General features: G+C 55.2%; 51 protein-coding genes and 1 rRNA gene (1 of these 52 running past the window's edge). 27 read left to right on the forward strand and 25 right to left on the reverse strand.

The genetic code is table 11. The annotated features are described in order from the left end of the window. Positions 1-65 precede the first annotated feature (65 nt). Both GHN86_RS05475 and tyrS read right to left on the reverse strand, forming a co-directional pair. Positions 66-1,602 (reverse strand): 16S ribosomal RNA (locus GHN86_RS05475). 506 nt (positions 1,603-2,108) lie between these two features. Next, complete coding sequence (gene tyrS, locus GHN86_RS05485) at positions 2,109-3,308, reverse strand: tyrosine--tRNA ligase (protein ID WP_153378032.1); 1,200 nt, start codon at positions 3,306-3,308, stop codon at positions 2,109-2,111. A gap of 211 nt (positions 3,309-3,519) precedes the next feature. On the opposite strand from tyrS, the gene GHN86_RS05490 reads away from it, so the two are divergent. Further along, entirely contained in the window at positions 3,520-4,911 is a 1,392-nt protein-coding gene (locus GHN86_RS05490) for a peptidoglycan DD-metalloendopeptidase family protein (RefSeq protein WP_153378045.1), read from the forward strand. 3 nt (positions 4,912-4,914) lie between these two features. After that, a complete protein-coding gene (locus GHN86_RS05495; protein WP_153378031.1) occupies positions 4,915-6,006 on the forward strand; it encodes an anhydro-N-acetylmuramic acid kinase in 1,092 nt (363 codons plus the stop codon). Positions 6,007-6,084: 78 nt separating this feature from the next. Here GHN86_RS05495 and erpA read toward each other — a convergent pair whose 3' ends face one another. Both erpA and argC read right to left on the reverse strand, forming a co-directional pair. Next, on the reverse strand, positions 6,085-6,435 hold the full coding sequence (gene erpA, locus GHN86_RS05500; RefSeq protein ID WP_003444456.1) for an iron-sulfur cluster insertion protein ErpA: 351 nt from the start codon (positions 6,433-6,435) through the stop codon (positions 6,085-6,087). Between the two features lie 247 nt (positions 6,436-6,682). Beyond that, on the reverse strand, positions 6,683-7,717 hold the full coding sequence (argC, locus tag GHN86_RS05505; protein ID WP_153378030.1) for an N-acetyl-gamma-glutamyl-phosphate reductase: 1,035 nt from the start codon (positions 7,715-7,717) through the stop codon (positions 6,683-6,685). 133 nt (positions 7,718-7,850) lie between these two features. Between argC and hemJ the strand changes: the two genes are divergently transcribed. From hemJ to coq7, 6 genes are all read left to right on the forward strand, one after another. Continuing rightward, positions 7,851-8,276: a protoporphyrinogen oxidase HemJ gene (gene hemJ / locus GHN86_RS05510; RefSeq protein ID WP_153378029.1), complete on the forward strand. Its 426-nt coding sequence runs from the start codon at positions 7,851-7,853 to the stop codon at positions 8,274-8,276. Between the two features lie 29 nt (positions 8,277-8,305). Continuing rightward, positions 8,306-9,265 carry an NAD(P)H-dependent flavin oxidoreductase gene (locus tag GHN86_RS05515; RefSeq protein ID WP_153378028.1) on the forward strand — a complete coding sequence of 320 codons (960 nt, stop codon included), beginning with the start codon at positions 8,306-8,308 and terminating at the stop codon, positions 9,263-9,265. 84 nt (positions 9,266-9,349) lie between these two features. Then, a complete protein-coding gene (locus GHN86_RS05520) occupies positions 9,350-9,865 on the forward strand; it encodes a DUF805 domain-containing protein (protein WP_153378027.1) in 516 nt (171 codons plus the stop codon). A 76-nt stretch (positions 9,866-9,941) separates the two neighbouring features. After that, a complete protein-coding gene (locus GHN86_RS05525) occupies positions 9,942-10,730 on the forward strand; it encodes an SDR family NAD(P)-dependent oxidoreductase (protein ID WP_153378026.1) in 789 nt (262 codons plus the stop codon). Between the two features lie 66 nt (positions 10,731-10,796). Further along, positions 10,797-11,135, forward strand: a complete 339-nt coding sequence (locus GHN86_RS05530; protein ID WP_153378025.1) for a histidine triad nucleotide-binding protein — start codon at positions 10,797-10,799, stop codon at positions 11,133-11,135. Between the two features lie 119 nt (positions 11,136-11,254). Beyond that, complete coding sequence (coq7, locus tag GHN86_RS05535) at positions 11,255-11,902, forward strand: 2-polyprenyl-3-methyl-6-methoxy-1,4-benzoquinone monooxygenase (RefSeq protein ID WP_153378024.1); 648 nt, start codon at positions 11,255-11,257, stop codon at positions 11,900-11,902. Positions 11,903-11,980: 78 nt separating this feature from the next. On the opposite strand, the gene speD is transcribed toward coq7, so the two are convergent. Both speD and GHN86_RS05545 read right to left on the reverse strand, forming a co-directional pair. Next, positions 11,981-12,772 carry an adenosylmethionine decarboxylase gene (gene speD / locus GHN86_RS05540; protein WP_016782404.1) on the reverse strand — a complete coding sequence of 264 codons (792 nt, stop codon included), beginning with the start codon at positions 12,770-12,772 and terminating at the stop codon, positions 11,981-11,983. A gap of 239 nt (positions 12,773-13,011) precedes the next feature. Further along, on the reverse strand, positions 13,012-13,434 hold the full coding sequence (locus GHN86_RS05545) for an OsmC family protein (protein WP_003444470.1): 423 nt from the start codon (positions 13,432-13,434) through the stop codon (positions 13,012-13,014). Between the two features lie 221 nt (positions 13,435-13,655). Between GHN86_RS05545 and crp the strand changes: the two genes are divergently transcribed. Beyond that, positions 13,656-14,300, forward strand: coding sequence for a cAMP-activated global transcriptional regulator CRP (gene crp, locus GHN86_RS05550; RefSeq protein WP_153378023.1), 645 nt, complete (start codon positions 13,656-13,658; stop codon positions 14,298-14,300). On the opposite strand, the gene GHN86_RS05555 is transcribed toward crp, so the two are convergent. From GHN86_RS05555 to rpe, 7 genes are all read right to left on the reverse strand, one after another. Then, positions 14,297-14,998, reverse strand: coding sequence for a lipoate--protein ligase family protein (locus GHN86_RS05555; RefSeq protein WP_153378022.1), 702 nt, complete (start codon positions 14,996-14,998; stop codon positions 14,297-14,299). The two genes, crp and GHN86_RS05555, sit on opposite strands and share 4 nt — an antisense overlap. Positions 14,999-15,055: 57 nt before the next feature. Next, positions 15,056-15,892, reverse strand: coding sequence for an indole-3-glycerol phosphate synthase TrpC (gene trpC, locus GHN86_RS05560; RefSeq protein ID WP_153378021.1), 837 nt, complete (start codon positions 15,890-15,892; stop codon positions 15,056-15,058). Further along, the gene (trpD, locus tag GHN86_RS05565) at positions 15,889-16,938 is read right to left on the reverse strand and encodes an anthranilate phosphoribosyltransferase (RefSeq protein WP_153378020.1); all 1,050 of its coding nucleotides are present in this window, start codon (positions 16,936-16,938) and stop codon (positions 15,889-15,891) included. The genes trpC and trpD overlap by 4 nt, the downstream gene beginning before the upstream one ends. A gap of 9 nt (positions 16,939-16,947) precedes the next feature. Next, on the reverse strand, positions 16,948-17,541 hold the full coding sequence (locus GHN86_RS05570) for an aminodeoxychorismate/anthranilate synthase component II (RefSeq protein ID WP_153378019.1): 594 nt from the start codon (positions 17,539-17,541) through the stop codon (positions 16,948-16,950). An 11-nt stretch (positions 17,542-17,552) separates the two neighbouring features. Then, positions 17,553-19,040, reverse strand: coding sequence for an anthranilate synthase component I (trpE, locus tag GHN86_RS05575; protein WP_153378018.1), 1,488 nt, complete (start codon positions 19,038-19,040; stop codon positions 17,553-17,555). 70 nt (positions 19,041-19,110) lie between these two features. Beyond that, the gene (locus GHN86_RS05580; RefSeq protein ID WP_153378017.1) at positions 19,111-19,929 is read right to left on the reverse strand and encodes a phosphoglycolate phosphatase; all 819 of its coding nucleotides are present in this window, start codon (positions 19,927-19,929) and stop codon (positions 19,111-19,113) included. Further along, the gene (rpe, locus tag GHN86_RS05585) at positions 19,926-20,600 is read right to left on the reverse strand and encodes a ribulose-phosphate 3-epimerase (protein WP_153378016.1); all 675 of its coding nucleotides are present in this window, start codon (positions 20,598-20,600) and stop codon (positions 19,926-19,928) included. The genes GHN86_RS05580 and rpe overlap by 4 nt, the downstream gene beginning before the upstream one ends. Before the next feature lie 292 nt (positions 20,601-20,892). Between rpe and GHN86_RS05590 the strand changes: the two genes are divergently transcribed. Next, positions 20,893-21,351, forward strand: coding sequence for an REP-associated tyrosine transposase (locus GHN86_RS05590; protein WP_153378015.1), 459 nt, complete (start codon positions 20,893-20,895; stop codon positions 21,349-21,351). A 3-nt stretch (positions 21,352-21,354) separates the two neighbouring features. Here GHN86_RS05590 and GHN86_RS05595 read toward each other — a convergent pair whose 3' ends face one another. From GHN86_RS05595 to GHN86_RS05620, 6 genes are all read right to left on the reverse strand, one after another. Then, positions 21,355-22,179, reverse strand: coding sequence for an ABC transporter permease (locus tag GHN86_RS05595; RefSeq protein ID WP_153378014.1), 825 nt, complete (start codon positions 22,177-22,179; stop codon positions 21,355-21,357). A 10-nt stretch (positions 22,180-22,189) separates the two neighbouring features. Then, positions 22,190-23,437, reverse strand: coding sequence for an ABC transporter permease (locus GHN86_RS05600; RefSeq protein ID WP_153378013.1), 1,248 nt, complete (start codon positions 23,435-23,437; stop codon positions 22,190-22,192). A gap of 68 nt (positions 23,438-23,505) precedes the next feature. After that, the gene (locus tag GHN86_RS05605) at positions 23,506-24,546 is read right to left on the reverse strand and encodes an ABC transporter substrate-binding protein (protein WP_153378012.1); all 1,041 of its coding nucleotides are present in this window, start codon (positions 24,544-24,546) and stop codon (positions 23,506-23,508) included. A 36-nt stretch (positions 24,547-24,582) separates the two neighbouring features. Beyond that, complete coding sequence (locus GHN86_RS05610; RefSeq protein ID WP_153386203.1) at positions 24,583-25,707, reverse strand: ABC transporter ATP-binding protein; 1,125 nt, start codon at positions 25,705-25,707, stop codon at positions 24,583-24,585. 374 nt (positions 25,708-26,081) lie between these two features. Beyond that, positions 26,082-26,711: a response regulator transcription factor gene (locus tag GHN86_RS05615; RefSeq protein ID WP_323369214.1), complete on the reverse strand. Its 630-nt coding sequence runs from the start codon at positions 26,709-26,711 to the stop codon at positions 26,082-26,084. Between the two features lie 23 nt (positions 26,712-26,734). Further along, a complete protein-coding gene (locus GHN86_RS05620; protein ID WP_153378010.1) occupies positions 26,735-29,125 on the reverse strand; it encodes a PAS domain S-box protein in 2,391 nt (796 codons plus the stop codon). A 74-nt stretch (positions 29,126-29,199) separates the two neighbouring features. Between GHN86_RS05620 and GHN86_RS05625 the strand changes: the two genes are divergently transcribed. Next, entirely contained in the window at positions 29,200-30,216 is a 1,017-nt protein-coding gene (locus GHN86_RS05625; RefSeq protein WP_153386205.1) for an alpha/beta hydrolase family protein, read from the forward strand. On the opposite strand, the gene GHN86_RS05630 is transcribed toward GHN86_RS05625, so the two are convergent. Genes GHN86_RS05630 through GHN86_RS05640 form a run of 3 tightly spaced genes read right to left on the reverse strand, consistent with a single transcriptional unit; the run spans position 30,188 to position 32,650 of the window. After that, complete coding sequence (locus GHN86_RS05630) at positions 30,188-30,955, reverse strand: DnaJ domain-containing protein (protein WP_153378008.1); 768 nt, start codon at positions 30,953-30,955, stop codon at positions 30,188-30,190. The two genes, GHN86_RS05625 and GHN86_RS05630, sit on opposite strands and share 29 nt — an antisense overlap. Position 30,956: 1 nt before the next feature. Continuing rightward, positions 30,957-31,628, reverse strand: a complete 672-nt coding sequence (murU, locus tag GHN86_RS05635; RefSeq protein ID WP_153378007.1) for an N-acetylmuramate alpha-1-phosphate uridylyltransferase MurU — start codon at positions 31,626-31,628, stop codon at positions 30,957-30,959. After that, positions 31,625-32,650, reverse strand: a complete 1,026-nt coding sequence (locus GHN86_RS05640; RefSeq protein WP_153378006.1) for an aminoglycoside phosphotransferase family protein — start codon at positions 32,648-32,650, stop codon at positions 31,625-31,627. Before GHN86_RS05640 ends, murU begins: the two co-directional genes overlap by 4 nt. Before the next feature lie 131 nt (positions 32,651-32,781). Between GHN86_RS05640 and GHN86_RS05645 the strand changes: the two genes are divergently transcribed. The 11 genes from GHN86_RS05645 to GHN86_RS05695 all read left to right on the forward strand — a co-directional run bounded on the left by GHN86_RS05645 (position 32,782) and on the right by GHN86_RS05695 (position 46,827). Further along, positions 32,782-35,535 carry an LPS-assembly protein LptD gene (locus GHN86_RS05645; protein WP_153378005.1) on the forward strand — a complete coding sequence of 918 codons (2,754 nt, stop codon included), beginning with the start codon at positions 32,782-32,784 and terminating at the stop codon, positions 35,533-35,535. Then, positions 35,516-36,850 carry a peptidylprolyl isomerase SurA gene (surA, locus tag GHN86_RS05650; RefSeq protein WP_323369213.1) on the forward strand — a complete coding sequence of 445 codons (1,335 nt, stop codon included), beginning with the start codon at positions 35,516-35,518 and terminating at the stop codon, positions 36,848-36,850. The genes GHN86_RS05645 and surA overlap by 20 nt, the downstream gene beginning before the upstream one ends. After that, entirely contained in the window at positions 36,847-37,836 is a 990-nt protein-coding gene (gene pdxA / locus GHN86_RS05655; RefSeq protein ID WP_323369211.1) for a 4-hydroxythreonine-4-phosphate dehydrogenase PdxA, read from the forward strand. The genes surA and pdxA overlap by 4 nt, the downstream gene beginning before the upstream one ends. Then, the gene (rsmA, locus tag GHN86_RS05660) at positions 37,833-38,651 is read left to right on the forward strand and encodes a 16S rRNA (adenine(1518)-N(6)/adenine(1519)-N(6))-dimethyltransferase RsmA (protein WP_153378004.1); all 819 of its coding nucleotides are present in this window, start codon (positions 37,833-37,835) and stop codon (positions 38,649-38,651) included. Before pdxA ends, rsmA begins: the two co-directional genes overlap by 4 nt. A 124-nt stretch (positions 38,652-38,775) precedes the next feature. Further along, the gene (gene apaG / locus GHN86_RS05665; protein ID WP_153378003.1) at positions 38,776-39,156 is read left to right on the forward strand and encodes a Co2+/Mg2+ efflux protein ApaG; all 381 of its coding nucleotides are present in this window, start codon (positions 38,776-38,778) and stop codon (positions 39,154-39,156) included. Next, entirely contained in the window at positions 39,156-40,016 is an 861-nt protein-coding gene (locus tag GHN86_RS05670) for a symmetrical bis(5'-nucleosyl)-tetraphosphatase (RefSeq protein WP_153378002.1), read from the forward strand. Before apaG ends, GHN86_RS05670 begins: the two co-directional genes overlap by 1 nt. Positions 40,017-40,048: 32 nt before the next feature. Further along, on the forward strand, positions 40,049-40,378 hold the full coding sequence (gene glpE, locus GHN86_RS05675; protein ID WP_153378001.1) for a thiosulfate sulfurtransferase GlpE: 330 nt from the start codon (positions 40,049-40,051) through the stop codon (positions 40,376-40,378). A 300-nt stretch (positions 40,379-40,678) separates the two neighbouring features. Next, the gene (locus GHN86_RS05680; RefSeq protein ID WP_153386245.1) at positions 40,679-42,601 is read left to right on the forward strand and encodes a PrkA family serine protein kinase; all 1,923 of its coding nucleotides are present in this window, start codon (positions 40,679-40,681) and stop codon (positions 42,599-42,601) included. A 101-nt stretch (positions 42,602-42,702) separates the two neighbouring features. Further along, positions 42,703-43,977 (forward strand): YeaH/YhbH family protein, encoded by a 1,275-nt coding sequence (locus GHN86_RS05685; protein WP_153378000.1) that lies wholly within the window; start codon positions 42,703-42,705, stop codon positions 43,975-43,977. Then, positions 43,974-45,536, forward strand: coding sequence for a SpoVR family protein (locus GHN86_RS05690; RefSeq protein ID WP_153386207.1), 1,563 nt, complete (start codon positions 43,974-43,976; stop codon positions 45,534-45,536). The genes GHN86_RS05685 and GHN86_RS05690 overlap by 4 nt, the downstream gene beginning before the upstream one ends. 61 nt (positions 45,537-45,597) lie before the next feature. Then, positions 45,598-46,827 (forward strand): multifunctional CCA addition/repair protein, encoded by a 1,230-nt coding sequence (locus GHN86_RS05695; protein WP_153386209.1) that lies wholly within the window; start codon positions 45,598-45,600, stop codon positions 46,825-46,827. A 56-nt stretch (positions 46,828-46,883) separates the two neighbouring features. Here GHN86_RS05695 and folK read toward each other — a convergent pair whose 3' ends face one another. Together folK and folB are read right to left on the reverse strand one after the other, a co-directional pair. Then, positions 46,884-47,417, reverse strand: a complete 534-nt coding sequence (gene folK, locus GHN86_RS05700; protein WP_153377997.1) for a 2-amino-4-hydroxy-6-hydroxymethyldihydropteridine diphosphokinase — start codon at positions 47,415-47,417, stop codon at positions 46,884-46,886. Then, entirely contained in the window at positions 47,408-47,761 is a 354-nt protein-coding gene (folB, locus tag GHN86_RS05705) for a dihydroneopterin aldolase (RefSeq protein ID WP_153377996.1), read from the reverse strand. Before folB ends, folK begins: the two co-directional genes overlap by 10 nt. A 74-nt stretch (positions 47,762-47,835) precedes the next feature. On the opposite strand from folB, the gene plsY reads away from it, so the two are divergent. After that, positions 47,836-48,405 carry a glycerol-3-phosphate 1-O-acyltransferase PlsY gene (gene plsY, locus GHN86_RS05710; protein WP_153377995.1) on the forward strand — a complete coding sequence of 190 codons (570 nt, stop codon included), beginning with the start codon at positions 47,836-47,838 and terminating at the stop codon, positions 48,403-48,405. Between the two features lie 45 nt (positions 48,406-48,450). Here plsY and tsaD read toward each other — a convergent pair whose 3' ends face one another. Then, complete coding sequence (gene tsaD / locus GHN86_RS05715; RefSeq protein ID WP_153377994.1) at positions 48,451-49,476, reverse strand: tRNA (adenosine(37)-N6)-threonylcarbamoyltransferase complex transferase subunit TsaD; 1,026 nt, start codon at positions 49,474-49,476, stop codon at positions 48,451-48,453. A 198-nt stretch (positions 49,477-49,674) separates the two neighbouring features. Between tsaD and rpsU the strand changes: the two genes are divergently transcribed. From rpsU to GHN86_RS05735, 4 genes are all read left to right on the forward strand, one after another. Then, complete coding sequence (gene rpsU / locus GHN86_RS05720; RefSeq protein ID WP_002551877.1) at positions 49,675-49,890, forward strand: 30S ribosomal protein S21; 216 nt, start codon at positions 49,675-49,677, stop codon at positions 49,888-49,890. A gap of 473 nt (positions 49,891-50,363) precedes the next feature. After that, complete coding sequence (gene dnaG, locus GHN86_RS05725) at positions 50,364-52,313, forward strand: DNA primase (protein ID WP_153378040.1); 1,950 nt, start codon at positions 50,364-50,366, stop codon at positions 52,311-52,313. Between the two features lie 68 nt (positions 52,314-52,381). Beyond that, positions 52,382-54,229 (forward strand): RNA polymerase sigma factor RpoD, encoded by a 1,848-nt coding sequence (rpoD, locus tag GHN86_RS05730; RefSeq protein WP_153377993.1) that lies wholly within the window; start codon positions 52,382-52,384, stop codon positions 54,227-54,229. A gap of 102 nt (positions 54,230-54,331) precedes the next feature. Next, positions 54,332-57,671 carry the 5' portion of a bifunctional diguanylate cyclase/phosphodiesterase gene (locus GHN86_RS05735; RefSeq protein WP_153377992.1) on the forward strand. It continues 32 nt past the right edge of the window, so 3,340 of the gene's 3,372 nt are visible here — the first part of the coding sequence; the start codon lies at positions 54,332-54,334; its stop codon lies off the right edge, out of view.

Genomic DNA, 57,671 nt, shown 5'->3' on the forward strand with positions numbered 1-57,671 from the left:
TATCGTCTTCTACAATGAATCAAGCAATTCGTGTGGGAACTTATGGAGCAGCTGATGTCGTCGATTAAGGAGGTGATCCAGCCGCAGGTTCCCCTACGGCTACCTTGTTACGACTTCACCCCAGTCATGAATCACACCGTGGTAACCGTCCTCCCGAAGGTTAGACTAGCTACTTCTGGTGCAACCCACTCCCATGGTGTGACGGGCGGTGTGTACAAGGCCCGGGAACGTATTCACCGTGACATTCTGATTCACGATTACTAGCGATTCCGACTTCACGCAGTCGAGTTGCAGACTGCGATCCGGACTACGATCGGTTTTATGGGATTAGCTCCACCTCGCGGCTTGGCAACCCTTTGTACCGACCATTGTAGCACGTGTGTAGCCCAGGCCGTAAGGGCCATGATGACTTGACGTCATCCCCACCTTCCTCCGGTTTGTCACCGGCAGTCTCCTTAGAGTGCCCACCATTACGTGCTGGTAACTAAGGACAAGGGTTGCGCTCGTTACGGGACTTAACCCAACATCTCACGACACGAGCTGACGACAGCCATGCAGCACCTGTCTCAATGTTCCCGAAGGCACCAATCTATCTCTAGAAAGTTCATTGGATGTCAAGGCCTGGTAAGGTTCTTCGCGTTGCTTCGAATTAAACCACATGCTCCACCGCTTGTGCGGGCCCCCGTCAATTCATTTGAGTTTTAACCTTGCGGCCGTACTCCCCAGGCGGTCAACTTAATGCGTTAGCTGCGCCACTAAGAGTTCAAGACTCCCAACGGCTAGTTGACATCGTTTACGGCGTGGACTACCAGGGTATCTAATCCTGTTTGCTCCCCACGCTTTCGCACCTCAGTGTCAGTATCAGTCCAGGTAGTCGCCTTCGCCACTGGTGTTCCTTCCTATATCTACGCATTTCACCGCTACACAGGAAATTCCACTACCCTCTACCATACTCTAGCTTGCCAGTTTTGGATGCAGTTCCCAGGTTGAGCCCGGGGATTTCACATTCAACTTAACAAACCACCTACGCGCGCTTTACGCCCAGTAATTCCGATTAACGCTTGCACCCTCTGTATTACCGCGGCTGCTGGCACAGAGTTAGCCGGTGCTTATTCTGTCGGTAACGTCAAAACACTAACGTATTAGGTTAATGCCCTTCCTCCCAACTTAAAGTGCTTTACAATCCGAAGACCTTCTTCACACACGCGGCATGGCTGGATCAGGCTTTCGCCCATTGTCCAATATTCCCCACTGCTGCCTCCCGTAGGAGTCTGGACCGTGTCTCAGTTCCAGTGTGACTGATCATCCTCTCAGACCAGTTACGGATCGTAGCCTTGGTGAGCCATTACCTCACCAACTAGCTAATCCGACCTAGGCTCATCTGATAGCGCAAGGCCCGAAGGTCCCCTGCTTTCTCCCGTAGGACGTATGCGGTATTAGCGTCCGTTTCCGAACGTTATCCCCCACTATCAGGCAGATTCCTAGGTATTACTCACCCGTCCGCCGCTCTCAAGAGAAGCAAGCTTCTCTCTACCGCTCGACTTGCATGTGTTAGGCCTGCCGCCAGCGTTCAATCTGAGCCATGATCAAACTCTTCAGTTCAAACATCTTTGGGTTTTTAAGAAACCCTAAACTTGGCTCAGCAATCGTTGGTTACATCTTTGATTTCTCGCGGAGTAACTTGTGATGCTGATAATCTTGTTGACTATCAGTCTGACTCCACAAGCACCCACACGAATTGCTTGATTCAGTTGTTAAAGAGCGGTTGGTTAAGCTTTCGCTCAACCGAGGCGCGCATTCTACAGCAGCCTCTGTTGCTGTCAAGCGGTTATTTTAAGATGTTTTCAAAGTTTCCTTCGTAACATCAACCACTTGCGCTTCCGATCTCTCGTTAGCGGGAGGCGAATTCTACAGCGTTACACGCTGCTGTCAACACCTCATTTCCTGCTTCGATGACTTGAAGCTGACACCGCCGAAAACCGTACAACTCATTGAATATCAAGGAGTTTTCCGTTTCGACTGCGCCGGAAGTGGGCGAATTATAGGCCGTTGCAATTTAGAGTCAAGGGTTAATTAATCGAACCTATCAATTAACCCCAGACACAGCTTTACTCAGCTCTTAGCGTAATACGCGCAAAAGCCTTTTTGCCTGCCTGACACACATGAGTCGAACCCAGTGCATATATATAGCTGCGATCAACGATCTCACCATCTATGCGCACCCCACCCGACCCCAACAGGTCTCGTGCCACCGCAGAGTTCTTCACAAGACCCGCCTTATTAAGGACAGCTGCAATCGGCATATCCTCTGTAGCTGTCAGCTCAACCTCTGGCAGATCATCAGGCAGCTCACCATCTTTCATTCGATTGCCGGCACCGCGATGCGCATTAGCAGCAGCCTCTTCACCATGGAAGCGAGCTACAATTTCTTCAGCCAATTTGATCTTGATATCGCGAGGGTTAGCTCCGGCTTCAACCTCAGCCTTGAATACATTGATTTCGTCCATAGAGCGAAAGCTAAGCAACTCAAAGTAGCGCCACATCAAAGCATCGGGAATGGAAACCAGTTTGCTGTACATGACGCCTGGAGCTTCCTGGATACCGACATAGTTACCCAAGGATTTAGACATCTTCTTGACGCCGTCCAGCCCTTCCAGCAAAGGCATCGTCACAATGCACTGCGCTTCCTGGCCGTAGCCGCGCTGCAGCTCACGCCCCATCAGCAAGTTGAACTTCTGATCCGTGCCGCCTAGCTCCACATCAGCTTTCAAAGCCACAGAGTCATAACCCTGTACAAGCGGGTAAAGGAACTCATGAATAGCGATAGGCTGATTAGTGGTGTATCGCTTATCAAAATCGTCGCGCTCAAGCATACGAGCTACGGTGTATTGAGAGGTTAGGCGAATGAAGTCTGCAGGCTTCATTTGATCCATCCAGGTGGAATTGAATGCCACCTCGGTTTTGGCAGGATCAAGAATCTTGAATACTTGAGTCTTGTACGTCTCGGCATTGTCGAGCACTTGCTCTCGAGTCAACGGTGGGCGCGTGGCACTTTTCCCGCTTGGATCGCCAATCATCCCGGTGAAATCCCCTATAAGGAAGATCACGTGATGACCCAGCTCCTGAAACTGGCGCAGCTTATTAATCAGCACGGTGTGACCCAAGTGCAGATCCGGTGCTGTTGGGTCGAATCCAGCCTTAATACGCAACGGCTGACCGCGCTTGAGCTTCTCAACCAATTCAGACTCGACCAGCACCTCTTCGGCACCACGCTTTATTAGCGCTAGCTGCTCTTCTACCGACTTCATATCAGACCCGTAAGGCTCAAATTCAAAGGGAACCAACATACAAGATCAGAGACTAATTACAAGTTTTGACCGGCATACGGCCCACTATCCGTCGGGGAATAGCTCGCAGACTTGCTTCAAGGGTGATTTGGTTATATTTTATACAGTTATTTCATCTTCACCGTGCCAGTCATCTTTTCCAATTCATCCTTTATTCAAAGTCAAATTATCTATGACCAGTCAGCCGCCTAAAGCGCCACCGCTTTATCCGAAGACCCACCTGCTTGCAGCAAGTGGTATCGCCGCCCTTCTAAGCTTGGCTTTGCTGGTATTTCCTTCCAGCGAAGTTGAAGCCAAAAGAACGAACCTCAGCCTGGAGCTGGAAAGCCCTTCTGAGCAACTGACACAAGAACAAGACGCTTCCGATCTCGTTCAAGCCACAAATGAAGTGAGCCCGCCTCCATTCGCCGAAATTGAACAGCCGCAAAATCCCACTGTTAACGCTGAAGAAGACAAATCACCCAGCCATCGCGAAGTCCTCGTCGCTAAAGGCGATACGCTCTCTACACTCTTCGAGAAAGTAGGCCTTCCTGCGTCTGCCGTGCATGAAATTCTGGCCAGCGACAAGCAGGCCAAGCAGTTCAGCCAATTGAAACATGGGCAAAAACTCGAGTTTGAAATGACCCCTGACGGTCAGTTGAACAACCTTCATAGCCAAGTTAGCGACCTAGAAACCATCAGCCTCAGCAAAACTGCTAAAGGCTATACATTTCGTCGTGTAACGACATTGCCAACAATACGTTCTGCTTACGTGCATGGCGTCATCACCAGCTCCCTTTCAGCATCTGGCCAACGCGCAGGATTACCTCATAGCCTGACAATGGACATGGCCAAAGTATTCGGCTACGACATTGATTTCGCACAAGACATTCGCCCCGGCGATCAGTTCGAGGTGATCTATGAACAGAAAGTGGCCAACGGCAAAACGGTAGGCACCGGGAACATACTTTCCGCGCGCTTCACCAACCGAGGCAAAACCTTCACTGCGGTTCGCTATACCAACAAACAGGGCACCAGCAATTACTACACCGCTGATGGCAACAGCATGCGCAAGGCTTTCATTCGCACACCTGTAGATTTCGCCCGAATCAGCTCGCGTTTTTCAGCAGGTCGCAAACATCCAATCCTTAACAAGATTCGCGCACACAAAGGTGTCGATTACGCAGCGCCACGTGGCACGCCAATCAAAGCAACCGGTGATGGCAAGGTACTCCTGGCGGGGCGCCGTGGCGGCTACGGCAACACCATCATCATTCAGCATGGCAATACTTACCGCACGCTTTACGGCCACATGCAAGGTTTTGCCAAAGGCGTCAAAACAGGCGGCTCCGTCAAGCAAGGGCAAGTGATTGGTTACATCGGCACTACCGGCCTATCGACCGGCCCTCACTTGCATTACGAATTTCAGGTCAATGGCGTACACGTTGACCCTCTTGGCCAAAAGCTACCCATGTCTGATCCGATAGCTAAAGCAGAACGCACTCGCTTCCTCCAGCAAAGTCAGCCATTGATGGCTCGCATGAACCAGGAAAAGGCCACCCTCCTGGCCTCGAGCAAGCGTTAAGTAATGGCTCTATATATAGGCGTGATGTCCGGAACCAGTCTTGACGGTATGGACATCGCGTTAGTTGAACTCGGGGCGAGCATTACACTGCTGGCCACTCATTACATTCCTATGCCCGAAGGCCTTCGCAGCGATCTGCTGCAACTATGTGCCAGCGGGCCGGATGAAGTGGCCCGCAGCGCCATTGCAGAAAACCATTGGGCAAGGCTAGCTGCCCAAGGGGTCAACGACCTGCTCGCGCAGCAAGAACTCGCACCTGAACGTATCCGCGCCATAGGTAGCCATGGTCAGACCATACGTCACGAACCCGCCCAGGGCTGGACTGTGCAAATTGGTAACCCTGCTTTACTGGCCGAATTGACTGGCATTAGTGTGGTTAGCGATTTTCGTCGCAGAGATGTCGCTGCCGGCGGACAAGGCGCCCCTCTCGTCCCTGCTTTTCATGAGGCATTGTTTACACATAACACGGCTAATCGAGCGGTATTGAATATAGGCGGCTTCAGTAACTTAAGCCTGATAACCACAGAAAACCCCGTCGCCGGGTTCGATTGCGGCCCAGGGAATGTTCTGCTTGATGCCTGGATACAAGAGGAGCGCGGTGAGCTGTACGACCGCAGCGGTCAATGGGCAGCCAGTGGTAACGTAGAACCACTGTTGCTTGAAGCCTTGTTGCGCGACCCTTTCTTCCAGACCCAAGGGCCAAAAAGTACAGGCCGAGAAGTGTTCAACCTCAAGTGGCTGCAACATCATCTATTGGCTCTGCCAACCTTTACCGCTGAAAACGTCCAGGCAACACTCCTTGAGCTCACCGCATTGACCATCGTGCAATCACTGCAAACGGCTCAGTCATGCACAGACGAACTGCTGGTTTGCGGCGGAGGCGCTCACAATGCGGCACTCATGGCTCGCTTGAAGCAATTACTCCCCAACACTCAGGTCAATAGCACTGAGGCCCGAGGCGTAGATCCTGACTGGGTCGAAGCCATGGCTTTTGCCTGGCTTGCCCACTGCTGCCTCGAAAACATTCCCACCAACCGTCCCAGCGTTACGGGCGCACGCGGCCTGCGTGTACTGGGCGCGATCTATCCCGCCTGACAACCTGCCCAATAATGGGTCAGACAGCAAAACGCCGCGAATCTACGCGGCGTTGAGCGTGAAACCTACTCTGTGCAATCAGATCGAAAACGAAGACCCGCAACCACACGTTGTGGTGGCATTCGGGTTTTTGATAACGAAACGAGAACCTTCCAGACCTTCCTGATAATCCACCTCGGCACCTGCCAAGTATTGGAAACTCATTGGGTCAACCACCAAGCTAACGCCCTCGCGCTCAACAATGGTGTCGTCATCGGCTACTTCTTCATCGAAAGTAAAACCGTATTGAAAACCGGAACAACCGCCGCCCGTAACGAAAACTCGCAACTTCAAACGATCATTACCCTCTTCATCGACCAGGCTCTTCACCTTGTGCGCAGCACCTTCAGTGAATTGCAAAGCCATGGGGGTGAAGGATTCGACGCTCATGCTGACTATCTCCCGGCGCTGTGCCGCCATAATGCGTGATGACGCGCATTATCCGCTTCTCCCAGAAAAGCGGTCAACTATTTGAGGGGCAGCAGCACGTTTTAAACGACAAGCCGCAAACGAGACGCGGAGACCGCTTTTCCCTTGCCGCTTGTAGCTTGTAGCTTGTAGCTTGTAGCTTGTAGCTTGTAGCTTGTAGCTTGTAGCTTGTAGCTTGTAGCTTGTAGCTTGATACTCAAAGCGGCTTTTAAGGCAACATGCCCGCGTGCGACAAACCAAGACGCTCGTCCAGACCGAACAGGATATTCATGTTCTGAACAGCCTGACCCGAAGCCCCTTTAACCAGGTTATCGATAACCGACAGCACGACAACCAGATCCCCGTCTTGCGGACGATGTACTGCGATCCTGCATACGTTGGCACCTCGAACACTACGGGTTTCCGGATGGCTGCCCGCAGGCATTACATCTACAAACGGCTCATTGGCGTAGCGCTTCTCGAACAACGCTTGCAGATCGACAGTATGGTCAACCACTGTCGCGTAGAGCGTGGAGTGGATGCCACGGATCATCGGTGTCAAATGCGGCACGAAGGTCAAACCGACATCCTTACCAGCAGCACGGCGCAAGCCCTGACGAATTTCGGGCAAGTGCCGATGCCCTTTAACCGCGTATGCCTTCATGCTCTCTGAGGTTTCGGCATACAACGAACCCACACTGGCACCACGTCCTGCGCCGCTTACACCGGACTTGCAGTCAGCGATCAGAACAGATGTATCCGCCAGCCCGGCTTCCAGTAAAGGGAGAAAGCCCAGTTGCGTCGCCGTTGGGTAACAGCCCGGCACCGCGATCAAGCGTGCTTGTTTGATTTGCTCACGATTAACTTCCGGAAGGCCGTAAACAGCTTCCTTCAATAATTCTGGCGCACCGTGCGGCTGACCGTACCACTTGGCCCACTCATCGGCATCCTGCAAACGGAAGTCAGCTGAAAGGTCGATCACCTTGGTGCCGGCTGCCAGCAGTTCACCGGCTAACGCATGTGCGACGCCATGGGGCGTGGCGAAAAACACAACATCACAGGCAGCCAGCGTTTGTGTATCCGGGACACTGAAAGCCAGGCCGTCGTAATGACCGCGCAGGTTGGGATACATATCGGCAACTGGCAGGCCCGCCTCGGATCGAGAAGTGATGACAACCACTTCAGCCTGCGGATGCTGAGCCAGCAAACGCAGTAATTCGACCCCGGTGTAACCCGTGCCGCCGACAATACCGACCTTGACCATAACCTGCCCTCAACGAAACCACTGGAAAGTCTTTGATAATAGGGATAGAGCGCCCATGCGACAACTGCCAAGGTGACTCCCGGGCGCTCTAGAACTACTATTTGCCCTACCGTGAACCTGGGGATAACTAAAAATGCTTTATCTATGGCTTAAGGCCTTTCACATCATCAGTATCGTTTGCTGGTTTGCCGGGCTGTTTTACTTACCACGCCTGTTTGTTTACCACGCTCAAAGCGAAGATTCTGTCAGCAAAGAACGATTTAGCCTGATGGAGCGCAAGCTTTATCGCGGCATCATGGGCCCGGCAATGATCGCCACCCTGATATTCGGCATTTGGTTAATAACGCTAACACCGGGTTTCCTGAGCCAAGGCTGGATGCACGCTAAATTGACGCTGGTGGTGCTGCTGATCGGCTATCACCACATGTGTGGCGCACAGGTAAAACGCTTTGCCCGTGGCGAAAACACTCGTAGCCATGTGTTCTATCGTTGGTTCAATGAAGTACCGGTGCTGTTCTTGATTGCTATCGTCATTCTGGTGGTGGTCAAACCGTTCTAAATTCCAACTCCCTGCTTAGAGGTCATCGAATGTCACTGCCTGTCCAGCTTGAACAACGCTTGCGTCTGCCGGTAGTGGCAGCTCCCATGTTTCTGATTTCCAACCCACAACTTGTGCTGGCCTGTTGCGCCAATGGCGTTGTTGGCACCTTCCCTGCACTCAATCAACGCGAGAGCAGTGGTTTCAAGTCATGGCTGGAAGAAATCGAAGCAGGGCTGGCCTTATTGGAAAACCCTGCGCCTTACGCCGTCAACCTGATTGTGCATAACAGCAACCCGCGTCTACAGGCTGATCTGGCGATATGTATTGAGCACAAAGTCCCCATCGTCATCACCAGCCTGGGTGCAGTGAAAGAAGTTGTAGATGCTGTTCACAGCTATGGAGGCCTGGTGTTCCACGACGTCACTACCCGACGTCATGCCGAGAAAGCCGCCGAAGCCGGGGTAGATGGCCTGATCGCAGTGGCGGCAGGGGCTGGCGGGCATGCAGGCACATGGAGCCCTTTTGCACTGGTGGCTGAGATTCGCCAATTCTTCGACAAAACGGTGTTGCTTGCGGGTTGCTTGAACCATGGCCACGAGATCTTGGCCGCGCAAGTCATAGGAGCCGATCTTGCCTACTTAGGAACACGGTTTATAGCTACACAAGAAAGTCATGCACCTGACGAATACAAACAAATGGTTCTGACATCCCGAGCAGTCGACATCGTTCACACTGCTGCCGTTTCGGGTGTACCGGCAAGTTTCATGCGCCAAAGCCTCGAAAATGCAGGCTTTGACCTCGCCACACTGCAAGCTAAAAGCGAGAGCAGCACCGGAACCCGGCTCAAACCGCTCAACGACGAAGCAAAAGCATGGAAGACCGTTTGGTCTGCTGGCCAAGGCGTAGGTGACATCAATGATGTGCCTACTACGCAGCAGTTGATCACACGACTCGATACGGAATACCGCGAGGCTATAAAGCGGGTGAATCGAATTCCTCATTGCTAAGCCTCTTGTTGAGACTCTGAGCCCGCCAATTAGGCGGGCTTTTTTTTGTGCGATAAATCTCACGCTGCAATAAGGAAGCTTTAAATGTCAGAGCATGATCTGGAAAAAACCCCTGAGGTGCAGTACGCAAAGCTGGAGTTTCTTGGCTTTGAAGCTCGAATAGGACGTTTACGCTATATGGTTTGGCAACTGGGGCTGGCTTGCATTTTTATTGTTTCAGCCTTAGTTGGTTTGTTTGCGGTATTCGTGTCGCCAATAATCTCCGTATTGATTCTCGGGGTCGTAAACATTCTTTATCTAATATTTACCCTCAGAATTGCCGCTCAACGGCTGCACGACTTAAATTTTTCCGCCTGGATGTTGTTACTGCTACTGGTGCCTATCGCCAACGTAATATTGGGAATCATGGCACTGGTGATGCCTGGTACTCCAGGTTCGAATCGCTTTGGCGCTCCTCCTCCCCCAAACAGTAAGTCAGTTAAAATCGTGGGCACGATTTTGATCTTCATCTACTGCGTATGCATTGCTGGCATTGGTGCAATTGCAACCTCTCCACTGGCGTACGTTTTCATCAACGCAGTGAACCGCTTGAGCCTGTAGACTCTGTTTCTTTAAGAACGCGTTAACGCCAGGGACATCATTGTCACCGGACAGCACCGTTGCGATGGAGAACAGCATGACCCGTTACGCTTTAATCACTGGTGCTTCCAGCGGTATCGGCCTGGCCTTGGCTGAAGCCCTGGCGCGCCGTGGCCGCAGCCTGATTTTAGTGGCCCGCCAACGTGACGCTCTGGAAAGCATTGCGCTAGAGCTGACCCAACGTTTCGGTGTCGAGGTGTTGTTCCGGGCCTGTGATCTGGGCGAACCCTTGCGGCTCTCGGGCTTTCTGCTGGAGCTGGAAGAAGGGGATCGTCAGATCGACCTGCTGGTCAATTGTGCAGGCATTGGCACCTGCGGCCCCTTCCTTGCTCATGACTGGAGCGCTGAACAAGACCTCATCGAGCTTAATGTCCTCGCGCTTACCCGGCTGTGTCACGCAATCGGCAATATGATGGCGGTGCAGGGTGGCGGCCAAATTCTCAACGTTTCTTCCATCGCAGCCTTTCAGCCAGGCCCTTGGCTAAGCACGTACTACGCCAGTAAAGCGTACGTTCTGCACTTCTCCGAAGGTTTGCGTGAAGAGGTCAAGAAAACCGGCATTAAGGTTTCGGTGCTATGCCCTGGCATTACTCGAACTGGTTTCTTTGAAGCGTCCAGGATGAATGCAGAGACCATCAAGCAAAGCTCCGCCTGCATGAGCCCGGAAGAAGTTGCGCTTTACACGGTGCGCGCGCTGGAAAAAAACAAAGCCATCATTATTCCGGGGCGACGTAACCGCTGGCTAACACGTATCCCACGCGTACTGTCGCGATGGATGACACGGAAAATAGCGGCCTCTGTGAACAAATCCTATTGTCCCCGTTAACGCGACTGGGCGTAACGCGCTCTGCTGAGTACACTCAGACCAGACTTCACTCACGGAGACACTGCTTTGGATACCCTTTTTACCAAGATCATCAACCGTGAAATACCTGCAAAGATCATCTATGAAGATGATCAAGTACTCGCTTTTCACGATATTGCCCCACAAGCACCGATTCACTTTTTGGTTATCCCAAAAAAACCGATCCGCACCCTCAACGACCTGACCGAAGAGGATAAGCCACTGGCAGGGCATATCCTTTACACAGCACAACGGCTTGCCAAAGAGCTGGGCTGCGAAGACGGGTTTCGCGTAGTGATGAACTGCAATGAAAAGGGCGGCCAAACGGTCTACCACATCCATATGCACGTTCTGGGTCAACGCCAGATGAACTGGCCGCCGGGCTGATATAACGCTGTGGCATACCGTGGGTGCACTGCCGCACCCACGACTGCTATTGATCCCGTGCAGCCCCTTGCGCCTCGATTGAGGTAAACTGGCCCCCGTGATTTTTTCCGGAGGTAAGCATGACTACCCAACGTCACTACTCGCCGATTGACCGTCTACTGCTTCAAGCCGATACCGCGATGCGCACATTGCTGCCCTTCAGTGGCCAACCTCACCGCCCATCGCCCGCTATTGTAAAACCCGACCGCCCGCTGGACGACAAGGCAGCACGCCATGTGGCTGGGTTGATGCGTATTAACCATACCGGCGAGGTCTGCGCCCAAGCGCTGTATCAAGGCCAGGCTCTGACCGCCAAGCTGCCACAAGTACGCGAAGCAATGGAGCATGCGGCAGAAGAAGAAATCGATCACTTGGCCTGGTGTGAACAGCGCATTCGGCAATTGGGCAGCCACCCTAGCGTGCTAAATCCTCTGTTTTACGGCATGTCCTTCGGGATTGGGGCCGTGGCGGGGTTGATTAGCGACAAAGTGAGTCTGGGATTTGTAGCCGCGACAGAAGATCAAGTGTGCAAGCACCTCAACGAGCACCTTGAGCAGCTCCCTGCCGAGGACGAGAAGTCCCGCGCGATTCTTGAGCAAATGCGCATTGACGAAGCTCATCATGCTGAGTCCGCGCTGCAAGCCGGTGGCTTCCGTTTTCCCGCGCCGGTCAAGTTTGGTATGAGTTTGATGGCCAAGGTCATGACTAAAAGTACCTACCGCATTTAACAGCCAGGTATCACCTGCCTGGCCAGAAGCAAAAAAGGCGACTACCTCTCGGTAGTCGCCTTTTTAATGCTTGAAACTTTACGCCATATTCCGAGCATAAAAGATTTCGAGCATTTCATGCTTCACGCGTTCGGTCACCTGAGCGCGTTGTTCAACCGACAGATTGCTGGTGGCATCGCCGAACAAGTAGTTGTCCAGTTCAAACTCTTTAAGCAGCATCTTGGTGTGGAACAAGTTCTCTTGGTACACATTCACGTCGGTCATCTGATAACCGTCGCGGGTGTCTTCAGAAAGGTAATTCTGGATTGAATTGATCTCGTGATCGATAAAGTGCTTTTTACCTTCAACGTCACGGGTAAAACCACGTACGCGGTAATCGACAGTCACGATATCCGAATCAAACTGATGGATCAGATAGTTGAGAGCTTTAAGCGGTGAAATAACGCCGCACGTCGACACATCAATATCCACACGGAAAGTCGCAATACCATCGACCGGATGAATTTCCGGATAGGTATGCACCGTGATATGACTTTTGTCGAGGTGAGCCAGAATGGTCTCGGGCAGCGGACCTGGAGATTCTTCGATTTGGCTTTCGGTCGGAATCACCGGCTGCTCTGAAATCAGAATTGTCACGCTGGCGCCCTGGGGATCGTAATCCTGACGAGCGATGTTCAGGATGTTGGCACCAATGATATCAACCACATCTGTAAGGATCTGCGTCAGGCGTTCTGCGTCGTACTCTTGATTGATGTACTCAACGTATGCCTGCTGGTCTTGCGGGGTTTCCGCGTAGCAGATGTCATAGATGTTGAAGCTCAAGGTCTTTGTCAGGTTATTGAACCCGTGGAGCTTGAGTTTGCTTTTCACCGTTATAAAACTCTCTATGTCGATGCGGCTCGGCCGCGTGATCCAGCATGCCCGTCAAGTGCGTGGACGCACCTGCGTAGGACGGTTAACACCTCTTCGCGATGGCGATTTTGGTTATCTGTTCGGGCATGTGGCCGGAAATATTCCCAGCCACTACCCTGAAAAAAGTGGCGCATTATGCAGACCTCGGCGACTGTTCACCAGAGTCTGTAGTGCATTTATGAAAATTGAATGGCCACTCAGCCCAATTCGATAATTTCATAGTCGTGGCTGATGGCTACACCTGCAGCGCCCAGCATGATCGATGCAGAGCAATACTTCTCGGCAGACAGCTCAATGGCACGTTTAACCTGAGCTTCTTTCAAGCCCCGACCTTTAACGACAAAGTGCAGGTGGATCTTGGTAAACACTTTTGGGTCTTCAGTGGCGCGCTCGGCTTCAAGGAACGCTTCACAGCTCTCCACGGCCTGGCGCGATTTTTTGAGAATGCTGACCACGTCAAAGTTGCTGCATCCGCCAAGGCCCAGCAAAAGCATTTCCATCGGTCGCACACCTAGATTACGACCACCGCTCTCGGGCGGGCCGTCCATCACAACGACGTGGCCGCTGCCTGACTCGCCCAGAAACATGGCTTCGCCGGCCCATTGAATGCGTGCCTTCATCACCCAGACTCCACTGCTTTAAAAGGGGCGCCAGCTTAGCACAGCGTCCTAAATAGAGAGCCTGCCATGCATATGGCTTTAACCTACACGCTGTAAGGAAAATTCTGCCTACTGGAAAGAATCTGTCTGTTAAGCTGGCGCCAATTCACTGGCGCCAGCCAGCCAGCGCTCTCTATAAAAATAGATCCAGCTCCTACTGTGCATGCTTTCGGGAAACAACCATGGTTGCTTTTACTCCCATATCCAAGATCAAAAACCTAGACAAGTTTTTGACTCACTGCCAACGCAAGCGCTATGCGGCCAAGAGCAACATCATTTGCGCGGGCGAACACTCTCACACGCTGTTTTTCATTATCAAAGGCTCAGTAACGATTGTGATCGAGGATGATGGCAGTCGAGAAATGATCATCGCCTACCTTAACTCGGGTGATTTCATTGGTGAGTTGGGTTTGTTTGAACACGCAGGACAGGAACAGAAACGCAGTGCCTGGGTTCGAGCGAAAACCGAGTGTGAAGTTGCAGAAATTAGCTATTCGAAATTCAGAGAATACGCACAACACGAACCGGAAATTCTTTACGCCATAAGCGGACAAATCGCACAGAGATTGCGCAATACCACGCGCAAAGTGGGAGACCTGGCATTTTTTGACGTCACCGGGCGAGTGGCACGCTGCTTACTTGAATTGTGTAAACAACCCGATGCGATGACTCACCCGGACGGGATGCAAATCAAAGTGACCCGTCAGGAAATCGGCAGAATTGTGGGCTGTTCGCGAGAGATGGTGGGGCGTGTGCTCAAGGATCTGGAAGAGCAGAACCTGGTGAGCGTCAAAGGCAAAACCATGGTGGTATTTGGTACACGCTAAAGGTTGAACACAGGCGCCAGTATTTTTTGGTAACTGGCGCTCAACCGCTCAAAAAAATCGGGGTCGCTGACCACTTCGTGCAAAGCGATATGGCTATCGACCCGGCAGTTTGGCTCAAGGCCGCAGCATTGATTGAAACGATTGACGGCGGCCACCATCGACTCCCGCTCGTTTTCTACCAGCAATGCTCCGTGAACCAAACCGACAGGCCGCTGACCGCCTTGGCTCTGACGCCAGCGTTGGGCCGTCCCCACCAACTTGCGCCCATTAAGATTGACGTTGTAGCGGCCGTCACAGAATGCGCCCTCCACTTCGCCAACCGAGGCCTCACCTCCCAACTCGGTCAATAATTCGCAGAGCGGATCGCATAAACGCAGATAAGCCGTCTCAATGCGTGCGCGATCATCCTCGCTACGGGGAGGCGCGTAAACCAGCGCGATATTGACTGTTGAAGAGGACTGCGGCACAGGTTCACCGCCCGTTTCACGCAACAGAATGGGCCAACCACTCGCCGCCAGTTCGACACTGGCTTGCTCAAAATCAGGTAAGCGGCTCAAACGACGCGGCATAACCAATGCCCGGTCAGTGGGCCGCCAGAACAGCACGCCCGCCTGACGCTCACCCGCACACACCGAAGCTAACAAATCCTGTTCAGCTTTAAGGCCTGCTTCGACCGTGAGTTGTTGGATAAGCGTCATAAATATCTCTAAAAAAGAGCACGCGCGACTCAAGACTGTAACGGCTTGGGAGGTGTATCAGTCCAGTGTTGAGCCTGTTACAGGGATGCTACGTTCTGGAAAAAACAAACGTTGCAATTCATGCCCCGGGTTCTCAGCGCGCATAAAGGCTTCGCCTACCAAAAAGGAATATACGTCACTGATTTCCATCAACTCAACGTCCGCCCGATTGAGAATCCCGCTCTCGGTAATGACCAATCGATCACGCGGAACACGTGGCAACAGGTCGAGGGTGGTTTCCAAACTGACATCAAAGGTGTGCAAATTACGATTGTTAATCCCCACCAGCGGTGTATCGAGGGTTTTCAGCGCACGCTCCAGCTCATCGCCGTCATGCACCTCAACCAGCACATCCAGCCCCACACCTTTAGCAACAGACGCCAATTCAGCCATTTTCACGTCATCCAGCGCGGAAACGATCAACAGCACGCAGTCGGCGCCCAGCGCACGGGCTTCGACAATCTGATATGGGTCAATCATGAAGTCTTTGCGGATAACCGGCAGTGCACAGGCTGCCCGGGCTAGTTGCAGGTAACTATCAGCCCCTTGAAAGAAGTCAATGTCCGTCAACACGGACAGACAGGTCGCACCGCCGGCTTCATAGCTTCTGGCAATGTCGGCAGGCACGAAGTCTTCGCGAATCACGCCTTTGCTCGGGGATGCTTTTTTGATTTCGGCAATCACCGCAGGCTGCTTCAGCTTGGCCTGCGCCAGCAAAGCATTGGCGAAGCCGCGTACAGGGTCAGCCTGAGCTGCCATACGTTCAAGTTCAGCCAGACTCACCCGCGCACTGCGCTCAGCGACCTCCTGAACTTTTCGCGCCAGAATTTTTTCCAGAACGGTAGGCACACTCATGCTTCATTCTCCTGTTTGAACACTGCAGTAAAGGCACCCAACTCTTCGAGTTTTTCTCGAGCCAACCCGGTGTGCAGCGCGTCGTGAGCCAATGCCACACCTTCTTTAAGTGTGTAGGCAAGGTCTGCCGCATAAAGCGCAGCGCCGGCATTGAGCACGATCATGTCAGCGGCCTTTTGGCCTGCCTCTGTTTTGCGGCGACCCAAGGCGTCACGGATCAGTTCCAGCGATTGTTCAGGGCTGTCGATCACCAGACCAAACAGACTCTGACTCTTGATACCAAGATCTTCAGGCTGAACCCAATACTCAGTGATTTCGCCTTTATGCAGCTCAGCAACGTACGTTGGAGCCGCCAGGCTGAACTCGTCCAGACCATCCTGCGAGTGCACCACCAGCACATGCTTGCTGCCCAAGCGTTGTAACACTTCAGCCAACGGGCGGCACAACGCCTGATTGAATACGCCGACCACTTGATGCACAACGCCGGCCGGATTCGTAAGCGGGCCAAGCATATTAAAAAGTGTGCGCATGCCCAAATCACGGCGGGCAATGGCCGCGTGCTTCATTGCACCGTGATGGCATTGGGCAAACATAAAGCCAATACCCACGCTGTCGATGCAGCGAGCCACTTGAACGGGAGTCAGATTGAGGTACACGCCTGCGGCTTCCAGCAAATCAGCGCTGCCACTTTTACCTGACACGGCGCGGTTGCCGTGTTTGGCCACCGTGCAGCCAGCCGCCGCGATAACCAATGCGGAGGCTGTCGATACGTTGAAAATATTCGCACCATCACCGCCGGTGCCGACAATATCGACCACACCGTCGAGGGTTTTAAGCTCAACCTTATCTGCCAACTCGCGCATCACCGTCACGGCACCGACAATTTCGTCGATGCTCTCACTCTTCATGCGCATGCCCATCATGAAAGCGCCTATCTGCGCCTCGGTGCATTGACCGGTCATGATGTCGCGCATCACATCGCGCATCTCTTCAGTGCTCAGATCCAGATGTCCGACGATACGGGTCAGGGCTGTCTTGATATCCATAAAAAGTCCTTAGCGCGTGCCGCCGGTTTGTTTGAGGAAATTGGCAAACAGTTCATGACCTTGCTCGGTCAGGATCGACTCGGGGTGAAACTGCACCCCTTCGATGTTCAGTGTCTTGTGGCGCAAGCCCATGATCTCGTCGACCGAGCCGTCAGCTTGCTGCGTCCAGGCGGTCAACTCCAGGCACTCGGGCAAAGTGTCGCGCTTAACCACCAAAGAGTGATAGCGGGTCACAGTCAGCGGGTTGTTCAATCCTTCAAACACACCTTTGTCCAAGTGATACACCGGGCTGGTTTTGCCGTGCATCACTTCTCTGGCACGCACTACATCGCCGCCAAACGCCTGGCCAATGGATTGATGCCCCAGGCATACACCTAGAATCGGCAGTTTGCCGGCGAAATGCTTGATGGCTTCTAGCGAGATACCGGCCTCATTCGGCGTACAGGGGCCGGGCGATACCACGATGCGCTCAGGCTTGAGCGCTTCGATCTCGGCAACGGTCAGTTCGTCGTTGCGCACCACTTTGACGACGGCACCCAGCTCGCTGAGGTACTGCACTACGTTGTACGTAAAAGAGTCGTAATTATCGATCATCAACAACATGGCAAAGCTCCTCAGGCGTCGGTCGTGGGGGTTTGTTCAGCGAGCGCTACCGCACGAAACATCGCGCGGCGTTTGTTCAGCGTCTCTTCCCACTCCAGCGCAGGCACCGAGTCAGCGACAATGCCGCCGCCGGCTTGCACGTGCAGTTCACCGTTTTTGATCACCGCTGTCCGAATGGCAATGGCGGTGTCCATGTTGCCGTTCCAAGCGAAATAACCCACTGCGCCGCCATACACACCACGTTTAACGGGTTCCAGTTCGTCGATGATTTCCATCGCCCGAATTTTCGGCGCCCCGGACAACGTACCCGCGGGCAGAATGGCTCGCAGTGCGTCCATTGCCGTCAGCCCACTTTTAAGCTGACCCGTAACGTTTGACACAATGTGCATAACATTCGAATAACGCTCGATCACCATTTTCTCGGTCAGCTTGACCGAGCCGGTTTCCGAGACGCGCCCTGTGTCGTTTCGCCCAAGGTCAATCAGCATCAAGTGCTCGGCGATTTCCTTGTCGTCACTGAGCAGGTCTTTTTCCAGTGCCACATCGGCTTCTTCGGTTGCACCCCGAGGGCGTGTTCCGGCAATCGGGCGCACGGTAATCAGATTGTCTTCTACCCGTACCAGCACTTCCGGCGAGCTGCCCACCACGTGGAAGTCACCAAAGTTGAAGAAGTACATATAAGGCGTCGGGTTAAAGCAGCGCAGCGCACGGTACAAATCAATCGGCGCAGCCTTGAAATCGATGGACATGCGCTGCGACGGCACCACTTGCATGCAATCGCCCGCGAGGATGTAGTCCTTGATCGTGTCGACGGCTTTTTCGTAGTCGTTCTGCGTAAAACTGGAGCGAAACACCGGGTCAGCCGCTTGCTGCTGAGTGAAGTCCAGACCCCGGCGAGGTGCCATGGGCTGACGCAGCTGTTCAAGCAGCGCCTCAAGACGGGCCTGACCTTCTTCGTAGGCGTCTGGCTGAGCAGGATCAACCAGCACAATCGCGTGCATCTTGCCCGCCAGGTTATCGAACACCACCACCGCATCCGACACCATCAGCAGAATGTCCGGTACACCCAGCGGATCAGGATTCGGGCATTTACCCAAACGCTTCTCTACATAGCGAACACAGTCATAACCGAAGTAACCCACCAGACCGCCATTGAACCGCGGTAAACCCGCAATGGTCGGTACGTTGTAACGGGCTTTGAAAGTTTCGACAAACGCCAGCGGGTCTTCGGATTCGTGTGCTTCGATTTCTACACCATCGTGGGTCACGCTGATCTGGTGTTCATGCACACGCAACACGGTGCGGCACGGCAAGCCAATGATCGAGTAACGGCCCCACTTCTCACCGCCCTGCACCGACTCCAGCAAATAGGAGTTGGGCTGATCGGCCAGTTTCAGGTAGATCGACAGCGGCGTGTCGAAGTCGGCAAGGGTTTCGCGGGCCAACGGGATACGGTTGTAACCAGCAGCGGCCAAGCGCAGGAATTCTTCGCGGATCATGAGGTGCCTCGTGGTCTGAGGGTAAAACGGTCAGGTGTGCAAACGTGCCGACTCAGCGGCCAGATTCAAGTCAGGCGCGCCAACGCCAACGGGCCAGGGCCTTGATAACTTTCATCCAGAGTTTGCGAGTGACCACCACGATGGAATCTCTTCGAGAGGGGTGAACGGAATTGCCCAACGTTATATCAGGCGCAGAATCTAAGCAACCGGCTATCAGTTCTTGCAGATTGTCGATGACCAAATCCGGCGACTCTTCTGCTATCGGGCGGCCGTGGTTATAGCCATAACTGAGGGCCACGCAGCGTACGCCTGCAGCTTTGGCCGCCAGCACGTCATTGCGTGAGTCACCGATAAAAAGTGATTCTCGTGGTGTCACACCCGCCATTTTCATCACGAATAACAGTGCAGCCGGGTCGGGTTTTTTCTGTGGCAGGGTATCGCCACCGATAATCCAGCGAAAAAACCGTCCCAGTTTGAGTTCATCCAGCAAGGGGGCGACGAAGCGCTCAGGCTTGTTGGTGATCAGGGCCATTTCAACGCCCTGCTTTTGCAGCCACTTGAGGCTTTCACGCACCCCCGGATAGACCGTGGTGTGTGAATGACCGCCCTCGTAGGCTTGCATGAATATCTCTAGCGCCTGCTCGGCTTCGGCGTCATCAACGCCTGAGGCCTCGATATTGCCGGCCAGTGCGCGGCGCACCAACATCGGTGCACCGTTGCCAATCCAAATCCGCACATTTTCTATACCGGCGGGTGGACGACCGAGCGTGTGTAGCATGGTCTCCACAGCAGCGGCCAGATCTGGCACGGAATCAATCAGGGTGCCGTCCAGATCGAACATCACCAGTTTGGGCAGTTGACCTTCAAGCAACTGCTCAAAGCGGCTCATGGACGCGCCAACGCAAGCTCGGCGCGCATCTTCTGGATGACTTCTTCGTAGTTCGGGGTGTTGAAAATCGCCGAACCTGCGACGAACGTGTCAGCACCGGCCTCTGCAATTTCACGGATGTTAGCCACATTGACCCCGCCGTCGATTTCCAGGCGAATATCACGGCCCGACGCATCGATCAGGGCGCGCGCTTCACGCAGTTTGTTCAGCGTGCCGGGGATAAACTTCTGCCCACCAAAACCTGGGTTAACGCTCATCAGCAAGACCATGTCGACCTTGTCCATCACGTACTTGAGCACGTCCAGCGGAGTGGCCGGATTGAACACCAGACCCGCCTTGCAGCCGCCTTCGCGGATCAATTGCAAGGAGCGATCGATATGCTGGGTCGCTTCGGGGTGAAAAGTGATGAAGGTCGCGCCGGCTTCGATAAAGTCGCCGATGATGCGATCAACCGGGCTGACCATCAGATGCACATCGATGGGTGCGGTGACGCCATATTTGCGCAGGGCCGTGCACACCATCGGGCCGATGGTCAGGTTGGGCACGTAGTGATTATCCATGACATCGAAATGCACGATATCAGCGCCAGCGGCGAGCACATTGTCGACTTCTTCGCCAAGACGGGCGAAATCGGCAGAAAGAATCGATGGGGCAATAGCGAAGGGCTGCATAACGCACCTTTAGTGAGTAAAACACGGTGGCGCGCATTGTATACCGCCGACCCGTTCGCGCTATACATTTCCCCCCGTAGCAGTTGCCGAAGGCGACGTCCGGCCGCAGGCCGTAAACCTGAGAAACGATTTTTCCTGACAGATTTGTATGGCCCATTTTACGAGCGCTACGCACTCGAACGCAGCCTTCGGCAGCTGCTACGAGGAGGTGTAATACCTGGTCAAGGGTTGCTGCAGCGGCAAGTATGAAAGTGATCTAGGTTAAGAAAAACCAATCACGGAGGGCAATGGATTGCCAATCTCTAATAATGCTTTCCGCCTGCGTATCGGTCGTCACTCTGAACGCGGCCGCCTTTATCTTTTAACCAGTATCACCCAACAAAGAAGGCCTATTTTCAAGGACTTCTATTTAGGCCGTCTTGTTGTTGAGCAATTCAGGCAGGCGCATGAGGACGGTATTGTGATGTCCAAGGCTTGGGTCGTAATGCCTGACCATTTCCACTGGTTGGTAGAACTAAAAGACAAAACGCTCGCGGAAGTGATGTGCCGCGTGAAGTCGCGCAGTAGCGTGATGGTTAATCAGGCTTGCCGTTCAACCGGCCGACTATGGCAAAAGGGCTACCACGACCGAGCTTTACGCGATGAAGAGGATATAAAAGACATCGCCCGCTACATCATCAAAAACCCGATCCGCGCACGATTGACCACGCGGATCGGTGATTACCCCTTATGGGATGCTTGCTGGATGTAACCCTTAGGCCTGTGCCGTGCGTAGTTTCTCACTGCGACCGCGCAACCATTCCAGCGTCAGCAACAACACAACCGAAAATCCGATCAACAATGTCGCTGCCGCAGCAATGGTCGGGCTGAGGTTTTCACGGATGCCGCTGAACATCTGCCGTGGCAAGGTGGCTTGCTCCGGCCCCGCCAAAAACAGCGTCACGACCACTTCATCAAACGAGGTGGCAAAGGCAAACAACGCACCGGATATGACACCCGGCGCAATCAGCGGCAAGGTCACCCGGCGAAACGCCGTCAGCGGTGAAGCCCCCAAACTCGCCGCCGCTCTGACCAGGTTGTGGTTGAACCCCTGCAAGGTGGCTGACACGGTAATAATCACAAACGGAACACCCAGCACCGCGTGGACAACGATCAGCGAAAAGTAGCTGTTGCCCAACCCCAGCGGGGCGAAGAACAAATAGCTGGCCACACCGATAATCACCACCGGCACCACCATCGGCGAGATCACCAGCGCCATGACCAGCGCTTTGCCGGGGAAGTGCCCCCGGGTCAGGCCGATCGCCGCGAGCGTACCAAACACCATCGCCAGTACCGTTGCAGCAGGGGCCACAATGACGCTGTTTTTCAACGCCCGCATCCATTCCGCAGAGGCAAAAAAGTCCTGATACCAATGCAACGAAAACCCTTGCAGCGGGTACACCAGAAAACTGCCCGAGTTGAATGACAGCGGGATGATCACTAACACGGGCAAAATCAGAAACAGCAAAATCAACCCACACAGGATGCGCAAACTGTAAAACCAGACCCGCTCAATCGGGGACATGTAAGGACTCAGCATCGCAACCTCCTCAGCTCAAGCGCAGGCGGGTGGCGCCTACCAGCCAGTTGTAAATCAGGTACAACACCACGGTCGCCAGCAGGAGCAAGCCGCCTAGCGCTGTCGCCATGCCCCAGTTGATGCTCGTGTTGGTGTAGAACGCCACGAAGTAACTGACCATTTGATCGTTCGGGCTGCCCAACAACGCAGGTGTGATGTAGTAGCCAATCGCAATAATGAAGACCAGCAAACAACCCGCGCCGATACCCGCATAGGTCTGCGGGAAATACACCCGCCAGAAGCTGGCAAACGGATGACAGCCTAGTGAGATGGCGGCACGCATGTAGGTGGGAGAAATGCCCTTCATCACGCTGTAGATCGGCAAAATCATAAATGGCAGCAGAATATGCACCATCGAGATGTAGACCCCGGCCCGGTTGAATACCAGCTCCAGCGGTTGATCAATCAGGCCCATGCTGATCAGCGCGCTGTTGATCAGCCCGCCCGATTGCAGCAATACAATCCAGGCCGCGACCCTCACCAGCACCGACGTCCAGAACGGCAGCAACACCAGAATCATCAACAAATTGCTCTGACGCGCGGGCAAATTAGCCAGCAAATACGCCAACGGATACGCCAGCACCAGACAGATGCAGGTGATTACAAACCCCATCCAGAAGGTGCGGGCAAAAATATCAAGGTAGATCGACTGATCCGGCGTCGCCTGAGCAATTTCACCCAGATCATCGATACGATGATCGACCGCCGCCAACAGGTAAAACGGCGTCACGCTTGAGGTGTTGCGCTTGATGGCCTGCCAATACGCCGGGTCGCCCCACCGCTCGTCAAGGCCCTCCAGTGCTTCTTTATAAGACTCGGGGGCGGTCTTGAACGGCAAAGCCTTCGCGGTTTTCATCAACAAGCTGCGATAGCCGGCCAACTCCATGTTCAGACGCTTGGATAAATCCCCCAGCACTTGATTCTTGCGCGCCTCGGCCAAGTCTTCGCTGAGTGCCCGATAAACCGGCTCCGCAGGTAAGCCTTTACCGTCCCAACCCGCCACCGCCACGACCGTGCGCGGCAACCCCTCGACCACTTCCGGGTTGCCGACACTTTTGTAGAGCAGTGCTGCGATCGGCACCAGAAAAACCAGCAGCAAGAAAATAACCAACGGCGCAATAAGGGCCTGTGCTTTCCAGCGGTTCACCCGCTCGGCATGCGCAAGACGCTTCTTCAACGTGGGGCTGGAGACCTCGTTCAGGGGAACGGCGATGGCCATGGCAAACTCCGGAAATCTTTAAACGATGGCGGCGCGAACCTAGCGGTCGCGCCGCGTATCAGCGCTGCTTACTTGGCAGCCCAGGCGTTGAAACGCTGTTCCAGTTGCTCGCCGTTATCAGCCCAGAAGCTGACGTCAATCTGCACTTGGTTGGCAATGTTTTGCGGGGCGGTCGGCATTTCGGCTTGAACATCTTTAGGCAGCAATGCCATCGCATCCTTGTTCGCCGGGCCATACGCGATGTTTTGCGAATAAACGCTCTGTTGCTGCGGTTGCAGGGTAAAGGCCATGAACTTCTTCGCGGCCGCAGCCTTTTCAGCACTCAGGCCTTTAGGAATAGCCCAGGCATCGAAGTCATAGATGCCGCCATTCCAGACAATCTTGAGGTTGCTCTCTTTTTGCACGGCAGCGATGCGGCCGTTGTAGGCCGAACTCATCACCACGTCGCCTGAGGCCAAGTATTGCGGCGGCTGTGCGCCCGCTTCCCACCATTGAATGCTTGGCTTGAGTTCATCCAGCTTTTTAAACGCGCGGTTCTGGCCATCTTTACTGGCCAACACGGTGTACACATCCTTGGGAGCAACCCCGTCAGCCATCAGCGCGAATTCGAGGGTGTATTTGGCGCCTTTTCGCAGGCCACGTTTACCGGGAAAGGTTTTGGTGTCCCAGAAATCCGCCCAACTGGTGGGTGCGGTTTTTAGCTTGTCGGCGTTGTAGGCCAATACGGTCGACCACACAAAGAAACCGGCCCCGCAGGTCTGGATGGCACCTTTGACGTACTGCTCCGGATTACCGAACAAGGCCGGGTCCAGCGCTTCAAACATGTCTTCATCACAGCCACGGGACAGCTCAGGCGATTCAACCTCGACCAGATCCCAGGAAATACTGTTGGTATCAACCATGGCCTTGATTTTGGCCATTTCACCGTTGTACTCACCGGCGATGATTTTGCCATCCCCTTTGGCTTCCCAAGGGGCATAAAACGCTTTGACCTGAGCGGCCTTGTTTGCGCCACCAAACGACACCACAGTCAGGTCGGTGGCCGCCAGCGCATTGGCGGCGAACAGCAAGCCCACACTCAGGGCCGTTAACTTCAAGGATGCTTGCATCGTTACTCTCCACAGGGGTTGGTGAAGCCGGGGCGATTAATTCGCCTCTATGAGGGGGTCCAGCGCACGTACGTGTTCGACCTGCCAGCCCAGCGGCACGACATCCCCCACCGCAAGGGTCGGGTCCAGCTCGGCAATCGGCTGTTTCACAAAAAAATCGGTCTTGCCGCAAACTTCCATCCGCACCCGAACGTGGTCGCCCAAGTAGATAAATTCTTCGACCCTGCCCGAAAACCGGTTCACGCAAGACTGGCTTGAGCCATTGAGACTGATGCGCTCGGGACGAATCGACAACGTCACCGGATCGCCCGTACACCCGACATTCACCGCCAACGCCTGAACCTTTTCACCACGGCTCAATTCGACCACGCAGCGATCACCCTCCTGACTGTGCAAGCGGCCATTGAGGCGGTTGTTTTCGCCAATAAAATTGGCCACAAAGGTGTTTTTTGGTTCTTCGTAAAGACCGCGCGGCGGTGCGATTTGCTGGATTTCGCCTTGATGGAACACCGCCACCCGATCCGACATGGTCAAGGCTTCCCCCTGATCGTGGGTCACATACACCACGGTCACGCCCAAGCGTTGGTGCAGGTGTTTGATCTCCATCTGCATGTGCTCGCGCAGTTGTTTGTCCAAGGCCCCCAAGGGTTCGTCCATCAACACCAGTTGCGGCTCGAACACCAATGCCCGCGCCAGCGCCACCCGCTGTTGCTGGCCGCCGGACAGTTGCGCCGGATAGCGCTGAGCAAACGCATCGAGTTGCACCATGCTCAATACGCGCTTGACCCGCTCACTGATATCCGTTCGATTGAGGCCGCGCACCGATAAGGGAAACCCGAGGTTTTCGGCCACGGTCATATGCGGGAACAGCGCGTAGTTTTGAAACACCATGCCGATGTCACGCTTGTGCGGGGGCACATTATTGATCGCCCGGCCGGCCAGCAAGATTTCACCGGCGGTGGGCGTTTCAAAACCGGCCAGCATCATCAAGCTAGTGGTTTTGCCCGAACCAGACGGCCCGAGCAAGGTCAGGAATTCGCCTTTGCGAATGTCCAGATTGAGGTCTTTGACGATCAGATTTTCGCCGTCATAGCTTTTTTGCACGCCACGAAAGCTGACCAAAATATCATTCGACCCAGCGCTTGCACCGAACTCACCCATAGCCACACCTTCTGTTTAGGACTGCTGTGGCTCAAGCCTAAAGAAACCGCCAGCCCACAGAAATCGGGGCGCAGGAGAGAATGTCATCAGCAGGCTGGAAGGTTTTTTGTAGGGGGTGCCCTACAGGAATGTCGTGAATGGAACGCTGGATACAGGCGCGCTCAACAATAAGGCTGAAGATCGTGCTGAAAGGGTCGTAAATAGACACGCAATATTGAATCCACAGTCCCCGTAGCAGCTGCCGAAGGCTGCGTCCGATTGCGTAGCGATCGTAAAACGGAGTACACGGGCGTCCTGACACAATGCGCCAGAGGGTGTTTTACGACGACTTCGTCGCCGGACGCAGCCTGCGGCAGCTGCTACGAGAACAGGTGTTAAACCAGCTTATGCTCCATCGCATACTTCACCAGCTCGGCCAGTGAGGTGATGTTGAGTTTTTGCATTAACCGCGCTTTGTGGGTGCTGATGGTCTTGCTGCTCAACGCCAATTGTTGGGCAATCTCGTTGACGTTGGCGCCTTGAGCCAGCCGCTCGAACACTGAAAACTCCCGTTCGGAGAGTGAGGTGTGCAAGGGCCGCTCATCGGTCAAGCCCACCTCGAAAACCATTCGATCCGCCAACTCCGGGTCGATGTAGCGCCCGCCTGCTGCCACTTTACGAATCGCCGTCAACAGTAGCGCCGGATCGCTGTCCTTGGTCGCATACCCTGCCGCCCCGAACTTCAGCGCCCGGGCAGCCATTTGCGCTTCGTCATGCATCGACAACACCAAAATGGCTGGCGGGTTGTTCAACGCGCGAATGCGCGGAATGGCTTCCAGCCCATTAACACCGGGCATGGAAATATCCAGAAGCACCACCTCACAAGGCACATGGCGCAGGATTTCCAGCAATTGCTCGCCATTACTGGCTTCACCCACCACCAACAGGTCTTTAGCCAGGCCAATCAATTGCTTGATGCCCTCGCGCACGATGGTGTGGTCTTCAGCTACCAGTACACGAATCACGGCTACTTCCTTATCAATGATCACTAAAGGCGTTGATTTAACGGTACCCGCACGCTCAACAGGGTTCCCTCACCGGGCTGGCTGTGCAGGGTCAAGGTGCCCCCCAGCATTAACACTCGTTCGCGCATACCGACCAGGCCAAAGGAAGTCGGCCGGTCAGTCACGGGTATAAACCCCCGGCCGTCATCGCTGATGCTCAGGCACAAATCTTGCCCCTCAACACACAAGGTCAACTCAACGGTGTGCGCCTGCGCGTGGCGAATCACATTTGTCAGGGCCTCCTGCAAAATTCTGAACAGGCCTACTTCTTTGGCAGCACTGAGCGGCGGCAAATACTCAGGCACCTGCACCAGACAGGGAATGTTCGTACGCGCCTCAAAGCGTCTGGCCTGCCACTCAATGGCAGAGCTGATCCCGGCATCGAGAATGGGCGGACGCAACGCAGTGGCCACATCTCGCACCAGCTGAAATAACTGGGCAATCAGCTTTTTCATGCTGTTGAGCCGCTCTCGCAACCCCGGGTCTAGGTCGGCATAGGCCAATTCGCACATCGAGGTTTCCAGCTTGAGCACCGTCAGCATCTGACCTAACTCATCATGCACCTCGCGGGCAATGCGGGCTTTCTCTTCTTCGCGCACGCTTTCAAGGTGGGCCGACAATTCACGCAATTGACCGCGAGAACGGTCCAGCTCCAGCTCGATGCGTTTACTGTCGCTGATGTCCCAAACGATGCCATCCCACACCACAGTGCCGTCCTCCAGACGACGGGTCATCGCTTTGATTTCAGCCCAACGCTGCTGACCTTCACGGGTCAAAATCCGACCTTGCCATGACCAGTCACTGTCACTATCCAGCGCTATGTCCTGCACGCGATGGTAATCCGCCTTGTCATCTGGATGCACTAGGCTGCGCAACCCCACTTCACGCTGACGTAACGTCGCTGGTGAATAGCCCGCCAGGTTTTCGCTGCCTTCGCTGATATATGGAAAGTCCAGTTCGCCGGTCAGCAAAGAGCGCTCCAGACGGAACACCAACCCCGGAACATTGGCCGCGATCCCTTGCAGACGTGCATCGCTTTCCTGCAAAGCCGCCTGTACCCGGCGCCGCTCGGTCATGTCATTGAGGTACACCACCAGGTACTCCGCCTCCTTGAAACGCAGAAAGCTCAAAGTCACGTCTGCCGGAAACACACTGCCGTCGGCCCGCACACACTGCGTCTCAACGCGTTGAACCACTTCCTCATCGGCGCGGGCGCGGCGCCATAACGTCAACCAGCGGTCCATTGTCAGACCGGGCTCAAAATCTCGTAACGGCCTGTCCAGCACCGCCCCCGCCGAGCAACCCAGCAGGTCTTCGGCGGCCTTGTTGGCGTAGCGGATGTGACTGTCCCAGTTGACCCAGAGAATACCCACCGGGCTTTGATCTATTGAAAACTGGGTCAGATGCAAGGCTTCGGCGCTGGCGGCACTCTCTACAGCCTCTTCACGCGCCTTCAGTAGAGAATGCTCCAGCGCACTCTGTTGGCGGCGCTGCCAGACCACGATTGTGATGCTCGCCAGCAACAACGCACTGATCAATAAACACAGGTTTTGCCAAAAGCCGGGAGTCTGACCCGCACGCGGGTATTTAGGCTGGAGCCACTGGCTGTGCAGTTGTTCCATATCGCGGGCGGGAATCGCGTGCAGCCCGCGTTCAACAATGGCCGCCAACTGCGGCCAGTCCTTGCGCGTGGCTACCCGCAGCAGTTGCGGAAAGCCTATATCGCCCACCACCGCTAAACCTGCAAATTCGGGCTCTGCCGAAAGGCGCGCCAATTGCGCTTCGTCGATCACCGCGTAGGTGGCCTGCTGACTCAGCAACAGCTGCAAGGCCTGACGCTCCAGCGGGACGCCTTGCAGGTTGAGGCCGGGGTAGCTGGCGCGTAAAAAGTCAGCCGTGACGCTTGGCATGCGCACGGCCACACGGGTTTGGCTGTCAATGCGCTCAAGGTCAACCGCCCCCCCGCCAGTTCGCTCCCCGACAAGCAACTGCGGAACCCGCATATAAGGATCGGAAAATAGCCACAAACGCAACCCTGCCGGGGTCTGCGTCAAACCCGGTGCAAGGTCGATTTCGCCTTTACGCGCGGCATGTTCAAGCTGTGCAAGGTCGGGATAATTACGCCAGACCAGCTCAATGCCCAGGCTTTGCGCCAGCCATTTCATCAGCTCTACATTGGCCCCGGACAAGCGCTGCAAACGCTGGTCAAATTTGGCATAAGGGGCCTGCAACACCAGTCCCACACGCAGCTCTTTATGCTGCGCCAGCCACTGCTGCTGTTCGGCGTTCAATTGAGCAGCTGGAATGGATGCCGCCTGGCCTATCAAGGGCAGCAATAACCAGCCGATAACCAACAGACAGCAAAAACGCTTCATCTGAATACTCGCACCCTGACAAATACTGACCAACCCATTAGGCTGCCGGGATTACTTCTGGCCTGGACTAACCGATGTCTTTTTACCGTCTGGCACTTGCAACCGTGTCTCTGTCGTTGATGCTGCCCTGCGCACTCTCTGTGCTCGCCGCCGACCCGACACCCGCAACCGAACCCGCAATTGCCGAGCCAGAAGTTCGCCCCTTGCTGCAAGAACGCAGCCAGGAAGACGCGGCCGCCCTTGAGCGGCAAGTGGCGCAAAACGAACAGCAGCAGTTGCAAGCCGGCCAAGACGACTTTCTTGCACTCTGGAAGCCTGCCAACAGCGGCGAGCCCAGTGGTGCCGTGATTATTGTTCCGGGTGCCGGGGAAAACGCTGATTGGCCCGTCACTGTCGGCCCATTACGGCGCAAACTGCCGGACGCCAACTGGGCGAGCCTGAGCCTGAGCCTGCCCGACCTGCAGAGTACAGCCAGCCAACCGCGCCCTGCCGAACAAGAGAAGCCTCCTACAGAACCCGCGCCGAACAGTAGCAGCAAAGACGCCAGCACCACAGCCAAACCCATCGAACAAGCCGCCAGTGCTGGCACCGACAGCTCCGTGACACCCTTGCAAGCAAGCGAATCATTCGAAGCCATGAGTAATGCGGATGCTGCGCGAATCTTTGCACGCATTGACGCGGCACTGGCCTTTGCCCAGCAACAAAACATGCGCACGGTCGTGCTACTGGGCAATGGCACCGGTGCTTACTGGGCAGCCCGCTATATCAGCGAAAAGAAACCGCCACAGATCGCGAAGTTAATCATGGTGGCCGCTGTGACGCCTGATCAGGTGCAACCCGACCTGAGCCAACTGACTCAAAGCCTCACAGTGGGGTTACTGGATATCTTCTATAAAGACACAGCGCTCGCACGCAAGAGCGCTTTGCAAAGGCTGCAAGCCAGCAAACGGGCGAACCGGCAAAACGTGGTTCAAGTGGGGTTGATCGCCATGCCGGGCAACCGTGAAGCAGAACAGGAACAATTAGTGCGCAGAGTGCGTGGCTGGCTCAGCCCGCAACCCACTAGCGGAAGCCACGTTGCTCGCGAATAAGCGTGTAGGCGTGATGCAGCTCGCGGGTTTTTTCAGTGGCCTCGCGTACCTGGGCCGCGCTGGCCCCGCTGCCGGCCACTTTGTCCGGGTGGTGACGACTGAGCAAGCGCCGGTACGCACGTTTGATCTGAGCCGGCTCAGTGTTGGCGGTCACGCCCAGTAACGCCAGCGACTGTTGATAAGTGCCACCCCGGGTTGCCGGTGTCCTTTTCTGCGGGCCGTAATCCGCGCCAAGGGCTTGCACCTGCTGAGCGCTCCAGCCCAACCATCGCCCCCAGAGCAGAATCAGCTCGCGCTCTTTGGGGTCGATTCGACCATCCGCCCACATCATCCGCCAACAGGCACGCAGAACCCCTTCTGCCGCATGCGGCTGACTGCTCAACCGCCGCAAATAGCCGCGTAGAGCATCATTCCCGCTCTTGCCGCGATTGAACGCGGCAATGGCGCGCTGTTGCGCAGGGCCGCTCATGTCGAGCAAGCGCATTTCCTGACGCGCTTGCTCGATATGTTTGTCCACCACCCGCCCGCCGCTTTTAGCCAGACGACCCAGCAACACGAACAACAGCTCATCGTTACGCAGCGCCGGCCGACCGCCCAGGCGCTCCCGCAGATGCGCCCAGCTGTGCAGTTGCAGACGCCGGTCCAGCGTCTGCCCCAATAAAGCGCCCAACATGGCCCCCGGAATGCTGGCTATTAAATAGCCTGCACCGGCTCCGATCAGAGTCCCTGGCCACAGCATCTTAGTCCTTGCCCTTAATCAACGATTCAACCTCAGCTAAACGCTCATGAGTGCCTACATCCACCCATTGCCCCTGCAAACGCTCGCCTGTCACGCGCCCGGCCGCCATAGCGTTGCGCAGTAACGGGGCCAACTTGAATGCACCCGCCCCGGCACCGTCGAACAACGCCGGGCTCAGCACGGCAATACCGCTGTAGGTCAACGTGTCACTTCCCGGCTGGGCATCAAGCACCTGCGTGCCCGAGAGACAAAAGTCGCCCTTGGGGTGGTGCGCCGGGTTATCGACCAGCACCAGGTGCGCTAGCCCCGTCAAAGGCGTGCGCAGACCCGCGAAGCTGTAGTCGGTCCAGATGTCACCGTTAACCACTGCAAAGGGTTTATCGCCCAACAACGGCAATGCTTTAAAAATACCGCCGCCGGTTTCGAGCGGTTCTCCTTCGGCGGAGTACTGAATACTGACGCCAAAGCGCGAACCATCGCCCAGATGATCTTCGATTTGCTGACCCAACCAAGCGTGGTTGATCACGATCTCGGTAAAGCCCGCCGCCGCCAGTGCCCGCAGGTGATACTCGATCAAAGGCACGCCCCCCACGCGAACCAGCGGTTTAGGGGTGTGCAAGGTTAAAGGGCGCAAACGCTCGCCCTTGCCCGCCGCCAAAATCATCGCTTTCATTGCGTGGCCTCAGGCGAAGCTGGAAGGCTGGCGAACAACTCGGCCAGTTCGGCCAATTCCGGGCGGCGCGCTATAACGGCTTCTATATATGAAAAGAAGCGCGGCACATCGGCCAGATAACGCGGTTTGCCGTCACGGTGGCAGATGCGGGCAAAGATACCGATCACTTTCAAATGCCGCTGCACGCCCATTAAATCGCTGTCGCGCCAGAACGCGTCGAAGTCGTCGCCCACGGGAATCCCCAGTGGCGCTGCCAGTTGCCAATAATCGTTGAGCCACGTATGTACACGCTCTTCAGGCCAACTGAGAAAGGCATCCTTGAACAGGCAGGTGATGTCATACGTCACCGGGCCATACACCGCATCCTGAAAATCCAGGACGCCGGGGTTAGGAATACTGAGCATCAGGTTGCGCGGCATAAAGTCGCGGTGCACCAAAACCTGGGGCTGCGCCAGCGCATTATTGATCAACAGCGTGCTGATCCGCTGCCACAGAGCCTGTTGCCGCTCATCAAACTCAATGCCAAGGTGGTGACGCACAAACCATTCAGGGAAGAGCTCAAGTTCACGACGCAGCAAAGCTTCGTCATAGCGGGGCAACGGCGCATCCATCGGCAACTGCTGAAAGGCCAGCAAGGCTTCTATGGCATCCTTGAACAGGGCCTCGGCGTTGTCGCCGTTGATTACGTCGAGAAAGGTTTTATTGCCCAGATCGTTGAGCAACAGGAACCCGCGTTCCAGGTCTTGAGCATAAATTTTCGGGACATTTATTTCGCTGATTCGCAATAAATCGGCAATCTCGACGAAAGGTTTGCAGTTTTCCTGGGGTGGCGGCGCATCCATCACAATAAAACTGCGGCCCTCGCCTTCCCAGCGAAAATAGCGTCTAAAGCTCGCGTCACTGCTGGCGGCAGTCAACGTGGCCGGGGGTACAGCGCCCCAACCCTCGGTCAAAAACAAAGCGGCCAACTGCTCATCGAGCCAAACTTTCAGGTGTTGCAAGCGTACATCTTGGTCAGGCATTACAAGGGTCTCCGACGGCGCTAGCCGTCAAGCGGGTCATGCTTTATTATCCAGAATCTTTTCCAGACCATCGATAGGCGTGCGGTCCCCCACCGCGGGCTGATGGCACGCAGGAAGCCCGGACTAATAAGATGGCATTGAAATCCCCCGCGTTTCGTAAAAAATTTCCGTTGCTGGTAACCGGCAGTTTGCTGGCCATGCAACCCCTAGCCATGCCGTTCGCTGTTGCCGAGGAGCAGTATGACTGTTCCGTGTCGGCTTCGGGAGGCTGGGATTGCGCGCCGAAAACCACGGCTGCGCAATTACCGCCCCGTCCAGCGCACAGCACCGCTGTGGCCGACGCATCAGGCGAGGTGAGCGAGCAAGAAGCTCCAGCTCCGCTGGTCACGTCAGCCAAGGGCCGTGGGCTACAGGCACGCAGTGCCGACTATAGCCACCTGGACTGGGTGCCACGTGACAAGCTCACGCCTGCACAGCTGGCCGAAACCGGGCCTTATTGCTCAGGTTCGTATATTGAGCCTATTCGTCCGGGCATGAATGACACCACCAGCAAAAGCGACTCGCCGACGTTTGTGGGCGCCAAAGCCTCCCGCTATGAGCAGGAATCACAGGTCGCCACCCTGGCCGGTGACGTTGTCATGCGCCAGGGCAGCATGCAGGTCGAGGCTGAAGAAGCCAGCCTGTATCAGGCTGAAAGCCGCGGTGAGCTCAATGGCAACGTCCGTCTGCGTGATAACGGCGCACTGATCGTGGGCGATCACGCTGACGTTCAGCTGGACACCGGTGCCGCCAAGGTCGACAACGCCGAGTACATCTTGCACAAGTCGCGCATCCGCGGCAGTGCGTTGTACGCCAAGCGTGCTGAAGATGCCGTCATCCGTCTCAAGGACGGTACGTACACCACGTGCGAGCCGAACAGCAATGCCTGGCAGCTCAAAGGCAACAACATCACGTTGAACCCGGCCACTGGTTTCGGCACGGCCACCAACGTGACGCTACGTGTTAAAGACATTCCGATCTTCTACACCCCGTACATCTATTTCCCGATCGACGATCGCCGCCAGTCCGGTTTCCTGCCGCCGTCTTTCAGCAGCAGCACCGACACCGGCTTTACGCTCGTGACCCCGTACTACTTCAACCTGGCGCCGAACTACGATGCCACGTTGTACCCGCGTTACATGACCAAGCGCGGTCTGTTGATGGAAGGCGAGTTCCGCTACCTGACAGAGTCCAGCGAAGGTCAATTCGGCGCCGCGTACCTGAACGACGACGATACCGAGCGTAAAGATCAATCGGATTACACCGACAAGCGCTACTTGCTCAACTGGCAGCACAAGGGCGGTCTGGATTCGCGTGTATTGACGGAAGTCGACTACACCAAAGTCAGCGACCCGTACTACTTCCAGGATTTGCAAACCGATCAAATCGGCGTTGAAAACCGTGACTACCTGAATCAGCAAGCGGCCGTCAGCTACCGTGGCGACTCTTACACGGCCAAGCTGAATGTGCATGCCTACCAGTTGTCGACCGTGACCCAGATCACACCGTACAACCAGATGCCGCAGCTCACCTTCAATGGTGCCCTGCCGTATCACCCGGGTGGCGTGAACTTCAACTACAACACTGAGCTGGTGCGTTTCGAGCGCGATCTCGAAAGCGGTAACTACACCAACGAAGATGGCACCGTCGCTCCACGTCTCGACAACAACGTCGCAGGCCTTGCCCGTGCCAATGGCACCCGTTTGAATCTGGCACCGTCCATGAGCTTGCCGATGACGGCGAGCTATGGCTACGTGACCCCGACCCTCAAGTACATGTACACCCAGTACGACCTTGATCTGGACAGCAAGGGCAAAACCACACTGGCAACCGCAGGCCAGACATTCGACAGCTCGGTCAACCGTAGCGTCCCTATCGCCAGCGTTGACAGCGGCCTGTACTTCGACCGCAACACCAGCTGGTTCGGCACCAACTATCGCCAGACGCTGGAACCGCGTGCGTTCTATCTATATGTCCCTGAGCGTAATCAGGACGACATCCCGATTTTCGACACCAGCGAAAGCACCTTCAGCTATTCCTCGTTGTGGCGCGACAATCGCTTCTCCGGCACTGACCGTGTGGGCGACGAAAACAAACTGTCGCTGGGCCTGACCAGCCGCTGGATCGAAGACAACGGCTTTGAACGCCAGCGTATCAGCATCGGCCAGGCGTACTATTTCAAAGACCGCAAGGTCCAACTGCCGGGCATTAGTGCCGATCGCGCGGATGCAACGTCAGACGTGTCTCCGTATGCGCTTGAATACGCTTACCGCTTCAACCGCGATTGGCGTGCAACCGCAGACTACAACTGGGACCCGGAAACCCACAGCCCGCGTTCTGGCAGCGCGATGATGCACTACCAGCCTGAAGACAATCCGAACAAGATCGTCAACCTCGGCTATCGCTATCGCAACGACCAGGTTCGCTACGACCAGTACACCGGTCAATGGGTAGTCGGCGGTGGTGATTACGGCACCAAGGGTCAGCCGGGTTACATCAAGGACTACTACAAAATCCAGCAGCACGATTTCTCGGTTATCTGGCCGATCGTGCCGCAATGGAGCGCCATCAGCCGCTGGCAGTACGATTACAACCGCAACCGTACTCTGGAAGCCTTTGGTGGTTTCGAATACGACAACTGCTGCTGGAAACTGCGTCTGATCAGCCGTTATTGGGTCTCCAACGACGAGTTCACCCAAGAAGCCCCTCAAAACGAGAAGGGCGATCATGGTCTCTTCCTCCAAGTTGTGCTGAAAGGTCTCGGTGGCGTAGTCGGCACCAAAGTAGAGAGCTTCCTCGACAAAGGCATCCAAGGTTATCGTGAACGTGAAGATCAAGCTTTCTGATTGTCTGCGCCCGCTATTGCTGGGCGCGTTGTTCCTGGGTACTGCGGCTCACGCCGCAGTACAGCCCCTCGACAAGGTTGTGGCCATCGTCGACAACGACGTGATCATGCAGAGCCAACTCGACCAGCGGGTCAAGGAAGTTCAGCAAACCATTGCCAAACGTGGTCAGGATGTACCGCCTGCCAGTGTTCTGGATCAGCAGGTGCTTGAGCGTCTAATCGTCGAAAACCTGCAACTGCAGATCGGCGAACGCTCCGGCATCCGCATCACGGACGAAGAGCTGAATCAGGCCATCGGCACCATTGCCCAGCGCAACAATATGACCGTTGACCAGTTCCGTCAGGCACTGGCCCACGACGGTCTGTCGTATGAAGATGCGCGTGAGCAGGTGCGCCGTGAAATGATCATTAGCCGTGTACGCCAGCGCCGTGTGGCTGAGCGCATTCAGGTGACCGATCAGGAAGTAAAAAACTTCCTCAAGTCGCCGATGGGTGCCATGCAGCAGTCCGACGAGTACCGTCTGGCCAATATTCTGATTCCAACACCGGATCGCGCGAGTTCGGAAGATATTCAGGCAGCCGGCAAAAAAGCTGTTGATATCTACAACCAGCTCCAGCAAGGCGCGGACTTTGCCAAACTGGCCATCGCTCACTCCAGCAGCGACAACGCACTGGAAGGCGGCGACATGGGCTGGCGTAAAGCGGCTCAGTTGCCACCTCCGTTCGATGAAGAGCTGAGTCGTATGAACGCGGGCGATGTGACTAAACCCGTCCGTATACCGACGGGGTTCATCATCCTCAAGGTGAATGAAAAACGAGGCGGTAACACGGTTGTGACGGACGAAGTTCACGTTCGCCACATTCTGGTCAAACCGAGCGAAATTCGCACCGAAGACGACACCAAGAAGCTGATCGACAAAATCTACGACCGCGTCAAATCGGGTGAAGATTTTGCGACTCTGGCCAAAACTTACTCGGAAGACCCAGGCTCAGCCCTTAACGGTGGCGACCTCGACTGGATCAACCCGCAGTCGCTGGTTCCAGAGTTCCGTGAAGTCATGGCAAACACACCGCAAGGCGTGCTGTCCAAGCCATTCCAGACTCAATACGGCTGGCATGTGCTGGAAGTACTGGGTCGTCGCGCAGTCGACAACACGGCCAAAGCCAGCGAGCAGCAAGCCATGAACACCTTGCGTAACCGCAAGTACGATGAAGAGCTGCAAAACTGGCTGCGTCAGATCCGTGACGAAGCCTATGTAGAGATCAAATTGCCAGGCGCCGACTCGCAAGAGAGCGCTAACCAGGCAGCGCAGTGAAAATACAGCGTTTTGCACTGACACCCGGTGAACCGGCAGGCATAGGTCCCGACCTGTGCCTGTTACTCGCCTCGCAACGCCAGCCGCACCCCCTGATTGCCATCACCAGCCGCGACCTGCTCCTTGAGCGGGCCGCGCAACTGGGCGTGGCGGTCAGTTTGCTGGCCGTCACACCTGCTGACTGGCCTGATCAGCCAGCGCCAGCCGGTAGCCTGTATGTGTGGGATACCCCGCTTAACGCCCCCGTCATCGCCGGTACTCTGGACAAGACCAATGCAGCCTTTGTATTGCAAACCTTGACCCGTGCAGCCCTTGGCTGTGTCGAAGGTGATTTCGCAGGCATGATCACCGCGCCTGTCCACAAAGGCGTGATCAATGAAGCCGGGATTGCGTTCTCCGGCCACACAGAATTTCTCGCAGACCTGACCCGCACTGAGCAAGTTGTGATGATGCTCGCCACACGCGGACTGCGCGTGGCGCTGGTCACCACTCACCTGCCCCTGCGTCAGGTCAGCGATGCAATAACCCCCGAGCGGCTGATGCGGGTTACCCGCATTCTGCACGCGGATCTACAACAAAAATTCGGTATTGCCCAACCGCGTATCCTGGTCTGCGGGCTCAACCCCCACGCCGGTGAAGGCGGTCATTTGGGCCATGAAGAAATCGACATTATTGAACCTACGCTTGAGCGCCTGCGCAGCGAGGGCATGGACTTGCATGGCCCGCTGCCTGCCGACACTCTGTTTACCCCAAAATATCTGGAACACTGCGATGCAGTGCTGGCGATGTACCACGACCAAGGTCTGCCCGTGTTGAAATACAAAGGCTTTGGTGCTGCTGTCAACATCACGCTGGGCTTGCCGATCATCCGCACCTCTGTCGACCACGGCACAGCCCTGGACTTGGCAGGCAGCGGCAAAATTGATACCGGCAGCCTGCAAGTCGCTCTGGAAACCGCCTACCAGATGTCCGAGACCCGTTTATGACTGAGCAATTCCAACACAAAGCGCGCAAGCGCTTTGGTCAAAACTTCCTGCACGATGCAGGCGTAATTGACCGCATTTTGCGTTCCCTCAATGCCAAAGCCGGTGATCGGCTCCTGGAAATCGGTCCGGGTCAAGGCGCCTTGACCAAGGGTATTCTGAATAGCGGCGGCCAGCTGGATGTTGTTGAACTCGACAAAGACCTGATCCCGATCCTTAACCAGCAGTTCGCGGGCATGAGCAACTTCACTCTGCATCAAGGCGATGCGCTGAAGTTTGACTTCAAAAGCCTCAACGCCGCACAGCGCACGCTGCGCGTGGTCGGCAACCTGCCGTACAACATCTCCACGCCGCTGATTTTTCATCTGCTGAAAAATGCCGATCTGATTCGCGATATGCACTTCATGCTGCAAAAAGAAGTGGTTGAGCGCATGGCCGCAGGGCCTGGCGGCGGAGACTGGGGCCGTCTGTCGATCATGGTTCAGTACCACTGCCGCGTCGAACACCTGTTCAACGTTGGCCCGGGTGCGTTCAACCCGCCGCCAAAAGTCGACTCGGCGATTGTTCGCTTAGTGCCGCACGAAACCTTGCCGCACCCAGCCAAAGACCACCGCCTGCTTGAGCGCGTAGTCCGCGAAGCCTTCAACCAGCGTCGCAAAACCTTGCGTAACACCCTCAAAGCCCTGCTCAGCAACGAAGAAATTGAAGCCGCTGGCGTCGATGGCAGCAAGCGTCCAGAGCAACTCGACCTCGCCGCCTTCGTGCGCCTGGCTGACAAACTCGGCGAACAGCCCGTCGCAGCGCCCGCTGCCGACTAATCACCGAGCACACTAGCGTTACTAGACCAGACGCCACGTCTGGCCTAGTACCCGCTACTTGGCCTAGACTCAGGCATCAGTTAAATCCCGAACTGTGTCTTCGCTTTCAAGTAAGGCCTCTCGCATGTCCGATCCCCGCTATCAGATCGACGTCAGCGTCGTCACGCGTTACCTGCCAGAACAGTCCCAGCCAGATCAACAGCGCTTCGCTTTTGCCTACACCATCACCGTGCAGAACAATGGCTCGCTTCCCGCACAACTGCTTTCCCGCCACTGGGTGATAACCGATGGTGACGGGCATGTGGAAGAAGTCCGCGGTGCAGGCGTTATCGGTCAACAACCGCTGATCGCCGCAGGCCAGAAACATGTTTATAGCAGTGGCTCGGTCATCGGCACTCAAGTTGGCAACATGCACGGCAGCTTTCTTATGCGCGCTGAAGACGGCGAACAGTTCAAGGCGCATATTTCGCCTTTCCGCCTTGCCGTGCCCGGAGCTCTGCACTGATGGCGGTCTATGCTGTTGGCGACCTGCAAGGCTGCCTGCAACCACTTAAACGCCTGCTGGTACGCGTAGCCTTCGATCCTGCCAAAGACACACTGTGGCTGGTGGGGGATCTGGTCAATCGCGGCCCACAATCACTGGAAACTCTACGTTTCCTGTATCAAATGCGTGAATCAGTGGTTTGCGTGCTGGGCAATCACGACCTGCACCTTCTGGCCGTTAGACACAATGTCGAACGCCTGAAAAAAGGCGACACACTGCGCGAGATCCTGCAAGCACCCGACTGCGACCAACTGCTGAACTGGCTGCGCCAGCAACCTTTGCTGCATTACGATGTGGCGCGCAATACCGCATTGGTGCATGCAGGAATTCCGCCGCAATGGTCTTTGAAAAAAGCCCTCAAATACGCCAACGAAGTCGAACATGCTCTGCGCGACGATAACTTGCTGGGGCCTTTTCTCGACGGTATGTACGGCAACGAGCCGGCCAAATGGGACAACGAGCTTAGCGGGGTCGCACGACTGCGAGTTATTACCAACTATTTCACACGCATGCGTTTCTGCACCCGCGATGGCAAACTCGACCTCAATAGCAAAGAAGGCGTCGGCACGGCACCGCCGGGCTACGCACCGTGGTTCAGTTACAAAGAGCGTAAAACTCAAGACCTCAAGATCATCTTCGGGCATTGGGCTGCACTGGAAGGCAACTGCAAGGAACCCGGGATTTTCGCACTCGATACCGGCTGTGTCTGGGGTGGCTCCATGACCCTGCTCAACGTGGACACTGGCCATAAACTGAGCTGCGATTGCGATGACCTCGGCCTTGCCAACACGCCGCCCACCCCACCTTTGGGCGCTGGCTAAGCCCGCCCGCTGTCAGGCCACAGGAACTTTACATGACCGAATTCAAACGTATCCCGCCTCAAGAAGCCCAGACTCTGCGCGAGCAAGGTGCTGTTGTGGTTGATATCCGCGACCCACAAGCTTTCGCCGCCGGGCATATCAGCGGTGCCAAGCACCTCGATAACCACTCCTTGCACGATTTCATTGCCAACGCTGATCTAGACAAGCCCCTGATCGTCGCTTGCTATCACGGTAATTCCAGCCAAAGTGCTGCGGCGTACCTTGTCGGTCAGGGGTTTAGCGAGGTCTATAGCCTGGATGGCGGATTCGAGCTTTGGCGTGCAACTTACCCGCAAGAAACGGCACAAAATTCAGCCGAGTAATATTTTTATTAGCGTCAAGCCCGCGTGATCAGTGGGCTTGCGCCCTGCCTGACCAACGGTCAAACCCAACAATTCACGCATCTCTCCTTGACCTCTCCAATTACCAACTATCCTTTACCTCAGGCCATCCAAATCTGGGGAGAGCCGGTACACCGGTGATTGAATTATCAGTAGTAATTTCAATGGGTTAGATCCATTGATGGTGTTCTGGGGGGTACACAGCAACTGTAATGTTGCTGCATGCCAGCACTCGCGCTGACCGATCAATCGCCGACTCCACGTATCGAGCGAGGTGACGTCATGAGTATTTTTAGCCACTTCCAACAACGCTTTGAATCCACACGCCAGGAAGAGCTCACGCTCCAGGAATATCTGGAGCTGTGCAAAAACGATAAAAGCGCTTACGCCTCAGCCGCTGAAAGGCTGCTGCTGGCCATCGGTGAACCGGAACTGCTGGACACCTCGACCAACTCTCGCTTGTCGCGAATCTTCTCCAACAAAGTGATTCGCCGCTATCCAGCCTTTGAAGACTTCCATGGGATGGAAGAATGCATTGACCAGATTGTTTCCTATTTCCGCCATGCTGCGCAGGGCCTCGAAGAGAAGAAACAAATTCTCTATTTGCTTGGCCCGGTGGGCGGCGGTAAATCATCACTGGCCGAAAAGCTGAAACAACTGATCGAAAAAGTCCCTTTCTATGCGATCAAGGGCTCGCCCGTCTTCGAGTCACCATTGGGTTTATTCAATGCCACTGAAGACGGCGCCATTCTCGAAGAAGACTTTGGCATTCCCAAACGCTACCTGAGCACCATCATGTCGCCGTGGGCAACCAAACGGCTGGCCGAGTTTGGCGGTGATATCAGCCAATTCCGCGTGGTCAAGCTCTACCCCTCGATCCTTAACCAGATCGGCGTCGCCAAAACCGAACCCGGTGACGAAAACAACCAGGACATTTCAGCCCTGGTCGGGAAGGTTGATATTCGCAAGCTCGAAGAATTCCCGCAGAACGACGCCGATGCTTATAGCTACTCAGGCGCGCTGTGCCGTGCCAACCAGGGCCTGATGGAATTCGTGGAGATGTTCAAGGCGCCTATAAAGGTCTTGCACCCGCTGCTGACCGCCACCCAGGAGGGTAACTACAACAGTACCGAAGGTTTGGGCGCGATTCCGTTTACCGGCATCCTGCTCGCTCACTCCAACGAATCGGAGTGGCACACCTTCCGCAACAACAAGAACAACGAAGCCTTTATCGACCGGATCTACATCGTCAAAGTGCCGTATTGCCTGCGCGTCAGCGATGAAATAAAGATCTACGACAAACTGTTGTTCAACAGCTCACTGGCCAAAGCCCATTGCGCGCCCGATACCCTGAAGATGCTTGCTCAGTTCACGGTGCTGTCACGCCTCAAGGAGCCGGAAAACTCCAACATCTACTCCAAGATGCGGGTCTACGATGGCGAAAATCTCAAAGACACCGATCCGAAAGCCAAATCGATTCAGGAATACCGCGACAGTGCAGGCGTCGACGAAGGCATGAACGGTCTTTCGACACGTTTCGCCTTCAAAATCCTGTCCAAAGTGTTCAACTTCGACCCCCACGAAATTGCAGCCAACCCGGTGCATCTGCTTTACGTGCTGGAACAACAGATCGAGCAAGAACAATTCCAGGCTGAAACCCGCGAACGCTACTTGCGCTTCCTGAAGGAATACCTGGCCCCACGTTATATCGAGTTTATCGGCAAGGAAATCCAGACGGCTTACCTGGAGTCCTACAGCGAGTACGGGCAGAACATCTTCGACCGCTACGTGCTGTACGCAGATTTCTGGATTCAGGATCAGGAATACCGCGCCCCGGAAACCGGCGAAATTCTCAACCGCGTAGCCCTCAACGAGGAGTTGGAAAAAATCGAAAAACCGGCTGGCATCAGCAACCCGAAAGATTTCCGCAACGAAATTGTTAACTTCGTACTGCGCGCGCGCGCTAACAACAACGGTAAAAATCCAACTTGGCTCAGCTACGAAAAACTGCGGGTGGTCATTGAGAAGAAAATGTTCTCCAACACCGAAGACTTGCTGCCGGTTATCAGCTTCAACGCCAAGGCGAGCAAAGAGGACCAACAGAAACACAACGACTTCGTGACTCGAATGTTCGAACGGGGTTACACCGACAAACAAGTACGACTGCTCTCCGAGTGGTACCTGCGGGTCAGAAAGTCGCAGTGATGCAGCACTAAGGCCCAAGCCTCAAGCAGTACAGGGTTAGCGTTTCTCATGGCTAGCCCTTACCGCTTGAGGCTCACAACTTAAAGCTGCCCGGAGGGCTTATGAGCTACGTGATCGACCGACGCCTGAATGGCAAGAACAAGAGCACGGTAAACCGTCAGCGCTTTCTGCGGCGCTACCGTGACCATATTAAAAAGGCTGTTGAAGAGGCCGTGGGTCGTCGGTCCATTACCGACATGGAACATGGCGAACAAATCAGCATCCCAGGGCGGGATATTGATGAGCCCGTGCTTCATCACGGCCGTGGTGGAAAGCAAACCGTGGTTCACCCCGGCAACAAGGAATTCACCAGCGGCGAACATATCCAGCGCCCACAAGGGGGCGCCGGTGGAGGCGGCGGACCTGGCAAGGCGGGTAATTCCGGCGAGGGCATGGATGAGTTCGTGTTTCAGATCACTCAGGAAGAATTCCTGGAGTTCATGTTTGAAGATCTGGAGCTGCCGAATCTGGTCAAACGCAATCTTACCGGTACAGATACCTTTAAAACCGTGCGTGCGGGCATCAGCAACGAAGGCAACCCATCACGTATCAATATCATTCGTACGCTGCGTTCAGCCCATGCTCGCCGCATTGCGTTGTCCGGCAGCAGCCGGGCCAAACTAAAGGAAGCCAAAGCCGAGCTGGAACGCCTTAAACGCGATGAACCCGACAATTTTGGCGATATCAAAGACATCGAGAGCGAAATCGAGAAGCTCAGTGCGCGCATACATCGCGTGCCTTTTCTCGATACCTTTGACCTCAAGTACAACCTACTGGTCAAACAGCCCAACCCCAGCTCGAAAGCTGTCATGTTCTGCCTGATGGACGTTTCAGGATCCATGACTCAAGCCACCAAAGACATCGCCAAACGTTTTTTCATCCTGCTGTATCTGTTTTTGAAGCGTAACTACGACAAGATTGATGTCGTGTTTATTCGCCATCACACCAGTGCTCGTGAAGTCGATGAAGAAGAGTTCTTCTACTCACGGGAAACCGGCGGCACTATAGTTTCCAGCGCTCTGAAACTGATGCAGGAGATCATGGCCGAGCGCTACCCAACCAATGAATGGAACATTTACGCAGCTCAAGCATCGGACGGCGATAACTGGAACGACGACTCACCTATTTGCCGTGACATCCTGATCAACCAGATCATGCCGTTCGTGCAGTACTACACTTACGTTGAAATAACCCCACGCGAACATCAGGCTCTCTGGTACGAATACGAACGCATCAGTGATGCCTTCTCCGACACCTTCGCACAACAGCAATTGGTCTCGGCCGGCGATATTTATCCGGTCTTCCGTGAACTCTTCCAGCGCAGGTTAGTGACATGACCGCCAAAGAGAATAAACGCCAGCCCCTGTCCACCGGCTCAGAGTGGACCTTTGAACTGATCCAGGCTTACGACCGAGAAATCGGGCGTCTGGCCGAGCGGTATGCGCTGGATACATACCCCAACCAGATCGAAGTCATCACCGCCGAACAAATGATGGATGCCTACGCATCGGTAGGCATGCCTTTGGGCTATCACCACTGGTCTTATGGCAAACATTTCTTGAGCACCGAGAAATCATACAGCCGTGGTCAAATGGGACTGGCTTACGAGATCGTCACCAACTCCGACCCATGCATTGCTTACCTGATGGAAGAAAACACCATCTGTATGCAGGCACTGGTAGTGGCTCACGCCTGCTACGGCCATAACAGTTTCTTCAAGGGCAACTACCTGTTTCGGACCTGGACTGATGCCAGCTCGATCATCGACTATTTGGTTTTTGCCAAGCAGTACATCATGCAATGCGAAGAACGCCACGGCATCGATGCAGTAGAAGATCTGCTCGACTCGTGTCATGCACTAATGAACTACGGGGTCGACCGCTACAAGCGCCCCTATCCGATTTCGGCCGAAGAGGAACGTCGCCGACAAAAGGATCGCGAAGAGCACCTGCAAAAGCAGATCAACGATCTGTGGCGAACCATCCCTAAAAGCGCTGACAAGCTCAGCGAAAAAGACAACGCCCGCTTTCCTGAAGAACCGCAGGAAAACATTCTGTATTTCATTGAAAAACATGCACCGTTACTCGAACCGTGGCAACGGGAAATCGTTCGCATCGTGCGTAAAATTGCCCAGTATTTTTATCCCCAACGACAAACCCAAGTGATGAACGAAGGTTGGGCGACGTTCTGGCACTACACCTTGATGAACGACCTCTACAACGAAGGCCTGGTGACTGAAGGCTTTATGATGGAGTTCTTGATATCCCATACCAGCGTTGTGTTTCAACCCGGTTTTGACAGCCCCTACTACAGCGGCATCAACCCCTATGCACTGGGTTTTGCCATGTACTGCGACATTCGCCGCATTTGCGAAAATCCCACAGAAGAGGACCGCCGCTGGTTCCCGGACATGGCGGGCAGCGATTGGCTGTCGAGCATCAAGTTCGCCATGAGCAGCTTCAAGGATGAGAGCTTTATCCTGCAATACCTTTCACCCAAGGTGATCCGCGACCTGAAATTGTTCAGCATCATGGATGACGATCAAAAGGACGACCTACTGGTGCCGGCCATTCACGATGAGAACGGCTACCGGATTATTCGCGAGACATTGGCCGCCCAATACAACTTGGGCAATCGCGAACCCAATATACAAATCTGGAGCATTGATCGACGCGGAGACCGCTCATTGACCTTGCGTCACCAGCAACATGACCGCAAACCTTTGGGCGAATCCACTGACGAAGTCCTTAAACACCTGCATCGCCTCTGGGGTTTCGATATTCATCTCGAAACAGTACAAGGCGACCAAGTCATGAAAGTTCACCATGTCCCCCCAAAAGGAGAGTCAGGTAACGGTGATTATGGCCGTCTGGATATGAGCGCTATTCACCTGTAACACACGGAGCCTCCGTTATCGGCGCACAGGGGCTATCCTGTGCCGCTAACGGAGGTTTTTTATGCAGATTTATAAAGTTGGCGGCGCAGTACGTGATCGCCTGCTAGGCAAACCCGTAACAGACATTGATTGGGTCGTCGTCGGTGCAACTGCAGAGCAGATGCTGGCCAAAGGGTATCGCCCTGTGGGCACTGACTTCCCGGTGTTCCTTCACCCTAAAACCGGTGAAGAATACGCACTGGCGCGCACTGAACGAAAAAGCGGGCGCGGCTATGGCGGTTTCGTTTTCCACGCCAGCCCCGATGTCACGCTGGAACAAGACCTGATACGCCGAGACTTGACCATCAATGCAATGGCCGAGGACGACGCGGGAAATGTCATTGATCCTTACCACGGCTTGCGTGACCTCGAAGATCGAGTTTTACGTCATGTCTCCCCGGCGTTTGCTGAAGATCCTCTGCGGGTTTTGCGGGTGGCCCGCTTTGCGGCCCGCTATGCCGGCCTTGGCTTCAGCATCGCACCTGAAACGCTGGAACTGATGCGCCAACTGTCGCGCTCCGGCGAACTGCAAGCATTGACTCCAGAGCGCTGCTGGAAAGAAATCTCTCGAGCCCTGATGGAGGATCATCCTCAGGTTTTTATTGAAGTGTTGCGCCGCTGCGACGCACTCGACGTTCTACTGCCTGAGGTCAACGCACTTTTTGGCGTGCCGCAACCGCCGGCACATCACCCTGAAATCGACAGCGGCGCTCACACCCTCAGCGTGCTTGAGCAGGCGGCCTTGCACCGTCAGCCACTCACTGTGCGATGGGCCTGCCTGTTGCACGATCTGGGCAAAGGATTAACCCCCGAGGACCAATGGCCCCGACATATTGCCCACGAGCATAAAGGGCTAAAACTGATCAAAGCTGTCAACGAGCGCTACAAAGTGCCGCGTGACTGTCAGGAACTGGCGCTATTGGTGGGCGAATATCACACCCACGGCCATCGCGCCCTGGAACTCAAAGCGTCAACACTGCTGGAGCTGCTCCAGCGCTTTGATGTGTACCGGCGGCCACAGCGCTTTGAGGAGTTTATTGTGGCGTGCGAGATGGACGCCAAAGGACGTTTGGGTCTGGAAAACCGACCGTATCCGCAAGCTGATTATCTGCGCGGCGCTGCGCGGGCCGCGCAGGCCGTAGCGGTTCAGCCGCTTATTGAGCAAGGCTTCAAAGGCCCACAGCTGGGTGAAGCACTCAAACATGAACGGCTAAAAGCGCTGCAAACGTACAGAGCGGCCGCAAACGGCTGATCGGTCTGATGACGTTGACGCGGGCCCGGAACAGGGCTCGCAGCCTGCGGCAGCGACTACAACGGCGCTGCGGACAACACCATTGCAGGCGTCAACTGCTTGCCCCGCCACTCGAACGGGACAGGCGCCAGCACTTGGCCAATCCGGGCGTCTGCCCACATCTGAGCAAGCGTAATACCTGCACTCGGATGCACCTTGTTGGGCGCCATCATTGACAATGGCCAAAGCACAAACGCATTGGTCAGAATCTCGGCCCGAGGTAACGTCAACCCCTCGAAGCTGCCGATCAAATCACCGTAAAACAGCACATCAATGTCCAGCGGCAAACCTTTGCGATCTTGGGCATAACGGCCGCTATCTGCTTCGATCAACTTCAAACGCCAGCTTAGCTCAGGCAATTCCAGGTCAGTATTGGCCGACACCACCAAATTGAAAAAAGGCCCGCTTTTGATGCCGACCGGCTGACTTTCAAACACCGCCGAACAGCGCATGTCCTGCAAAAAGTCAGCAAGGGCATCAAGCCCTGCGCACACATTTTTTTCACGCTCGACATTGCTGCCCAGCCCAAGGTAAACCTGAGTTAGCGACATCCGCGCTCAATCTCCACACCCACACCTGAAGCCGCTGCAACTGCACCCGGCTTGGTCAATTTGAGGTGCAACCAGGGAATATTGAATTCGCTCATCAACACCTCAGCCAAACGCTCGGCAAAGGTTTCAACCAGCTGAAATTGCGCCTCTTCAGCAAACGCCTGAATACGCGCGCTAACGCTGGCGTAATCCAGAGCAAGCGTCAGGTCATCACCCGCCGCAGCCGGGCGATTATCCCAAGCAAAACTCAGATCAAGCCGCAAGCACTGTCGGATGCCACGTTCCCAGTCATAAGCACCAATTACGGTGTCAACTTCCAGGCCTTCGATAAACACTCTGTCCAAGCACTCTTCTCCGCAGCACGACAAGGGCGCAATGCGCCGTTAGAATCAGGGCATCCTCGCCCGGAATAGTTAGCATGTTTTGGTTACTGGCGATCCTCGCCTACCTGCTTGGCTCTCTGTCCTTCGCCATTTTGCTCAGTCGCCTGACAGGCAATCCCGACCCGCGAACGAGTGGCTCAGGCAATGCAGGCGCGACCAACATGTTGCGTCTGGCCGGCAAAAAGCTCGCCATCCTGACCTTGCTGGGCGACCTGTGCAAAGGCCTGCTCCCCGTCCTGCTGGCCAGCCAGCTGGGGCTTCCACTCCAGCAACAAGCCTGGATTGGCACCTGCGCCGTGGTGGGCCATATGTACCCGCTGTACTTCCGCTTTCGCGGAGGCAAAGGGGTCGCCACTGCCGCCGGCATGCTACTGGGGCTTTACCCGCCTGCAGCTTTATTGGCTGTGAGCGCATGGCTACTGACCTTCCAGCTGACCCGTACCAGCTCACTGGCGGCACTGATTGCAACCCCACTGACCCTGCCCTTGTTCGCCTGGCTGGAACCCACAGCCCTGCTACCCATGAGCGCGCTGACGGCACTGATTGTCTGGCGACACCGTCGTAATTTACGCGACCTTATGGCCGGGCGCGAACGGCATTTCTGATTCGGACAGATGACACACACTCGTCTTCATCTGCCCCACCCGCCCTCACAATGGCTTCAACTGCTCCATCGGCCAGCGCGCCTGCACACTGATCGCCAGACTTTCGTGCTGCCCTGCCTGCAAACGCTGACAACCGGCAAACGCGATCATGGCCCCGTTATCCGTGCAGAACTCCGGACGAGCGTAGTAAACCTGCCCATTCATACCACTGAGCATTTTTTCGAGCGATTCGCGCAACGCCTTGTTTGCACTCACTCCGCCCGCAATCACCAAACGCTGCATGCCAGCCTGCTTCAATGCGCGCTTGCACTTGATGGTCAGCGTCTCGACCACCGCGTGCTGGAAAGCCAGGGCGATGTCGCAACGCGCCTGATCAAGATCATCCCCCGCTGCGACACAACGCTGCCACGTATTCAAGGCAAAGGTTTTAAGCCCACTGAAGCTGAATGCCAGCCCTGGACGATCCGTCATGGGCTTGGGGAACACAAATCGGCCCGCAACCCCCTGAGACGCCAGACGCGCGATCTCAGGCCCACCCGGATAGTTGAGCCCCATCATCTTGGCTGTTTTGTCGAATGCTTCCCCGGCGGCATCATCGAGGGTTTCACCGAGCAACTCGTATTGACCGATACCATCAACACGCACCAACTGGGTATGACCACCGGACACCAACAAAGCGACGAACGGAAACTCCGGCGGCTGCTCTTCCAGCATCGGAGCCAGCAAGTGGCCTTCCATGTGGTGTACGCCAAGGGCCGGAATACCCCAGGCAAAAGCCAGCGCCTGAGCGCAAGAAGCCCCAACCAGAAGGGCCCCGACTAATCCAGGTCCTGCGGTGTAAGCGATGGCGTCAATCTCTGTAGGCACACAATCTGCCTCAGCAAGAACCTGACGAATCAAAGGCAGCATGCGACGCACATGATCGCGCGAGGCAAGCTCGGGAACGACACCGCCATAAGCGCGGTGCAGATCAATCTGACTGAACAGTGCATCGGCCAAAAGCCCGCGCTCACTGTCGTACAGCGCGACGCCGGTTTCGTCGCAGGAAGTTTCTAATCCCAGTACTAGCATGGGTTTACGCCTTGTAGAGGCTAAATTCGAAGGCGCGCATAATAGTCGCCACTCCCGCCCCCGGCCAGCGGTTTTCGATCAGAGGCTTTGCATTCCGGGCGATGAGGGGTTAACATCCGCAACCCTTAAAAACCGACGTCTTCCAACGCGATTTTGCCTTGAGACGTTGACCCCGGTAATGAATGAAGGTAGCTCTGGATGCCAGCCGTCAAAGTAAAAGAGAACGAACCCTTCGACGTAGCTCTGCGTCGTTTCAAGCGCTCCTGCGAAAAAGCCGGTGTTCTGGCTGAAGTTCGCAGCCGCGAATTTTACGAGAAGCCGACTTCTGAGCGTAAGCGTAAAGCAGCAGCTGCTGTTAAGCGTCACGCGAAGAAAGTTCAGCGCGAGCAGCGCCGCGCCGTTCGTCTGTACTAATACACAGACGTTCGTTGCATGCTTCTGCCAAGCCCGGCCTAAAGCCGGGCCGTAGGCAGTTGCAGCAAGTTACACGCAATACTGTCAAGGCCGCAGATGCGACCGCGACAAAACGCTTTACCACGTCAGACCTGGCCTAATAGCCAGCGGTGCACGTCTTTACTGACGAGCCTTCCAAGGCTACCGACGAGCACACCCCTCTGATTTTCCTCAAAGACGATCAGCCCAAGGCACCTCTCGCGTGCCTGCTTATTGAGCTATCCGAGACCAGCCATTGGTCAACACGGAACTCAGAGCGCTACACCTATCGAAGCCCTCTACTCTGAACTATGAATGATCAGATGTGTTTCGACAGATACACTTCCCCCACATGATTGAGCAGACGTCTTGCGATCCGGCAAAACCCTTGCCTGCACGCCTGATGACCACGCCTTTTATGCAGGTTAATGCTGCGCAGTGATGACGAGAACGCCATGGCCGGGCTAATTCCCCAGAGCTTTATTGACGACCTTCTGAACCGTACCGACATCGTCGATGTCGTTAGCTCACGCGTGCAAATGAAGAAAGCCGGCAAGAACTACACCGCCTGCTGCCCCTTCCACAAAGAAAAAACCCCGTCTTTCAGCGTTAGCCCGGACAAACAGTTTTATTACTGCTTTGGCTGCGGCGCTGGCGGCAACGCCCTCGGCTTCATCATGGACCACGACAACCTGGACTTTCCCCAGGCCGTCGAAGAACTGGCCAAAGCCGCTGGCATGGAGATCCCCCGAGAAGAAAGTGGCCGACCGCACAAACCGCGACAACCCACTGACTCTCCGCTGTACCCGCTTCTTACTGCTGCGGCTGAATTTTATCGCCAAGCCTTAAAAAGCCATCCTGCAAGAAAAGCGGCCGTGGATTACCTCAAAGGCCGCGGCCTGACCGGCGAAATAGCCCGCGATTTTGGATTGGGGTTCGCACCGCCAGGGTGGGACAACCTGTACAAACACCTGAGCAGCGACACCCTTCAGCAAAAGGCGATGATTGACGCCGGCCTACTGGTCGAGAATGCCGAAACCGGCAAACGCTATGACCGCTTCCGTGATCGCGTGATGTTTCCTATCCGCGACAGCCGAGGTCGCATCATCGCGTTCGGCGGCAGGGTATTAGGTGACGATAAACCGAAATACCTGAACTCCCCTGAAACCCCGGTCTTCCACAAAGGCCAGGAGCTGTACGGGCTGTTCGAAGCGCGCAAGTTCAACCGCAGCCTTGATGAAATCATTGTGGTCGAGGGCTACATGGACGTCATCGCCCTCGCCCAACAAGGCTTGCGCAATGCCGTGGCCACGCTGGGTACCGCCACCAGCGAAGAGCACATGAAGCGCCTGTTTCGGGTGGTACCCAGCGTATTGTTCTGCTTTGACGGCGACCAAGCGGGTCGCAATGCCGCCTGGCGCGCACTCGAAGCGACACTGCCATGCCTGCAAGACGGCCGACGCGCCCGGTTTTTGTTTTTGCCCGAAGGCGAAGACCCGGACACGCTCGTACGCTCTGAAGGCACCGATGCGTTCAAGGCCCGAATCAACCAACACGCACAACCGCTGGCCGATTACTTCTTCCAGCAACTGACTGAAGAGGCCGACCCGCGCTCGCTTGAAGGCAAGGCTCATATGGCCACTCTGGCTGCACCGCTGATCGATAAAGTACCCGGCGCCAACCTTCGGGCATTAATGCGCCAACGCCTGAGCGAGATTACCGGCCTGACCAGCGAAACCGTTAGCCAACTGGCGCAAAAAGCCCCTGCCGCACCGCAACCTGCCTACGACCCGGGCATCGATTACGATGCCATGCCGGATTACAGCGACTTCCAGCAACCGGACTCCTACCTCCCTCAACAGGAGTGGACACCCAAGAAACCTGGCGCTGGCGGCAAGAAATGGGAGAACAAGCCCTGGGACAAAAAAGGCAAACGCGGCGGGGAGCGGGAGCAAGCCTGGATTCCAGTCGGGGTAGAACCACCCACACTTACAGCCTTGCGGACTCTGCTGCACCATCCGCAATTGGCAAAAAAAGTTGAAGATGCGGGGCACTTTGCCGCTGAAGACCAGACAAATAATCAGCTATTGATTGCTCTGGTAGAGGCCGTACAGAAAAATCCTAAGCTAAGCTCAATACAGTTGCTGTCCCGCTGGCACGGCACAGAGCAAGGCCGATTGCTCCAAAGACTGCTGGAAAAGGAATGGCTAATTGATGCCGATAACCTTGAACAACAGTTTTTTGACACCATAACTAGCCTGTCAGCTCGCCAACGCGAGCGAAATCTAGAGCAACTTCTTCGAAAAGCACGTCAAGGCGAGCTAAGTAGCGAGGAGAAGCAACAGTTACTCGACCTTTTGGGTCGTAACAATCGCGCATCAAACCCGACCTCAACTGGCGCGTGAGGTCATAGCTAAGGTATAATCCTCGGCTTGTTTTTTTGCCCGCCAAGACCTTCAGTGGATAGGGTGTTATGTCCGGAAAAGCGCAACAGCAGTCTCGTATCAAAGAGTTGATCACCCTCGGCCGTGAGCAGAAGTATCTGACTTACGCAGAGGTCAACGACCACCTGCCCGAAGATATTTCAGATCCGGAGCAAGTGGAAGACATCATCCGCATGATTAATGACATGGGGATCCCCGTACACGAGAGTGCTCCGGATGCGGACGCCCTTATGTTGGCCGATGCCGACACCGACGAAGCAGCTGCCGAAGAAGCAGCTGCCGCGTTGGCGGCAGTAGAGACCGACATTGGTCGTACTACCGACCCTGTGCGCATGTATATGCGTGAAATGGGCACGGTAGAACTGCTGACACGTGAAGGCGAAATTGAAATCGCCAAGCGTATCGAAGAAGGCATCCGTGAAGTGATGGGCGCAATCGCGCACTTCCCTGGCACGGTTGACCATATTCTCTCCGAGTACACTCGCGTCACCACCGAAGGTGGTCGCCTGTCCGACGTTCTGAGCGGTTATATCGACCCGGACGACGGTATTGCGCCACCCGCTGCCGAAGTGCCGCCTCCTGTCGACCCCAAGGTGAAAGCCGAAGGTGACGATGAAGAAGACGACAAAGAGGAGTCCAGCGACGAAGAGGAAGAGGTCGAAAGCGGCCCTGACCCAATCATCGCAGCTCAGCGTTTTGGTGCCGTCTCTGACCAGATGGAAATCACGCGCAAGGCACTGAAAAAGCACGGTCGTGACAGCAAGCAGGCGATTGCCGAGCTGGTTGCCCTGGCTGAGTTGTTCATGCCGATCAAGCTGGTCCCGAAGCAATTCGAAGGCCTGGTTGAACGTGTTCGCAGCGCTCTGGAGCGTCTGCGTGCCCAAGAGCGCGCCATCATGCAGCTGTGTGTACGTGATGCACGTATGCCGCGTACCGATTTCCTGCGCCTGTTCCCCGGCCATGAAGTTGACGAAAGCTGGAGCGACGCGCTGGCCAAAGGCAAAAGCAAATACGCTGAAGCCATTGGTCGCCTGCAACCGGATATCATCCGTTGCCAGCAAAAGCTGTCTGCGCTTGAGGCTGAAACTGGCCTGAAGATCGCCGAGATCAAGGACATCAACCGTCGCATGTCGATCGGTGAGGCGAAAGCCCGCCGCGCGAAAAAAGAAATGGTTGAAGCCAACTTGCGTCTGGTGATTTCCATCGCCAAGAAGTACACCAACCGTGGTTTGCAGTTCCTCGACTTGATCCAGGAAGGCAACATCGGCTTGATGAAAGCGGTAGACAAGTTTGAATACCGCCGCGGCTACAAATTCTCGACTTATGCCACCTGGTGGATCCGTCAGGCGATCACTCGCTCGATCGCCGACCAGGCCCGCACCATCCGTATTCCGGTGCACATGATCGAGACGATCAACAAGCTCAACCGTATTTCCCGCCAGATGCTGCAGGAAATGGGTCGCGAACCGACCCCGGAAGAGCTGGGCGAACGCATGGAAATGCCTGAGGATAAAATCCGCAAGGTATTGAAGATCGCTAAAGAGCCGATCTCCATGGAAACCCCGATCGGTGATGACGAAGACTCCCATCTGGGCGACTTCATCGAAGACTCGACTATGCAGTCGCCAATCGATGTGGCCACCGTTGAGAGCCTTAAAGAAGCGACACGCGACGTACTCGGCGGCCTCACAGCCCGTGAAGCCAAGGTACTGCGCATGCGTTTCGGTATCGACATGAATACCGACCACACCCTTGAGGAGGTTGGTAAGCAGTTCGACGTGACCCGTGAACGGATTCGTCAGATCGAAGCCAAGGCGTTGCGCAAACTGCGCCACCCGACGAGAAGCGAGCATTTACGCTCCTTCCTCGACGAGTAAAACCAAAACCCCCGGCCCTGCCGGGGGTTTTGTTTTATACATCCCTTCTCCGCGCTGCAGCCCGTCTACACTCCTTGCATTCGAGCGTATAACGAGAAGCGCATGTCACGATCGCTTGCTGTCCTGTTCCTGTCACTTATCGCTTGGACGACTGAGGTCTGCGCCTTAACGCTCACCGATGAAGAACAGCAATGGCTCGAAGATCACCCCCAATTACGCCTCGGCATTGACGCCACATGGCCACCTTTTGAGTTTCGTAATCAGGAAGGCCTCTATACCGGTCTGGCCGCTGACTATGTCGAGTTGATTGAAGAGCGCCTCGGCGTGACGATCAAACCCGTCGAGCCCTATAGTTGGAGCAACGTGCTGGAAATGGCCAAAAACGACAAAGTCGATTGGCTGCCCGGCATTATGTCGACCCCCGAACGTCAAAAGAGCCTTGCCTTTACCCGCCCTTATCTCGACTTCCCGATTGTGATCCTCGCTCACAAAGGCGGAGCTGCCCCACAAAATATTAAAGACCTGTATGGCCTCAAAGTTGCGGTGGTTGAAAACTATGCGCCACATGAACTACTGCAAACTCAACACCCCGACCTGAACATCGTCGCACTCCCGAACGTTAGTTCCGCCCTTCAGGCGCTGGCCACAGATCAGGTGGATGCAATGGTGGGCGATCTGGCCTCAAGCGTATGGAGCCTGCGGCAGCTAAAACTTGATGGCCTGTATGTCAGTGGCGAAACGCCCTACCGCTATCAACTGGCTATGGCTGTCCCCAAAGATCAAACCGTGTGGCTCGGGATTCTGGATAAAGTCCTGACTGACATCAGCCCCAGCCAAACCGAAGCCATACAAGAACGCTGGATCGGCTCTACGACTAACGATCGAGCGTTGTGGCACACCCTGATGCTCTACGTTTTGCCGGGCATTCTGTTACTCGTGACCGTACTGGTCATCGTTATCCGTATCAACCGCCGCTTGAGTTCCGAAATCTCCCGGCGTATTGCCCTCGAACAAGAGCTGCGCAGCAGCGAATATCATTACAGAGGCCTGGTAGAAAGCCTGTCAGCCATTGCCTGGGAAGCCCGTCTGGATGACTACATCTATACCTACGTATCTCCGCAGGCGGAAGCGTTGCTCGGATACCCACTGACCGATTGGCTAACCGATGGATTCTGGAACCGCTTGTTACACCCCGATGATTTGCCCAAAACCCAAGCCTACTGCGACGAGGAAATCAGTGCTGGCCGCGATCACAGCGTTGACTACCGCGTGATCACCGCCCAAGGCGAAACGCTTTGGTTAAAGGACATTATCAGTATCACCACCCACAACCAGCAGCCGGTGCTGCGCGGCCTGATGATCAATATCAGTCAGGCCAAGCAAACCGAAGAAGCATTGCGCTTGTCTGAGGAGAAATTTGCCAAAGCTTTTCACGCCTCGCCAGATGGCCTTTTACTGACCCGACAACGCGATGGCCTACTGATCGAAGTCAACGAAGGCTTTAGCCACCTCAGCGGCTACAGCAGCCCGGACGTTCTGTACCGCTCCACGCTGGACTTGAAACTGTGGGTCGATCTTCAACAGCGCATTGAGTTGCTGGCCTTGCTGAAGCAGCAAGGCTATGTGCGTGATTTCCGGTGCAGCATCCGACATAAAGACGGGCGTATTCGCCTGTGCGAAGTCTCCAGTCGACCGCTGATGATCGGGGTCGAAACCTGCATGTTGACCATCGCCCGCGACATCACCGAGCGCCACCAGATGCAGGAAAAACTCCTGCAAACCGCGACCGTTTTTCAAAGCACGGCTGAAGGCATCGTCTTTACAGATCTTCAGCAAACCATTACCGCGGTCAATCGAGCCTTTACAGAAATCACCGGCTACAGCGAAAGCGAAGCCTTGGGCCAAACCCCGCGAATTCTGGCATCAGGCCTCCATGACAGCGCGTTCTACATTGCCATGTGGCATCAGTTATCCAGCGAAGGTCATTGGCAGGGCGAAATCTGTAATAAACGCAAAAATGGTGAAACCTACCCGTGCTGGATGACCATCAGCGCGGTACGCGACAGCGAGCATCAAATCACTCATTTCGTGGCCGTTTTTGCCGATATATCCAGCCTCAAACACGCACAGGATCGCCTTGATCACCAGGCACACCATGACCCGCTGACTAACCTTCCGAACCGCTTGTTGTTTGAAAACCGATTGCAACAGGCGCTTAGCGATCCGGATCGATACGGTCAGCAAGGTGCCGTTCTGTTTTTGGATCTGGACCGGTTCAAAAACATCAACGACAGCCTTGGTCATCCCATTGGTGACCTGCTGCTAAAAGCTATCGCTTTACGGCTGAAAGAACAGTTGCGCGACATCGACACAGTGGCCCGCCAGGGTGGGGACGAATTCATCATCCTGCTGCCGGCACTCAAGAACCCCAGCGATGCCGAACTGATTGCCAACAAGCTGTTGGCCTGTTTCAACGCCCCCTTTGTGGCAGGTGAACATGAGCTGTTTATCAGTGCCAGCATCGGCGCCAGTATCTACCCCGATGACGGAACCGACGTGGCCACACTGGTCAAAAACGCCGATGCCGCGATGTATCGCTCTAAGCTTAAAGGGCGTAATCGTATTGAACGCTACACCCATGACCTGACAGCTCAGGCCAGTGCGCGAGTCCTGCTGGAACAAGAACTGCGGCGCGCGCTGGAACGCGGCCAGTTGTCACTGTCTTATCAACCCAAGATCAGCCTCAAAGACCATAGTCTGGTGGGAGCAGAAGCACTGATTCGCTGGAATCATCCAGAACTGGGGAACATCCCGCCTGATCGCTTTATCGTGCTGGCCGAAGAAAACGGCATGATCATTCCCATCGGCGATTGGGTGCTTGAGCACGCGTGCCATCAATTAAATGCCTGGAAGCAAATCTACGAACCCTTCGGCCCCGTATCCGTCAACTTGTCGGGCACCCAACTGCGTCAACCCGCCTTACTTGCACGCATTCAAGAACTGCTTACAAGCTACTCCCTTGAGCCAGGAGGACTACAGCTTGAGATCACTGAAAACTTCATCATGAGCCAGACTGAAGAAGCGCTGGACGTCTTGCACAAACTCAAGCAGATGGGCGTACAACTGGCCATTGATGACTTCGGCACCGGATATTCCTCCCTCAGTTACCTCAAACGCTTACCGCTCAACACACTGAAAATCGACCAGTCATTTATCCGAGGACTGCCGGATGACGTCGATGATGTCGCCATCGTTCGCGCCATCATTGCACTGGGTCGCAGTATGCAACTGACCATCATCGCGGAGGGCGTAGAAACCCAGGCCCAACAGGATTTCCTGGCCAAAGAAGGCTGCGAACAAATACAGGGATACATCGTCAGCGTGCCGTTATCGGCGGATGAATTCGCAGCTTCCTTTCTTCGTATGTCTATTTCAGACTTTT

The organism is Pseudomonas helleri (assembly GCF_009600315.1).
GTDB classification, from domain to species: domain Bacteria; phylum Pseudomonadota; class Gammaproteobacteria; order Pseudomonadales; family Pseudomonadaceae; genus Aquipseudomonas; species Aquipseudomonas helleri_A.

Excerpts from the sequence above, each read along its gene's own strand:
- tyrS (WP_153378032.1), bottom strand. The coding sequence starts at position 3,308 with ATGAAGTCGGTAGAAGAGCAGCTAGCGCTAATAAAGCGTGGTGCCGAA.
- GHN86_RS05490 (WP_153378045.1), top strand. The coding sequence starts at position 3,520 with ATGACCAGTCAGCCGCCTAAAGCGCCACCGCTTTATCCGAAGACCCAC.
- GHN86_RS05495 (WP_153378031.1), top strand. The coding sequence starts at position 4,915 with ATGGCTCTATATATAGGCGTGATGTCCGGAACCAGTCTTGACGGTATG.
- erpA (WP_003444456.1), bottom strand. The coding sequence starts at position 6,435 with ATGAGCGTCGAATCCTTCACCCCCATGGCTTTGCAATTCACTGAAGGT.
- argC (WP_153378030.1), bottom strand. The coding sequence starts at position 7,717 with ATGGTCAAGGTCGGTATTGTCGGCGGCACGGGTTACACCGGGGTCGAA.
- hemJ (WP_153378029.1), top strand. The coding sequence starts at position 7,851 with ATGCTTTATCTATGGCTTAAGGCCTTTCACATCATCAGTATCGTTTGC.
- GHN86_RS05515 (WP_153378028.1), top strand. The coding sequence starts at position 8,306 with ATGTCACTGCCTGTCCAGCTTGAACAACGCTTGCGTCTGCCGGTAGTG.
- GHN86_RS05520 (WP_153378027.1), top strand. The coding sequence starts at position 9,350 with ATGTCAGAGCATGATCTGGAAAAAACCCCTGAGGTGCAGTACGCAAAG.
- GHN86_RS05525 (WP_153378026.1), top strand. The coding sequence starts at position 9,942 with ATGACCCGTTACGCTTTAATCACTGGTGCTTCCAGCGGTATCGGCCTG.
- coq7 (WP_153378024.1), top strand. The coding sequence starts at position 11,255 with ATGACTACCCAACGTCACTACTCGCCGATTGACCGTCTACTGCTTCAA.
- GHN86_RS05545 (WP_003444470.1), bottom strand. The coding sequence starts at position 13,434 with ATGAAGGCACGCATTCAATGGGCCGGCGAAGCCATGTTTCTGGGCGAG.
- crp (WP_153378023.1), top strand. The coding sequence starts at position 13,656 with ATGGTTGCTTTTACTCCCATATCCAAGATCAAAAACCTAGACAAGTTT.
- GHN86_RS05555 (WP_153378022.1), bottom strand. The coding sequence starts at position 14,998 with ATGACGCTTATCCAACAACTCACGGTCGAAGCAGGCCTTAAAGCTGAA.
- trpC (WP_153378021.1), bottom strand. The coding sequence starts at position 15,892 with ATGAGTGTGCCTACCGTTCTGGAAAAAATTCTGGCGCGAAAAGTTCAG.
- trpD (WP_153378020.1), bottom strand. The coding sequence starts at position 16,938 with ATGGATATCAAGACAGCCCTGACCCGTATCGTCGGACATCTGGATCTG.
- GHN86_RS05570 (WP_153378019.1), bottom strand. The coding sequence starts at position 17,541 with ATGTTGTTGATGATCGATAATTACGACTCTTTTACGTACAACGTAGTG.
- trpE (WP_153378018.1), bottom strand. The coding sequence starts at position 19,040 with ATGATCCGCGAAGAATTCCTGCGCTTGGCCGCTGCTGGTTACAACCGT.
- GHN86_RS05580 (WP_153378017.1), bottom strand. The coding sequence starts at position 19,929 with ATGAGCCGCTTTGAGCAGTTGCTTGAAGGTCAACTGCCCAAACTGGTG.
- rpe (WP_153378016.1), bottom strand. The coding sequence starts at position 20,600 with ATGCAGCCCTTCGCTATTGCCCCATCGATTCTTTCTGCCGATTTCGCC.
- GHN86_RS05595 (WP_153378014.1), bottom strand. The coding sequence starts at position 22,179 with ATGCTGAGTCCTTACATGTCCCCGATTGAGCGGGTCTGGTTTTACAGT.
- GHN86_RS05600 (WP_153378013.1), bottom strand. The coding sequence starts at position 23,437 with ATGGCCATCGCCGTTCCCCTGAACGAGGTCTCCAGCCCCACGTTGAAG.
- GHN86_RS05605 (WP_153378012.1), bottom strand. The coding sequence starts at position 24,546 with ATGCAAGCATCCTTGAAGTTAACGGCCCTGAGTGTGGGCTTGCTGTTC.
- GHN86_RS05610 (WP_153386203.1), bottom strand. The coding sequence starts at position 25,707 with ATGGGTGAGTTCGGTGCAAGCGCTGGGTCGAATGATATTTTGGTCAGC.
- GHN86_RS05620 (WP_153378010.1), bottom strand. The coding sequence starts at position 29,125 with ATGAAGCGTTTTTGCTGTCTGTTGGTTATCGGCTGGTTATTGCTGCCC.
- GHN86_RS05625 (WP_153386205.1), top strand. The coding sequence starts at position 29,200 with ATGTCTTTTTACCGTCTGGCACTTGCAACCGTGTCTCTGTCGTTGATG.
- GHN86_RS05630 (WP_153378008.1), bottom strand. The coding sequence starts at position 30,955 with ATGCTGTGGCCAGGGACTCTGATCGGAGCCGGTGCAGGCTATTTAATA.
- murU (WP_153378007.1), bottom strand. The coding sequence starts at position 31,628 with ATGAAAGCGATGATTTTGGCGGCGGGCAAGGGCGAGCGTTTGCGCCCT.
- GHN86_RS05640 (WP_153378006.1), bottom strand. The coding sequence starts at position 32,650 with ATGCCTGACCAAGATGTACGCTTGCAACACCTGAAAGTTTGGCTCGAT.
- GHN86_RS05645 (WP_153378005.1), top strand. The coding sequence starts at position 32,782 with ATGGCATTGAAATCCCCCGCGTTTCGTAAAAAATTTCCGTTGCTGGTA.
- rsmA (WP_153378004.1), top strand. The coding sequence starts at position 37,833 with ATGACTGAGCAATTCCAACACAAAGCGCGCAAGCGCTTTGGTCAAAAC.
- apaG (WP_153378003.1), top strand. The coding sequence starts at position 38,776 with ATGTCCGATCCCCGCTATCAGATCGACGTCAGCGTCGTCACGCGTTAC.
- GHN86_RS05670 (WP_153378002.1), top strand. The coding sequence starts at position 39,156 with ATGGCGGTCTATGCTGTTGGCGACCTGCAAGGCTGCCTGCAACCACTT.
- glpE (WP_153378001.1), top strand. The coding sequence starts at position 40,049 with ATGACCGAATTCAAACGTATCCCGCCTCAAGAAGCCCAGACTCTGCGC.
- GHN86_RS05680 (WP_153386245.1), top strand. The coding sequence starts at position 40,679 with ATGAGTATTTTTAGCCACTTCCAACAACGCTTTGAATCCACACGCCAG.
- GHN86_RS05685 (WP_153378000.1), top strand. The coding sequence starts at position 42,703 with ATGAGCTACGTGATCGACCGACGCCTGAATGGCAAGAACAAGAGCACG.
- GHN86_RS05690 (WP_153386207.1), top strand. The coding sequence starts at position 43,974 with ATGACCGCCAAAGAGAATAAACGCCAGCCCCTGTCCACCGGCTCAGAG.
- GHN86_RS05695 (WP_153386209.1), top strand. The coding sequence starts at position 45,598 with ATGCAGATTTATAAAGTTGGCGGCGCAGTACGTGATCGCCTGCTAGGC.
- folK (WP_153377997.1), bottom strand. The coding sequence starts at position 47,417 with ATGTCGCTAACTCAGGTTTACCTTGGGCTGGGCAGCAATGTCGAGCGT.
- plsY (WP_153377995.1), top strand. The coding sequence starts at position 47,836 with ATGTTTTGGTTACTGGCGATCCTCGCCTACCTGCTTGGCTCTCTGTCC.
- tsaD (WP_153377994.1), bottom strand. The coding sequence starts at position 49,476 with ATGCTAGTACTGGGATTAGAAACTTCCTGCGACGAAACCGGCGTCGCG.
- rpsU (WP_002551877.1), top strand. The coding sequence starts at position 49,675 with ATGCCAGCCGTCAAAGTAAAAGAGAACGAACCCTTCGACGTAGCTCTG.
- dnaG (WP_153378040.1), top strand. The coding sequence starts at position 50,364 with ATGGCCGGGCTAATTCCCCAGAGCTTTATTGACGACCTTCTGAACCGT.
- rpoD (WP_153377993.1), top strand. The coding sequence starts at position 52,382 with ATGTCCGGAAAAGCGCAACAGCAGTCTCGTATCAAAGAGTTGATCACC.